Genomic DNA, 56683 nt, shown 5'->3' with positions numbered 1-56683 from the left:
GCGCACGGCTTCATCCATATGGATGGCCTTTATCCTGCCATGCGGGATTTTCGCCATGACCACCGCCAGATGGAGCGTCCCGGCGGGCATTTTTTCAGCCACGTCCGCCCCGTAGTCACAGGTTCCGAGCACCCGGGTCAACGCCGTCGGCTTGGGGAAATACGTTCCGTAAAGACGTCCGTCCCCGGGCATGTCGACGTTGAGGTCATCCGGGCTCTTTTCGCCGCGCATGACTTCGGCGGCGGCCATGACAGCATCCACGATCGGCTTGTAGCCGGTGCAGCGGCAGATGTTGTTGTGCTCCGTGAACCAGTCGCGCACGTCCTGCCGGGAGGGCTTCGGGTTTTCATGCAGCAGGGCCTTGGCCGACATGATGAAGCCGGGCGAGCAGAAGCCGCACTGCACGCCGGCGTGAGTCGTGAAGGCCTTTTGCAACGGATGAAGATGGTCCGCATTGCCGAGCCCTTCAATGGTTTCCACTTTGGAGTATTCTTTAGACGTTTTTCATTTTTTTCGTGCAGGAGCGCACGGCCTTCCCGTCCAGCAAAAGCGTGCAGGAGCCGCACTGCCCCGCGCCGCATCCGACTTTCGTCCCGGTCAGTCCGAGACGGCGCACGGCATCGGCCAAAGAATCCTTCTCGGGGTCGCACACGACTTCCCGATCAATTCCGTTGATGTTCAGGATTCTTCTTTGAATCGACATACCTCCTCCTTTTTGCATCCCCGGCCATTTGAATGTGGTTACGATCCGGCGCATGGCGTCTTTTGCGCGCCGATCAGAGATACAGGGCGGCTGACGTTAAAGAGATGGGGCAACGCGCGGGGTGTTCACGGCAGGAACGGCCAGACGCGCGGAATGATCAGCAGAGAAAGGGCAAAAGCCACGATCTGCCAGAAAAATCCGTAACGCACGTAATCCAAGAACGTGTAGTTGCCGGGCCGCAGCACCAGAGTGTTGGAGGGCGTGGCGATGGGCGTCATGAAGCAGGCGGCGGCGCTCATGGCGATGCCCATGACGAAAGGCAGGGGGCTCAAATGCGCGCCCAGGGCTATGGGTATGACCAGGGGCACCATGATGGCCGTGGTGGCCGTGTTGGACATGATGTTGGTCAGTACGGCGGTCACCAGCATAAGGGTGCAGAAGAGAACATAGGGATCGGACACATGGCTGACGACAAAGTCGGCAATCAGCGTGGCCGCGCCGGATTTGTTCATGGCGAAGCTCATGGACAGCATGCCCGCGAAGAGCCAGACAGTGGTCCAGTCGATGCCGGCCTGGGCCTGCTTCAGGGTCATGCAGCGGGTCAGGATGCAGAGCATGGCTCCCAGCATGGCGGCGGAGGTCAGCGGCACCAGGCCCGTGGCCATACAGATGATGACGAGAAAGTAGATGCCGCCCGCGATCCACATGTGCACGCCGCCGTCGGGAACCTCCACATCCTTGAGTTCGGCCACGTCCTCGCGGGCCGGCGGAATCAGAAAACGGGGGAACAGCGCGAAAAGAACCGCGCTGATCAGGGTCAGGGGCAGGCCGTACCAGGCGAATTCAAAAAAAGCGAACTGGCCGTATTCCGGCGCCATTTTGGCCAGGATGCCGTTGGCCACCATGCTCGGCGCCTGACCCACCAGCGAGATGCAGCCGCCGAAGCTGGCCGCGTAGGCTGTGGGCAGCAAGATGCGCGAAGGCGAGAGGTGCGCCTTGCGGGCGATGGAAATGATCATGGGCAGGGTGATGGCCGTGACGCCGGCATTGTTCAGAAAGGCCGACATGAAGGCGATGAGAAGAATGGCGAAGACCAGAAGGCGGGTTTCGCTGTGCCCCGCCTTGCTGATGATCATGGTCGCCACGCGCTGGGCGAAGCCCGTGGCGAAGGTGGCCTCGCCCAGCATGAACAGGCCCACAATGGTCAGGATGCTGGTGTCGCCGAAACTGACCCAGGCTTCCTTGACCGTGATGACGCCCAGGGTCGAAAGCGCGCAGGGCACCAGGATGGAGGTCACGGCCAGGGGGATCCATTCCGTGAAAAAAAGCACCGCGGCCGCCAAAAGTACGCCGAAAACAATATAGACATGGGGCATGTTGACGGCTTGCGGCGGCGAAACGGCGGCGAAAGCCGTCGCGGGCAACAGAAACACGGCAATGGTGGACAAAAACACAGCTATTCTTTTCATGAGACGTCCCTATCAATGAAGGTTGTGTCCCGAGCAGCTGAAGGAATAAGAATGTAAGATGTCTGTATTGCATTATATTATCTGCACAATGAGATGGAAGTGAGGAATATGAAGCAGAGAACGATTTTTCTGAATAAAAGATAATTGCATTTTTTGTTGATGATATTGCCGAAATAAGATCCCAGAAGAATCATGGGAATGGCGGGTATGACTTTCAGCAGTCCGTCGGGACCGAGAATGTCGATGCAGACATAGGAAATGGTTTTGCAGGTGTTGGTGACAAAGAAGAGGATGATTGTGGCGCCCACAAAGATGCGGCGGTCGCGCGCGGCCGTAATCAGGTACAGGGACCAGACCAGTCCGCCCGCATGGGCCAGCACCGTGGCGACGCCGCCCAGAAAGCCGTAGATGTACGCGCCCTTGTCCGCATGGCGCGCAGTGAGTCCGCCGAAGAGTTTTTTCAGCAGCGCGGCCACGGGAAAGCGCGGCCAGAGCAGACCGAGAGCGTAAAGCACGCCGAAGACGCCCACACCCGTGCGGAAGATCGCGCCGGGAATCAGGGGCAGCACCAGCACGCCCAGGATCAGGCCCGGCAGGGCGGCAAGAAACAGCCGCGTGAGCTCCACGCGCGGCAGCCACTGCTTCCAGTAATAGCGCAGCCCGATAATGTCTGAAACGAGCATGAGGGGCGCGCCCAGACCCAGAGCTGTTTTCGCGGGAAAAGCCAGCGCCAGGGTGGGCAGCAGGAAAAGGCCCGCCCCCACGCCCACACCGGTTTTGATGAGGCCGGAAAAGAAACCGACAACGGCAATAATGATAATATCTGAAGAGATCATAACTATACCTTGAGTATGCTGTTAAAAGTTATGACCCATAAAATGTATTGTTACAGATTTTTCTATGACATAAATATAGTGATTATATATGCATAATAAAGTTTATATAATTGATTACAGTATATTTAATGCAGTTGAGTTTGTGTATTTAATAGTGGTAAAGTTTATGCATGTCCAAATATGAGCAAGTCCTGTGCCAAGCCGGGTCTGTCCGGTAGTTGCCTGAACTTCTTGTTGTTTTTTTCTTCACAATGGTTGCGTGTTCAATGAAAGCACTTCATTGCTGAGCGTTTTTGTCGGTATTTCAGCAAAAAATGCCCGTATACGGGCGAGGGGAGAGAGCCATGTCGGAGCAACATGATGACGCCGGTTTGGGGAATCCCTTGCTGGCCGCGGCCCGGATCATCCATCGCCTGTCCGGGCTGGCCCCGGGCAACATGGACCGCAGCAAGCTTTTTTCTTTTCTTTCCAATGAGTTCCGTGTCCTTTTCCAATATGATCGTTTCAGTATTTTTCTCTATGACGCCGAAAGGGAGTTCCTGAACTCCTTCACTTCGGCGGACGGCACGGTGGTGGAGATGTTCTCCAACACGCGCATCGCCCATAATACCGTGGCCTGGCAGGCCATTCAGAGCCGCAAACCCGTGGTTATCAACGATCTGGCCTCCCTGGGCTGGGGCGGCGGAGCTTCGTCCCTGGCTTCGGCGGGGCTCAACGCCACCATCGCCCTGCCCCTGATCCTGAACCGGGAGGTCATCGGCACCCTGCACGTCTCGTTTGTGCGCCAGCCGGATAATGTGGCGGAAGTGCTGAATTTTTTGCTGGAACTGAGTCCGGTGCTGAGTCTTTTTCTGTTTGTGGTGCTTACCGAGGAGCGCCGGGCCCGAGCCAAGGCGGCGCAGCGGGCGGCTCAAAACTCGTCGGACGAGGCGGACGCCGCCGGCGCGGCTCCGCTGGAGAACCGTCTGCTGGAAACCCAGGACATGGCGAGGGTCATGTCCGTGGCGCGCAAGGTGGCCAAGCTGCATATCCCGGTGCTGATCGTGGGCGAGACCGGCACGGGCAAGAGCATGCTGGCCCGCTGGCTGCACTGTCACAGCCCCCGGCGGGAGGCCAATTTCATCAAGGTGAACTGTCCGTCCCTGGCTCCGACCCTCTTTGAGAGCGAAATGTTCGGCTATGCCAAGGGCGCGTTCACCGGGGCCTATGCCAAGCGCATCGGCAGGATCGAAATGGCCCAGAACGGCACCCTGTTTCTGGATGAAATCGGCGAGCTTTCACCGGACATGCAGAGCAAGCTCCTCCAGGTCATGGAGGAAAATTCCTTTGAACGGGTGGGCGAGGCCCGTTCCATCGGCGTGGACATCCGCGTGCTCTCCGCCACCAATATTGATCTGGAAAAGGCCCTGGCCGAAGGGCGTCTGCGCCGCGATCTTTTTTACCGTCTGGCCTCGGTCATTCTGCGTCTGCCGCCGTTGCGCCGCCGCAAAAACGACATTCCCATTCTGGTGGAGTACTTCATCGGCCAGTTTGCCCAGCAGTGGGATCTGCGTCCGCCGCGTTTGGCCAGAAATGTGTTGCGCGAACTTTGCGATCACGACTGGCCGGGCAATATTCGTGAACTGCGCAACGTGGTCAGCCGGATTCTGCTGCATTCCCTGGACGGGGCCGTGACCGAAAGTTTTGTGCGCGAGGCTCTGCACGAGTGGGAGACGCCGGCCGTGCTGCCGCTGGAAACGGACGCCCCCGCCGCTCCGATGGCTGGCCGGGTCCCGCTTCCGGCTGAAGACCGTCCGCCGTGTCGGTCCGCAAACCCGGCCCTGCCCACGCTGGAGGAAAACGAGCGCGCCCATATTCTGGAGGCTCTGCGCCTGACCGGCGGGCGGCTGTCCGGCCCGCGCGGGGCAGCCGCCCTGCTGGGCGTGCCCCGCTCCACCCTGCAGCACCGCTTGCGCAAGCTGGGCATTACCGTGTAGCCGCGCGCCTTTTGCGGCCTTTCCGCATCCCGGCTCCGGTTTATCTTCCGGCTGTGCCGGTGATGTTCGCGGGGGGCCAGGAAAATAAGCCGCAAGACGCATCTAAAAAATCTTATTTATTGATTCGACAGCCCGAGAGACAGACAAAAAGGGGCAAAGCCACCTTTTCTCCGCCGGAGCAAAGCGCAGGCGGATGGCTGGTGTCGGGAGAATGCTAAAAACTAAGATTTTTCGGCGCCGGCAAGGCTGGTTTTGACGGATAATCACGACAAATAAGGGGTCGGCAAAACTGAAATTAGATGCGTCCTCCCTGGGCACGGCCGTACCTTTTCTTGAGTTTCCGCGCAAAGGCGCTTATACTTTCCGCTTCTGTCAGCGCCCCTGTTCCCGGCGGCTTCCGCCGGAAGCGGGAGGACAATTCGGCATTCCGGAGTACGCATGCTCGATTATATCCGTTCCAACGCACAGTCTTTCGGCGTCAAAGTGGCCTTCGGCGTCATCATCCTGGTCTTTGTCTTCTGGGGCGTCGGCAGCTTCAATGACAGGGATTCGGTCAATGTGGTGGCCATCGTCAACGGCGACCCCATCCTGGTCCAGCAGTTCGAGCAGGCCTACCGCAATGCGGAGGAATCGGTGCTGCGCAATAATCCCGGCATCACCCGCGAGCAGCTCAAGGAGCAGCATCTGGGTCGTCAGGTGCTGCGCGAGCTGATTCAGCAGACCCTGCTGACCCAGGAAGCCGCGCGCGCGGGCATCAGCGTGACGCCGCTGGAGCTGCGGCAGGCCGTGGGCGGGATCAAGGCCTTTCAGGACGCCCAGGGCCGTTTCGACCCTGAAGCCTATACCCGCGTGCTGGCCGCCCAGCGGATCAGCCCCGCCCAGTATGAAAAAGACATGAGCGACCAGCTCCTGCGCGAAAAAATCTTTACCCTGATTACCGCGCCGGTCTGGGTGGACCCGGATGAAGCGCAAAACCGTTACAATTTCCTGCGGGAACGGCGCGTGGTGGACTATTTTTTCATTCCGGCCAAAAAATTCGCCGACGAGGTCAAGGTGACGGATCAGGACGTCACGGCCTATTATGACGCCCACAAGCAGGATTTCGCCATTCCGCCCAAGGTGGACGTGGCGTACGTGAGCGTGTCGCCCGAAACCCTGGTCAGGCCGGAAAGCGTCAGCGAGGCGGATGCGCAAAAGTGGTACGAGGCCAACAAGAGCCGCTTTGAAGAACAGGCGCAGGTCAAGGCCGCGCATATTCTGGTGCCTCTGGCTGAAAACGCTCCGGCCGACGCGGAGAAAAAGGCCCGCGAGGACGTGGCGAAGATTCAGGCCGAACTCAAGAGCGGCAAGGATTTCGCGGCCGTGGCCGACGCTCATAACGGCCCCAATGCGGCCGGTCCCGGCGGCGAGCTGGGCTGGATCGCGCGCGGCAAGACCGTGAAGCCCTTTGAAGACGCGGCCTTCGCACTGGAGGCCGGACAGGTTTCCGGGCCGGTGCGCAGCCCCTTCGGCCTGCATATCATCAAGGTGGAGGCGAAAAAGCCCGGCGGCCTCAAACCCTTCAAGGACGCGCTTCAGGAGGCGCGCCAGGGCCTGGCGCAGGAGCAGGGCGCGGACAGGCTGCATGACGTGCTGGACAGCCTGATTGAAGACAACATTCTGGGCAAGCCCCTGGCCGAAAGCGCGGCCCGCTTCGGCCTGAAGGCCGAACAGAGCGGGCTGCTCAGCCAGAGCGAACTGGAGCGGACGCTGGGCGTGACTTCCGGCGGGGCCGCCACCCTCATTGCCACGGCTCCGGGCGCGCCCGTGGATACGGCCCTGGAGGCCGGGGACAAATATCTGGTGGCCAGGGTGATCAAATCCGAACCCGCCTCCACCCGGCCGCTCAGCGCGGTGAAGGAGGCCATTGTGGCCAAACTGACCGCCGAAAAAGCCCTCAAGGCCGCCATGGAAAGCGCCGCGGCCCGCCGTAAGGAATTGAAGGGCGGTCCTCTGCCCGAAGCGCTGAAAGCGGGTCTGGACATTAAGACCGCTCCGGCCATGGAGCGTGGCGGCAATCTGGCGGATTTCGCGCCCGACGCGGCCCTGTCCGAGGCCGTCTTCGCCGCCCGTCCCGGGACCTGGCTGCCCGCGGCCTATGCCGTGGACGGCAAAAGCGAGGGACCGGGCGCGCTGCTCTGCCGCGTGGCCGCCGTGCAGCCGCCTGATCCGCAGGAATGGAACACCGTGCGCGATCTGATGGCCAACGGCGTTTCCCGCGAACGGGTGGACGGCCTGTATCAGCTTTTCATGCAGAACCTGGCTTCCAAGGCCAAGGTGGAAGTGCTGAATACGAACATTGTGGACCGCGTGAATATGTAGCGTGTCCCACGTTTGAGCCGGGCCGCCGGCAAAACCGGCGGTTCCCGGGCTGCGCGCCGGGCACGGCCCGGGTTGTACCGGAATGTACAGTCCTGAGGCGTGCCCGGCTTTTCAATGCATAAACGCCCCCGCCATGTGCGGGGCTTTGCCGGGAGAAGCGGAATATGTGCGGGATTATCGGTTATGCGGGCCATCGGCCCGCCGTGCCCGTGGTGGTGGAGGGTTTGCGCCGTCTGGAATACCGGGGCTATGATTCCGCCGGTGTGGCCTTTGTGCGCCAGGGCGGCCTGCGCGTGGTGCGTGCCAAGGGCAAACTGGCGGCCCTGGAGGAAAAGCTGGCTCAGGAGCCGGTCTCCACGGCCACCTGCGCCATGGGCCACACCCGCTGGGCCACGCACGGCGTGCCCGCGGAGCGCAACGCCCATCCCCATCTGAGCAACGACGGTTCCCTGGCTCTGGTGCATAACGGCATCATTGAGAATTACCAGGAAATCAAGGCCGAACTCACGGCCAGGGGCTATGTCTTCCATTCCGAGACCGACACCGAGGTGCTGGTCAACCTCATCGCCGAGCGCCGCAAGAGCGAGCCGGATCTGCTGCACGCCTTCGCGGCGGCCCTGCGCGAGGCCCACGGGGCCTACGCGGTCTGCCTCATGGACCGCGCCGAGCCGGAAACCATCTATGCCGCGCGCATGTCCGCGCCGCTGATTTTCGGTCAGGGCACGGGCGAGAACTTCGTGGCCTCGGACATCCCGGCCTTTCTGCCCTATACCCGGCAGGTGGTCTTTCTGGAGGACGGCGAAGTGGTGCGGGCCACGGCCACGCGCTATGAAATCCTGCGTCTGTCGGATCTGTCTCCGGTGGAGCACGAGGTGCAGACCATCCAGTGGGACATGCAGGCCGCGCAAAAGGGCGGCTATCGCCATTTCATGCTCAAGGAGATTTTCGAGCAGCCGCGCGTGATCACCGACGGCCTGACCGGCCGGATCACCGCCACGCGCGACGCGGCCCTGCTGCCGGAACTGGACGCCCTGCCCGTGCCGCGCCGCCTGCATATCGTGGCTTGCGGCACTTCCTATCATTCCGGGCTCTGGGGTAGGCATCTGCTGGAGCACTGGGCCGGGGTGCCGGTGCAGGTGGAGATCGCCTCGGAGTTCCGCTACCGCGACAGTCTGCTTCTGGATAAGGAGGATATGGTCCTGGTCATCAGCCAGAGCGGCGAAACCGCCGATACCCTGGCGGCCCTGCGTATCGCCCGCGAGCGCGGCGTGGCTGTGCTGGGCCTCTGCAACGTGGTGGGTTCGTCCATCGCGCGCGAGGCCTCGGCCGTGATCTACACCCAGGCCGGGCCGGAAATCAGCGTGGCCTCCACCAAGGCCATGTGCAGCCAGATGCTCACACTGGCCCTCATGGCTCTGTACTGGGGCGGCCGCCGGGACATTCTGCCCGAGGCGCGGCGGCGTGAGCTCATCGGCCTGCTGGAATCCCTGCCCGCCCTGCTTGACGCCCATTTGCCGGCCATGCACGACAAGGCCCGCGAACTTTCGCGCAAGTACGCCCAGGCCCGCAATTTCTTTTATCTCGGGCGCGGGCACTGTTACCCCCTGGCCCTGGAAGGGGCGCTCAAGCTCAAGGAGCTGTCCTACATCCACGCCGAGGGCTATGCCGCGGGCGAAATGAAGCACGGTCCCATCGCCCTCATTGATCCGGCCTTTCCCACCTTCGCCCTTGCTCTGGACGACGCGCTGTTCCCCAAGGTCAAGTCCAATATCGTGGAAGTGCAGGCCCGCCAGGGCAAGGTCATCGCCCTGACCAATCCGGGCCTGGATCTGGCGGTGGACGATCCCTGGATTATCCCGGCCCTGCCCGCGCCTCTGGCCGGTTTTGTGGCTCTGCCCGCGCTCCAGCTTTTCAGCTATGAAACCGCGGACTATCTGGGCAAGGATGTGGACCAGCCGCGCAATCTGGCGAAAAGCGTCACTGTGGAATAAAAAACGGTTTTTATGGGGGAGGGGCGCCTTTTGGAAAAGGCTCTCCTCCCCCATCTTCCTCCCCATTTTTTATTCATGATGTAACAGGCCGTCGGCATTGCCGACGGCCTGTTACATCAAAATAAGGGGGTCAGGGGGAGATTATCTCCCCGGTGGGGCGCGGGCAACGCCGCTACAGATAGGGCGAAAAGATCCAGCAGGCCGCGTTGCGCAACTTGACCGGCAGGGATTGGCGTTCCAGGTCCGCAAGGGTGATTTCGCGGCTGCGGCTGATGGCGTCGTCGATATGCCCGGCCAGCAGGCCGTGGAAAGCCGGATCAAAAACTTCCATATTCAGTTCGAAGTTCAGGCGCAGGCTGCGTGCGTCCAGATTGGCCGAGCCGATCTGGCTGTAATAGCCGTCCACGGCGAGCAGTTTGGTGTGAGCGAAGGGCGGTGGCTGATACCAGACCCGCACGCCGGCGTTGAGCAGGGTCGGCAGCAGGCGGAAGGTGGCCCAGTGCACATAGGGCAGATTGTTTTTGGCCGGAAGCACCACGCGCACGTCCACGCCGCGTTGGCCCGCCGAGCGCAGACTGCCCATGAGGTCGTGCGTGGGCAGAAAATACGGGGTCATGATCCGCACGCTACGCCGGGCCGTGTTGACAGCCCCGCAGAAGAGGTCATTGAGCATGTCCGCATCGTTGCCGGGGCCGTCCATGACGATGCGGCAGTGGCTTTCGCCTCTGATCTGGCCGGAACCCGGCGGCAGCGGCGTGTATTCGCCGGTGCAAAAGCCCCAGTTGAGCAGAAAGGCGCGCCGCAACTGGTTGACGATGGGCCCCAGACAGCGGAAGTGCACGTCCTGCACGCAACTTTTCCGGCCGCTTTGGATATTGTCGTCGGAAATGTTCATGCCGCCGGTAAAGCCGATGTCGTCACAGACCAGGACTTTGCGGTGGTTGCGCAGATTGATGCTCAGATTGGGCGGGAAAAGCTTGGGCGGCAGGAACAGCGCCACCTTGATGCCCCGGGCCGCGAGTTTTTTCCAGGGTTTGCGCCAGGAATAGAGCGTGCCGATGCCGTCCACCAGCACGCGGACGTCCACGCCGCGCGCGGCGGCGGCGGCCAGGGCTTCGGTAAAGGCCGTGCCTGTATGTCCGGCGTTAAAGATGTAGGTGGCCAGAAAAACATGGTTGCGCGCCGCCGCAATGGCTTCCAGCATGGCCGGGTAGGCCTCGTCGCCGTTGCGCAGGGGGCTGAGCGTGTTGCCGCCGCAGAGGTGCTGATCCGTCAGGTTGCGGCCCAGATGCGCCATGCGGACGATATTTTCCGGCACCTGTTCGGGCGGTTCCGCGGGGCAGGCCGGATGAGCGTATTCCGGCTCCTGGGCGGCCCGCTGCCGCATGATTTTTTCGGCCCGGCTCTGAGCCCGGCTGATGCCGAAGAGCACGTAGAGCAGCGGCCCCAGCACGGGCAGCAACAGGGACGTGGCGGTCCAGCCCAAGGCCGAGCGCGGATCGCGCTTGGTCAGCAGGGCATGACAGACCGCCACCCAGGAAAGGATGTGGGCCGCCAGCAGGCCCAGCGTTTCCAGCAAGAGCATCACGGGGCAAACACCGACGTCACGCCGTCAGCGCGGGCGGCGGGCCGGGCCGCGCAACAACCGCAATCCCGCCGCCCATGCGACGCCGTCTCAGTACAAGTCATATTTCCGGAGCATTCCGTGAATGAACAGGGCCGTTCATTCATATCGCATTGTCTAGTGACGCACGGCCAGGAGGGTGACATCCGTATTGCGCAGCACGCGTTCGGTAATGGAACCGATCAGCATGTCGCTCAGGCCGTCGCGGCCGTCGGTGAACATGACGATCAGGTCCGCGCTTTCCTCATGGGCCACGCGCACGATGGTTTCAGCCGGGGTGCCTTCTTCCACGCGGGTGTGGAAGCTGATCCCGGCCTTTTCCAGCGTTTCGATGGGCGGGCAGAGCAGGGTCAGACCTTTGGCGGCTTCCTCGCGCTTGAGCTCGGCATGGGCTTCGCCGCCCACGATCTGCGGCAGCGGTTCGGTAACGTGCAGCAGGATGATCTCGCCGGAACAAAGGCCCATAGCGTGTTTGAGCGCTTTTTGGGCGCGTTGGCCGTGGCTTTTGCCGCTCACCGGCAGAAGAATTTTTTTGTACATGCTTACTCCTTGTCTGCCCACAGTGGCGATATTCCTGACGGGGCGGTCTTATTTTCGCATGTCGGCGCGCTTTGCGCAAGCCTCTGTCCCGGCTGAAACGGGGTAAACGTCGCTTATGAGAGATGAAAAAGGCCCGTTCCCATGCGGAACGGGCCGGGAAACCGTCTGGAGCAGATTAACGTTCTTAACGTTTAAAGACGCCCACCTCGGCGCTTCACAGCGCAAATAAATGTGCTTGCGCCTTCGTGGCGGGCGGCTGCTCGCGCAGCCGCCGGAGCAAGTGCATTTTGAAATCGTTCTGATAATGCTGTTTACTTGCGCGGAGTCAGCGCAATGCGGTTGCGTTCCACCGCTACGGCCAGTTCGGGCAACAGATCCTTGAGCGCGTTCATGTCGTTGGCTTTGGCCGCCCGCTCCACGCAACGGGCCATGCGGGCCAGCACCCGGAAGCCGAAAGCGTCCGATTCCGCCGCAATGCGCCCGGCGGCCTCGCCCACCAACGGACCGCGACGGCTCAGGAAGGCCTGTTGGGCGTCCTCCATGGCCGCGTCCAGACGGTCCACCAGTTGCAGGATGGTCTTGTCCGGACCCGGTTGCGAAGGCTGCGGCACGGCTGCGGACGTCGGCGCGGATGTGGGGGCGACCGGCGCGGGTTCGTCCGGCGGGCGGATATCCGGCGACACCTCCTGCGCCGTTTTGGCCGGTGCGGGGTGGACCGGCTGGCGGGATTCTTCCGCCGGGCTCGTCAGAGGCGTCGGCGCGGGGGTAGGCGCGGGACCGGAAACTTCCGCGATAAGCGTCGCCAGGGGCGGCGTGTCCTTTTTTACGGGTTCGGCGCCGGCGATAAAGTCCATAATGGAGCCGCCCAGGCCGCTTTCACTCGCCGGAGCGTCATTGTCCGCGGACGGCGTGGGCACGGGCGCGGCAACCGGCGCGGGCTGCGCGGCCAAGGGCTTTTGCGCTTCCTCCGTCACACGGAAGGCGGCGGGGGAAGACGTCGTCGGCTGAACAGCGGGTGCGGGTTGCGGGGCGGCGGGAGCCGTCTTTTTGGGAACGGGCATGGGTTCGCCCACCCACTCGCCGGGCGCGCGCAGGCCGGGGCTGGTGTAGACGCTTTTTCGCGTGTCCTCCGCGCTGTCCGGACGGCCGGCGGTCTTGGCCGGAGCCGGGGCGGGCCTGAACGTGATGCGCGGTCCGCGCCGCACTGTGCCCTGTACCGTGTTTTGAGAGATGTTCTGCCGGGACGGGTTTTCCGGCCGGGGGGCGGTTTCCTTGTCTTGCTCCTGCGGACGGGAAGGCGCGGGGCTGCCGATGGGCATGGGTTCGCCCACCCATTCACCGGGCGCGTTCAGGCTGGGGCTGGTATAGGCGGCGCTGACGCTGACCGTTGCGGTCGGTTTGACTTCGGAAGCGGGCACGGGCTTGGGCGCGGTTTTACTCCGGATGGGAACAATGGTCGCGCCTGGCCGCGCGGCAAAGGTGACGGGCTGGAAGGCCGGTTTACGGGGCGCTTCAGTTTCCGTCTCCGTGGGATTTTGCGGCGCTTCCGGCGTAGCCGCCTGCGCGGGAGCGGATTCCGGCGCGGGCGTTTCGTCCACAACGGGTGTTGTTTCCTCAACCGTTTCGGGCGTGGTGACGGGAGCGGAAGCGTCCGTCTCAACGGCGGATTTCGGCGTGTCCGCAACCTCCGGGTTTTCTTCAGCGGGCGCAGGACTCTCGGCCGGATCCGCTTTTTCCGTGGGTTCCGACGCGGTTTCGGCCTTGTACCGCACGGCGGCCGCCCTGTCCGCGCTTTCAGCGGCCGCATGGCTTTCTTCGGGTTTTTCGGGCTGCTTTTCTTCCGTCGTCGCGGCGGACTCCGGCGCAATTTCCGCCGCCTCCGTCTGGCTTTCCGCGCCCCAGACCGGACCTTCCAGTCCGGCGGCGGCGGAAAATTCCGCCTGCATGGCGGCACCGCTTACGGGCGCGTCCTCGTCTGTATCAGGTGTGGCCACGGGCGCGGCGGCCATGATCAGGTCATTGGGCGCGTAAGGATTGACGAAGAGGTCCGCCGGGATGTCTCCCGGCTTGGGCGCGGGGTCTTTGGGCGCGCCCGGACGGCTGACCGGGGTCAGACCGGCGTCCGCCGGGGGCAGGTCCATATCCGGCAGAGGACCGTCGCTTTCCGGCAGGCCGCTGAACAGCCCGCCTTCAGGCTTGCGGGTTTTCTTGTCCTCTCCCGCGCCGACCAAGGGATCACGCAGGGATTCCGCAAAGCTCAGCAGGTCGGGCAGGGCTGTGAGATCCGGGATTTTCAAGGGTGAACCGCCGTGACTGTCCTCGCTGCCGAACAGATCCGGCAAAGGCGGTCGGCCGGCGGCGTTCGCGGCCGGTTTGGCGGCCTCAGCGGCAACGGGGCTGCCAGCGGCGTTCGCGGCCGCGGCATCCTGTCCGGTGGTCGTGGCCGAGTCAGGGGCCGCCACAGCCGCATCTGCGTTGTCGGGCGTATCTTCCGCCGCTGCCGCGGCTTCCAGAATTTCCTGCACCGTCTGGCAGAGGGCCTCGCTGTCCACAGGTTCCAGCAGCGCGTGGGTAAAGCCGGCGTCAGCCAGCTGATCCCATTGCTTGTCGTCTTCCGTAATGGCCAGGGCTTTGAACAGGGGCAAGTCCGCGTCGTCGGCCAATGTGCGGAACTGGCGCAGCATGTCGCCCGCCATGGGCGAGGCCAGTCTGCCCTGCGCCACCAGCAAAAGGGCCGCTTCGCCCTTGTGCAGTTGCAGGGCCTCGGCCAGGCTGCGCGCTTCGGAGCTGCGGCAGGGCAGGCTTTCCAGCATCCGGGCCAGGGTCTGGCGGTCCAGAGCGCTTTCCGCCGCGATCAGCACCAAGGGCTGTCTGCGTTCCGCGGGCGCGATTTCGTTCTCGTCACGCTCCAGGCATTTGAGATGCAGGGTAAAGGCGATGGTGGCTCCGTGCGGGCTGCATTCCACGCCCAGAAAGCCTTTGTGCGCGCCGGCCAGCTCCCAGGCGCGGGTCAGGGCCAGACTGGAGCGGTCCTGCGGCGGCATGCCCGAGCCGGTATCCGTGACCGTAAAAAGCAGATGCCCGGCATTGGCGCTTTCCGGCACGCGGCGCACCGAAAAATGCACGGCCCCGTGCCGGGTGGCGCGCACCGCGCTTTCCAGCAGCAGACAGAGGGTTTCTTTCAGGGCTCCGGCCTCGCCCTCGTACAGATGGCTCAGATGGGGCGGCATGTACCAGGCCAGACCGATGCCGGCGTTTTCCGCCGCCGGGGCCACAGCGTCATGGGCTTCGCGCATCAGATGCTGGAGATTGAAGGGCGCGGCGGTTTCCGTCGCGGAGCGTTTCCGGCCCGATTGCCGGGGATTGCTGATGATATCAGACAGTTCACGGGCCGCGCCCAGCATGCTTTCCGCATACTGGCGCACCGCCGGGGGCAGGGAGCAATGTCCCAGGGCCGCGCCTTCGCGCATCAGGCGGTCCAGGGGCGGACGCAGGGCGTCTTCCAGCAGGCCGGGTGCGACACGCTCCGAAAGCGAGGACGGCGCGCTCGTGTCCGCATCTTCGGAGCCGTCCGGCCCGGACGGCGGGGCAGGCGCGGCCGGAGCCGGGGGCACCAGGCGCAGATTGGGGTCGTCCAGCGGCTGGTCCAGAGTGATGGTGCCGTCGGGTTCGGCCTGCACGTTTCTGGCCGCTGTGTCCGCGTCAGGGTGTTCCGCCGCCATGTCGTGCGGCGCTCTGGTGGCGGCGATGATCAAGGCGCTGAGCGCCGTGCCCCAGAGCGGGGCCGAAGCCAGCAGATTGGCGCCAAAGCTGCTGTCCAGGCCCAGGATGCCGCCGGCCACAAAGAGCGGCGGCAGCAGGCAGCCCAGCAGAAAGCGTTTGGCCCCGCCCAAACCCATGATCCAGGCTCCCAGCGCGGTGGGCACGAAAAGCAGGGTTCCCAGAGGCCAAAGATCAAGATAGCGGGTCAGCCAGGCGAAGTCCGGCACAAGAGGCAACAGGGCCAGAGGCGCGCCGGGCAGGGAGAGCAGCAACAGCTGGATGTCCAGGGCGCGGGAGCGCTCCCGCGTGCGCATCAGGTGGCGGCCCACATGGGGCAACAGCATCAGGGCCACCCCCGGCGCCAGCACGGCCCCGGATTCGCCCAGTCCGATATGGCCGGAACCGGAGGCGGGCATGCCCATGATCCCCTGGCCCAGAGCCACGGCCACGTACAGGGCCGTCCAGACGCGCCATTGGCCTTTTTCGGACAGGCTGCGCAAAAGGCAGAGCAGCATGACCACGCCCAAGGCCAGGATGGCCGCCGTGCGCGACAGGCTGCCCCAGTTGCCGGCGGCGTTCTGCGGCGTGCGCAGCATGGGTGCGAACCACAGGCCGGGCAGGCCGTCCAGGCGGATATAGCAGGTCTGGGCCTCTTTGCCCGCTTCGGGCAGCAGAAGCACATTGCGCTGGGCTGGAGCGGATTCGCGCCACTCCAACGCGCCGCTCAGGCTGTTGGCGACCGGTTCGTAGAGCAGGGGCATGCCGGGCACGCTTTCGCCCATGTCCAGCAGCAGGGTGGCGGGCCTGGTTCCCTCGGGCAGAGGGGCCAGCGTGAAGCGCAGCCACATGACCCCGCTTTCGCGCGGCAGATCCTTGAGCGCCAGGGGACGGTAGTCCCCGGCTTTGGCCGGAGCCGCGGCCTCCTCCACGTCCAGGGTGCCGGTTTCATCCAGCAGATAGTCGAGGTAGGGCAAAAGAGGGGTGCTGGGCGCGCCCGGCGCGGCGGGCAGCATGGTCTGAGCCCGTGAACCCCCGCCCCAGCCGAGGCAGATCGCGCACAACAGAAAAACAACGGCCAGAACCTGCGGACGGGCCGTGCCGGAAAGAAGGTATGCCATAGTGTTTCCGCCTGTCATGTGAACTGGCTTTCCGCCGCGCGGAGGGCGCGGGTTCCGTCTCCCCGCGCCCCCCGCTTGTTCCGCAACGGATTTAATGCAGATGTTTGATCATTTCGGACACCGGCTGCCCGTCGGGTGAACGGGCGCCGGGATTGACCTTCAGCAGGCGTTGCCAGGCCCGCGTGGCCTCATCTTTGCGGTGCAGATCGTAATAAAGCACCACGCCCTCGTTGAACAGGGCGTTTTCATGGCCGGGGTTGGCGGCCGTCGCTTTGCGGAAGCTGTCCACGGCCTGCTCGTAGGCCCCGGCCTCACGGTACATGATGCCCAGATCCGTGAGCACGTCGGGATTGCCCGGCGCGAACATCAGAGAGCGCTCATAGGCTGAAATGGCCTGTTTGGCCTGACCCGTGTCAAAATACAGATTGCCCAGGGCCGTCCAGCGCGCGGCGTCCTTGGGATTGGTCAGCAGGGCTTTTTCCAGATCGGTGATCTTCTGAACCAGTTCCGGCGGCATGGGCGGCTGATTGTCCTGCGCGGGCCGGGCCGCCTGCGGCGCGGGAGACGCCGGGGGCGCGGCTTCCGGCTGGGGCGGAGCGGCATGCGGCGGCACGGCCGGGACGCCGCTGTTGAGCAGGCCGGGCAGCAACCCTCCCAGATACAATCCCAGAGCCAGGGTCAGCAACATGCCCATGAGGCAGGTGCTTTTGCGCACCATGCCGGTGGGCGCATCCGCGTGAGACATGCCGGAAGACGCCTGCCGTTCGGAAACGGAGGCGCTGCCGGGGGTGTCGCGCACAGGCGCGTCTTCGGGGCTTTTCTTGCTTTTACGGCGGGCCATATGCTCCTCAAAGGTGGTCAATGCAGCGGTGAAGGCTTGAAATGCGCCAACCGGCCGGGGAACGGCCATGCTCTTTGCGGTCAACCTACAACCTGAAAAAAAAAGAGGCAAGCCCGCAACTTATGGATAAGAAGCGGGCCTGGCAATGCGGCGGGCGGGGCGCGGCTCAGGGCCGCGCGGCCTTCCCGCTGGTTTCATTGACTTTTTTTCCGGTTTTGGCGGGCGTGCCCGCCTGAGGCTGTTGGTCCTGCGGTTCCGGCTGCACTGTTCCGGCGTCCTCCGCATGGGGCAGGGGGGCTTTTTCCAGCTCTTCGCGGATGCCCTTCTTGAGGTCTTCGCTGGCCTTGGGATCATGCAGGCCCGCGCTCAGATGCTCCACCCCGCGCTTGGGATCGTGGAGAAAATGGATGTAGAGCACGCCCAGGCTGTAGCGCACCGAGGCGTTGTCGTGCAGGCTCACCACCTTTTCCAGAAGCTCGGCGGCTTCCTTGTGCTTGCCCTGATTGTGCTTGATGACGCCCAGCAGATAGGGGGGCTGGGGATTGTTCAGATCCAGGGTCATGGCGCGCTGGGCGAAGGTTTCAGCGGCCTCCCAGTTTTGGGCGCTCATCAGGGCTTCGACCAGATGGACCATGGCGTCCACGTTTTTGGGATCCTTGGCCACTTCCTGCATGAGCATGCCCACGGCGTCGCCCATGCCCGCGGGCGCCTGGGGCGCGGGCCGGACCTGCACGGTGAGGTGCGGATTGCGGAAGCGCTCCGTGAGGGAAATCACCAGCATGGCGGCCAGAGCCAGGGCCAGCAGCAGGACCAGGGCGCGCGCCGGGCCGTTGAGCTTGGGCAGATCAGTCATGGTTAAGCATCTCCCATTGGGTCAGGCGGGCGGCCAGGGCGCGTTGTTGCGCGGCCAGGAAAGCCAGGTATGCGCCGAGGCCGATCCACACGGCGGCATTGGCGATGACGATCCAGGTAAGGGTATCCATATGTCCTCCGTAGAGAGCGCGTTACGCGGCCGGGTTGTCGGCATTGGCGGCCAGGGCGTCGAGGCGGGCGCGCAGATCAAGCTGGCGTTTGCGCAGCCAGACCAGCCCGGCCCAGAGCAGGCCGAAGGAAAGCACGCAGGCGATGACCGTGAGCTTCATTTCCGGTTCCAGGCCGCCGCCCTTGGCGGCGAACACCGCCGGGTGGATGGAGCGCCAGATCCGGGCCGAAATAAAGACCAGGGGCACGTCCAGAAAGGCCACCACGCCCACCACCGCGCAGACCAGGCTTTTGCGCTGCGGCGGCAGGTCAAGGCCGCGCAGCACCAGATAGCCCGCGTAGACGAACCACATGATCAGGGTGGTGCTCAGGCGCGGATCCCAGGTCCACCAGACGCCCCAGGATTTGCGGGCCCAGAGCATGCCGGTGACCAGGGCCAGGCCGCTGAGCAGCACGCCCACCTCGGCGGCGGCGGCGCAGAGCCTGTCCGCGCCGGGATTGCGGCGCAGCAGATAGGCCACGGAAGCCAGAAAGACCGTAAAGAAACTGATCAGCGCCCACCAGGCCAGGGGCAGGTGGATGTAGAAAATCTTCTGGATCAGGCCCAGGGTGGCCTCTTCCGGGGCATAGGCATAGATCAGCCACTGGCAGCAGGCAAAGGCCAGTCCGCCCAGCAGGGCCAGAAGTTGCGGCATTTATTCGTCCCCCGTGTAGATGAAGCTGAACAGCAGCAGCCCGGCCCCCAGAAAAACCGCGTCAAAGGCGCAGGCCACGCTCAGCCAGCCGCCCGGCCCGTCCGGAGAGGCGGCCCCCAGGGTCTGCGCGCCCACGCCGATGCCGGAGAGCAGCAGGGGCGTGAGCAGTGGAAAAAGCACGATGCTCAACAACGATTCGCGCGCCGCCTGGCCCTGCGCCAGCGCGCCCAGCAGCGACCCTAGGGCGCACATGCCCAGGTCCGCCAGCAGCAGGGCCGCCAGGCCCGGCAGAAGAGGCCCGCCGATGTCCTGTCCCAGAAAAATCACAGACGCGGGCAGAAAAATGATCTGGGCCAGCAGCAGGAGCAGCAGGCCCGCCAGCGCCTTGCCCAGCCAGACGCCCTGAATGGGCGCGGGGCAGAGCAGCAGGCCGAGACGGGCGTTGTTGACCTCTTCCAGAGCGTAGAGCTGGTTGAAGATCAATACCTGGCAGAAGGCCGAGCTCAGCCAGAACACCGCCGCCGCGGCCTGCGGACTCATGCGTTCGCCGATGCCCTGGGACAGGCTGAACACAAAGAGCAGTAGCAGGCCGAGCAAAAGCGCCTGGATCAGGCCACTGCCCCGGGCCAGGGTCAGGGCGAGATCCTTGCGGGCCACAGCCAGGGTCAGGCGCAGCATATGCCGCCCTCCCTGTCCGCGCCCGTATCCGTGATTGCGCCTGCGGGCACGTCAAAACCGGCAAAAGCCGCCGGCGGGCCGTCATAGGCCAGCTTGCGGTCGGCCAGGAACAGCAGGCGGTCGGCCAGGGGCGCGTCCCCGGCCAGATCGTGGCTGATGAGCGCCACGCAGGCCCCGCGTTGGCGGGCGGCCGTTATTTCGCGGCGCAGAAGAGCCAGGGATGCCGCGTCCAGGCCGGTGCCCGGCTCGTCCAGCAGCAGCAGGTCCGGCTCCAGCATGAGCACGCGCGCCAGATTGAGGCGCTGGGCCATGCCGCGCGAAAAAATGCCCGCGCGTTCGTGGGCATGGGCCGCCAGGCCCACCCGCTCCAGCATGGCCGACAGCCCGGCCCCGGACAGGCGCAGGCCGTGGGCCGTGCGCCAGAAGGCCAGATTTTCCAGGGCCGTGAGGCCGGGATAGAGAAAGGTGGCGTGGCCCAGATAGCCCAGACGCGGACCTTCCGCGCGCGGGCCGGACTCCGCCAGACGCACGCTGCCCGCGCTGGGGCGGGAAAGCCCGGCCATGATTCGCATCAGAGTGCTTTTGCCCGCGCCGTTGCCGCCCACCAGCAGCGAGACGCTGCCCGACGCGAAGGCGCAGCTCACATCCTTGAAGATCACTTTGGCGCCGTAGAGTTTGGCGACGCGGTCGAGCTCAAGCATGGGCGGGCCTCCCGGCTTCAGGCCTTGCCGTCGTCATCCGGCCCGTCTTCGGACTTCCCGACCGGGGATGCGCGGCGGCGCAGGCCCAGCAGAGGCAGCAGGCACATCAGCGTGCCGCCGATCCAGATCCAGTTGACCAGGGGCTCCACACTGACCTTGACCAGCACGCGCAAGTCCTCGTCCAGACCCAGCAGGGAGCCGTAGATTTCATTGCCCAGACCCGGAATCACGTCCACCTCGGAGAACTGCATGTTGCCGAATTTGTCGTACATGCGGCGTTCCGGCGCGATGACGCCGAGGTCTTTGCCGTCCTTGCTGATTTGTAGCCGGGCCGCGATATAGTCGTAGCCGGGCTGACGGCCGTCCTTGATGTCCAGCAGGGTGGCGGTGTAGCCGCCCACCTGTTCGCTCTGGCCCTTGGCCAGGAGCATTTCCCTGTCCTGCGTGTACGGGCCGGAAAAGGCGATGCCCAGCGCGGCCAGGGCCATGCCCAGATGCGCGCCCAGCGCGCCCAGACCGGCGGGTTGGCGGCGGGTGGCGCTGTCCGTGAGCAGCAAAACCACGCCCAGGGCGATGGCAATGGCGGCGGACGCGCCCAACAGGGCCGTGGGCTGACGGTAGCCCAGCGCCCAGATCACCGCTGCGGCCGCTACAAAGGCGCCCAGTACCGCGAAGAAACGCCCTTTGCCGCGCAGGCCGCCGTTCCAGCCGAGCCAGGGACAGGCCGCCATCATGACCAGCAGCAGCGCGCCCAGCGGCAGGCAGACCCGGTTGTAGAAATTGGCGTCCAGGCCGCGCGGGGCCGTGGTCCAGAGTTTGCTGATCACCGGCCACATGGTGGCGGTCAGGATGATGGCGGCCAGGGCCAGCAGCACCCAGGCCACCAGGGTCAGCAGGCCCTCGCGGCTGTCCAGTCCGGCCAGGGGCCTGCCCTCGCGCGGGGCCGTGCAGGCTACCCAGAAGGTGATCAGCAGCCCGGCCAGCACAAAGACGGTCAGGGGCGTGCCCACGCTGCCGTCGCCGAAGGCGTGCACCGAATCAATAACCCCGCTGCGCACCAGATAGGTGGCGAAAAAGGCCGACACCGTGGTCAGGGACATCATGACCACATTGATCCGGCCCAGCTTGCCCCGCCGCTCTTCAATGATCAGGGTGTGCAGGGCGGCGGTGCCGATGAGCCAGGGGATCAGGGAGGCGTTTTCCACCGGATCCCAGGCCCAGTAGCCGCCCCAGCCCAGTTCCATGTACGCCCACCACGCGCCCAGCACGATGCCCGCCGTGAGGAAAAGCCAGGCCAGAATGATGAAGGGGCGCGTCAGACGGAACCATGCTCCCTCGCCGCCGCTTCTGCGCGAAAGAGCCTGGGCCAGAGCCAGGCAGGCCGGCACGGTGAAGCCGCCGTATCCCAGAAAGAGCAGGGGCGGATGGAAGATCATGCCCGGATTCTGGAGCAGGGGGTTCAGCCCGTTTCCGTCGGCCGGGGCCGGAGTCTGCATCAGGAAGGGATTGCTCCAGTTGGTCAGGATCAGGGTGAAAAATGCCATGATCGCGTAAAAGAAGGTCCAGTACCAGAGCCGGGTGGCGGGACTCAGGCTGCGGCAGGCCCGGGTGCAGGCGAAGATGCTGCCGCTCAGGCCCACGGCCAGAGCCCAGAAGAGCATGGAGCCGGGCTGCCCGGCCCAGAAGGCGGTCAGGCGGTAGAAGACCGGCAGGATCATGTCCGTGTAGCTGGCCACGTATTGCAGGCTGAAGTCATGCCAGAAGAGCGCGTGCAGCAGCAGGGCCGAGGCCAGCAGCAGCGCGCCGGTGATGACCCAGTGGGCTTTTTCGATCAGACGCAGGCTGTCGCCGCGTCCCTGCCAGAGCTGGAGCAGAGCCATGCCGCCGCCGCCAAGGGCGCAAAGCAGGGCCAGAAGTTGCATGGCATAGGCGAAAACGTACATGGGGCTCCTTTACGCGTGGATGACGGCGCAAAGCCCGTGGCGGACTTCGCGGCAAGACTGCAAAAGCGCCCCGTTGGGGGCGCCTGGCCGTGCACGGCTAACTTTTGCGGTTTTCCTTCTGGTACTTGGAAGGACACTTGGTCATCAGGGTCTTGGCCGCGAAGCGGCCCTCCGGCCCCATGCCCCCTTCCACAATGACTTCCGCCCCGGCCTTGAAGGTGTCCGGCACTGCCCCGCTGTAGCTGACCATAATGGTCTGGCTGGCGTTGTCCTTGTCTTCGAGGCTGAAGGTGACGCCCGGCCCGTTCCGGTGCTTTTCAATGCCCTGAGAGGCTACGGTGCCGAACAGCCGGGCGGCGGTCAGTTTGTCCGGCGTGGCGGCCTTGGCCTCGGCCACGTTCAGAAAATAAACGCTGTTTTCCGAAAAGCCGGAATATGCCAGATAGCCCACGCCGCCCAGAAAAAGGAGCAGCGCGGCCACATAGATGGATGTATTTTTTTTGCGGGCCATGTGTGTCACCCCAGTGTTGCGCTGAGTGAAGATACAATACCCTAGCCCATTTCGATTTTTCTGACAAGATAAGAATTGTTATTAATAATTGCGGCAAGATACGACTTCCGCGCCCTCCCGCGTTCCGGCGGCGGGACGATACAGGCCCCCATGCGGCTAGGCGGCGGGCTTGTCCTGCGTCCCCTTGAGGGTCAGGGCCTTGCGGCGGTCGCGGGCCAGGGCGCGCAGATCCGCCACATTGTCGCTTTCATCCATGATTTCGCTGCCCAGAATCTCCTCCAGCACGTCCTCCAGCGAAACCACACCGGCCAGACCGCCGTATTCGTCCAGCACGGCGAACAGATGCACGCGGGCCTTGAGCAGTTCGCGCAGCAGCAGGTCCAGCGTCTGGCTTTCCTGCACGAAGTGCAGGGGCCGCATGATCTCGGACAGGCGGACGGCCTGTTTGCCCTCCTTGATGCAGCGGCCCAGGGTGCGGCGCTCCACCATGCCCACCAGATCCTCGTTGTCTTCGCCGTAGACGGGAATGCGGCTGAAGTGCCAGATGCGCGGGTCCTTGTAGGCCTCTTCCACGGTGATCTCCTCGGGCAGGGAGAAGACCACGGTGCGCGGGGTCATCACTTCATGTACGCGTTTCTGGTCCAGAGCCAGGACGTTGCGGATGAAGTGCTCCTCATAGGGCTTGATCCGCCCGGCCTGACGCGAAAGGCTGGTCACGGCGCAGATGTCGTCCTCGGAGATCTGCGGCGCGCTGGACGGCGGCGACATCAAGCGGGTGAGCAGACCCGTGAGCCAGAGCACCGGCGAGAGCAGCTTGACCATCACGGACAGGGGGCGGGCCAGGGCTCCGGCCAGCGGCGTGGCATAGGCCACCCCCAGGGTTTTGGGCACTATTTCGCCGAAAGCCAGGATCAGAATGGTGAAGCCCAGAGCGAAAAGCGCCATGTGCTCCGCGCCGAAGGCCGCCAGAAAGGCTGCGCCCGCAATGGTGGAACCGGCGGTGTTGGCCACGGTGTTCAGGGTCAGAATGGCGGCAATGGGCTTGTCCACCTCGGTACGCATTTTGTAGAGCAGTTCGCCCACGGGACGACCCATGCGGCGCAGGCGTTCAATGGAGGACCAGGGCACGGCGTACAGGGCAGCCTCGGTGAGCGAACAGGAAAACGAAACCAGAACGGCTATGCCGACGGCCAGGATAAGGGTGAGCATGACGCGGCATCCTGCTGCGGTTTGCAGGGCGGCCCAGGCGGTCGTGAAAGAACGCCGCGGGCGGGCCCGTATTTATATGGATAAACTATATCCCGACGGAACGGGCTTGGCAATTGCCGCCCGAAGGGCGGCAGGTGGTGGGGGGATACGGCGCGGTGGCGGATCGGCTGATGTCAGACCCTGTGCTGAGGGGAGACGGGGCTTTGCCGTAACAGGCAGTGGAAAATGATGCGCCGGAAATAAAATGCGCGGCTTTGCTTGACAGACTCCATCCGCAGAGCTATACCTCTTTCTCGCGATATGACATGTCGCCACATGGCGCGGGGTGGAGCAGTTCGGTAGCTCGTCGGGCTCATAACCCGAAGGTCGTAGGTTCAAATCCTGCCCCCGCAACCAAGAAATTTAAGCCTTTAGGTCAAAACGACTTAAAGGCTTTTTTCGTTTTTCTAACCTATTTCTAACCAGGAACGTTAGACGCCCTTCGCAGCAAGACGTGTATTGATACGGCTTTGTGGGGTTTGATAGGGACTGCGGCAGGAAGCTGGCAGTTGATGAAAGCGTGCGTGAGAAGAGGAACTCATGTGTGGTAGGGGCATCTGGAGAGCGTCCTAACCTCGTTCCTAACCATTTTCTAACCAAGATTTCTAACCGCAAGGGTTACCCCTCCGGCGTCAAAAAGTAGATCGGCGTCAGCGGCAACCTTTGCCATGCCTGATCGCTCAGGCGGGGAATATTATCCGTCCACAGTTGCACCAACTTGGCGCTGTCGATGAGCATGATCCTTTTGCTTTCTTGGCTGCGGGCGTAGGTCTCGGCATCCTTGGTGAACCCCCCTGTGCAGAAAAAGATGCCGCTGTCATGCTGGCCGATATTTGCCATAAAGGACTTCAGGTCGGGCTCTGTGACGGCCTTTTGCTGTTGCTTGACCTGCACCTTGATGCGCGGCCCCTGCGTCCCAAGGGGATCAGTATATGCCAGAATATCCACTCCGCCGTCCTTGCCGGGCGGAGCAATCCAGGTCACATGATAGCCGATGGCCCTGAGCAAATCCGCCACAAGTTTCTGAAAATCATAGGCGTCCATCGCGTGCAGGAAGGTGTCAATTTTTTCCTGAGCCTGTTCTTTGGCTTCCTCATAGGAAACGCTGACGCTTTTTTCGCTTTCGTCCTCCACCTCTTCCACATCCGTTACAATTGGCGCTTGCGCGTCAGACTGAACTCCCTTGTAGTGCTTGCGCCATTGCTGATATAGTTGTGCCGCTTTTTTGTGAAACTCCAGAGGGTCCTCATACAGCTTCAGAGCTTGTGCCCCCTCTTGAGTCAGCGTCCATATTCCGCCTTCCTTGATGAGCCAACCCGCCCGCACAGTATCCACTGTGGCAAAGCGCACAATTTTTTCAAAGCGTCGTCCGCTTTCATAGCTTCCGGCTTCGTATTCCGTGAGCGTGACCGCATCCGCCAAAGCCGCCAGGGCCTCTTGAGCCTTCATGCCGTCAGGATGCTTTTCAAGAATACGGAAAAGAGCCTGTATCAGCTCCCCAAGGCGCTTATTGGTAATTTGAGCCATGAGCTATTCTTTGTAAAAGATAGTGTGCTTCCCTAGGTTCAGGACTCATTAATTGTCAAAAAGTTTGTAAAAGAGTACTCATAGTGTGCCAAGAGGTGAGCTATGAGTACTCTCTTTTATCTTTCCCGTGCCCAGCTTGATCGGATCAAGCCATATTTTCCTTTGTCCCATGGCATTCCGCGTGTTGACGATTTGCGGATACTCAGTGGAATCATTTACGTCATAAAACATGGACTTCAGTGGAAAGACGCACCTCGCGAGTACGGGCCACATAAAACCTTGTATAACAGGTTCATACGCTGGAGCAGACTTGGCGTTTTCAACAAAATATTTATGGAGCTTGTTGAAAAACAAGGGGATACAGAGTGGCTAATGATTGATGCCACCCACCTTAAAGCCCATCGTACGGCAGCAAGCTTGCTTAAAAAAGGGCTCTTTCCCGCTGTATCGGGCGCACAAAAGGCGGACTGAACTCCAAACTTCACGCTGTTTGCAATGGCGAGGGCAAGCCAATCCTCCTTTTGTTGTCTCCCGGCCAGACCAGTGACTACAAGGGAGCTGCGCAATTGTTGAGCGCCTTCCCCAAGGCCAAGGAACTCCTTGCTGACCGAGGATATGATGCCGATTGGTTCCGCAATGCCTTGCTCGAAAGAGGCATCACGCCTTGCATCCCTTCCCGGAAAACCGGAAAAGTAGCTGTTGCCTACGACAAAGATCTGTATAAACAACGCCACAAAATTGAAAACATGTTTGGTAGAATCAAAGACTGGCGACGTATTGCAATGCGCTATGATCGATGTGCCCACACATTTTTCTCGGCTATATGCATCGCAGCCGTTGTTATCTTCTATCTCAATTAATGAGTCCTGAGCCTAAAACAACCCTCGGAAAACGAAGGCCGCGCGGACGGCCCGGCCATGCGGAGACTACATCTTCCATTCGCTGCAATTTTTGTGGAGAATATCTTCATACCTACTGCTGTGGAAGGCGCGAAAAATGCGCGTTGCACTTACGACAGACCGGAGGCTTCCCACATGGCGGATTTCGTCACCGTGGCCGCGTTCGACGCCGCGCCCGAGGCCCACGTCATTAAAAGCCTGCTGGAGCAGGCGGGTATTCCCGTCTTCCTCAGCAACGAGCATCTGGTCGGGCTTCAGTGGCATGCCGGAGCCATGGGCGGGGTGGAGGTGCAGGTTCCGGCGGAGCGGGCAACGGACGCGCTGGACGTGTTGCGCGCCGCGTTTCCCGTCCCCGCGGATAACGCGCGGGAAGAGGAGCAAGACACCGGGATTTGTCCGCATTGCGGCGGCAACGATCTGGAATGTACGCGATCCGGCCCGCTGGCGGCGCTCTCCCTCGCTCTCGGCATCCCCTTGCCATTTGCGCGCCGCCGCATGCGCTGCAAGTCCTGCGGGGCGGTCTGGCGCTGAGGCTTTTGCGGGCCTGACCGCCCGCCCTCCGCCGCGCCCTGTCCGCATCTTGGATTTGCCCGGTCTTTGGTGTAGCGTCCGGACATGGACAAAAAGAAAATTCTTCTTCTTTCGCTGGGACATCTCTCCTGTGATGTAAACGGCGGGGCGCTGCCCGCCCTGCTGCCGTTTGTGAGGGCCAGCTACGGCCTGAGTTATCAGGCCACCGGCGGCCTGATGTTCGCCTTTTCCTGCCTGTCGTCCATTATTCAGCCCCTGTTCGGCTGGCTGGCGGACCGTTTCTCCAAGCCCTGGTTCATTCCTCTGGGCGTGTTGCTGGCCGGTTGCGGTCTGGCGACCGTGGGCTTCATGAGCCACTACTGGGCCATTTTCGCGGCCATCACGCTCAGCGGCATCGGAGCGGCGCTCTTCCATCCCGAGGGCGCGCGCTTCGCCAACAAGGTTTCCGGCCGGAGCAAGGGCATCGGCCTGAGCATCTTTTCCATCGGCGGCAACAGCGGCTTTGTGCTGGGGCCGTTGCTGGTCACGGGCTGCGTGGGCTTTTGGGGCATGAGCGGCACGGCGGTTTTCGCCTGCATCGCCGTGTGCATGGCCTCCATCCTGCTCTGGCAGATCGCGCACATGACCGGCTTTAAAAAATCCGTTGCCGATGCGGCTGTGCCGCCCGCCCCGGTGTCCGCCGCTCCGGCTGGCGCGCCCGCCGCCGTGGCGGACAGCGCGGACGACGAGGCCGAAATCCCCGGCTCCAACAACTGGCGGGAGTTTTCCAAGCTGACCGTGTCCATTGTGGCCCGTTCCACGCTTTTTGTGGGTTTCAACACCTTTATTCCGCTGTACTGGGTCAACGCCTTCGGGCAGTCCAAGGCCGCCGGGGCCGTGGCGCTCACCGTGTTCTGCACCTGCGGGGTGATCAGCAACATCATTGGCGGCCTGCTGTCCGACCGTTACGGCTGCATCAAGATCATCCGCCTGGCCTTTGTGCTCATGGCTCCGGTGGTTTTCGCCTTCAGCCTGGCGGGCAATCTTTACGCGGCCTACGCCCTGCTGCCCTTTCTGGGTTTTGTGCTTTACGCGCCCTTCAGTTCGCTGGTGGTGCTGGGGCAGAAGCTGCTGGCCCGCAACATCGGTTTCGCCTCGGGCGTGACCCTGGGCCTGGCCACCAGCATGGGCGGCATGGCCGCCCCCTGCCTGGGCTGGATCGCCGACAATTACGGCCTGCCGCGCGCCATCCAGTGCCTGGGCCTGGTGGCTCTGCTGGGCATGCTGTTCGCCTTTCTGCTTTCCTCCTCCAAAGCGCCCGTCCCGGCGCGGGGAGCCGCCGCATGAAATACACGCAACAGTATGACCTGTCCCTGATCGGCGGCGTGTCTCTGGTGGAGGAGGACGGCCGCATTCTGGCCCTGGACCTGATCCGCAAGGACGGCGGCGTCAAATCCGGTCCGCTGGCGGCGGATGCCGCCCGTGAGGAAACGCCCCTGCTGCGCGAGGCCCGCCGCCAGCTTGAGGCTTATCTGGAAGGCCGCCTGCGGGATTTCGACCTGCCCCTGGCTCCACGGGGCACGCCGTTTCAGCTAAAGGTCTGGCGGGCTCTGACCCGCATTCCCTACGGCGAGACGCGCAGCTACAAGCAGATCGCCGAGGCTGTGGACTGCCCCAGGGGCTGCCGGGCCGTGGGCATGGCCAACAACCGCAATCCCATCTCCATTGTGATCCCCTGCCACCGGGTCATCGGAGCCGACGGCGCTCTGGTGGGCTACGGCGGCGGGCTGCCGGTCAAGGAATGTCTGCTGCGCCTGGAGGGGAGCCTCTGAGCCGCGCCCCCCGCGCTGCGGCGAGCATAATGATCCTGTCTGTGAAATATTCCGGTCGCTCCGCGAGGACGCCGGAGGCAAAAATGGGGCCTTTGCCGCGGCGTGCGGCGGGGCTCGACCCGGACAGCGCGCAACGCGCGGGAAGGAGTCGATCAAGGCATGCGAAAGAATACAGTTCCATCCACTGACAGCCCGCACATGGGCGAGAACACGCCGTCCCCCGAACCCGGCGCGGCCTGGACCCCGGACGTGCGTTCCATACTCGAAAATATCCCCGGCGGCATTCTGGTCTGTGCCGTGGCGGACGGCCTCCTGACTCCCGTCTTCTGTTCCGGCGGCGTGGCGGCGCTGTCCGGCCATACGCAAGAGGAATACCTGATCCTGCTGGGCGACGACGCGTTGCGGGCGGTGCGCGACGAGGACCGGCCCAAGGTGAAGGCGGCGATTTTCAGCGCCGTGCAGAGCGGCGGGTCGGTGGAGCTTTCCTACCGCGTCCGCCACAAGGACGGACGTCAGGTCTGGGTGCATCTGAACGGCAGGCGCGTGGACGCTCCCTCCGGGGCGGCGGCCTTTTACGCCGTCCTCACCGGCATGTCGGCGGAGACAAAGCTCCACCAGCGCATTGCCGGCGAGGCGGCGGACGGCATCTACGTCATCGGCAAAAAGGATTACAGCCTGCTTTACGTCAACGAGCGGATCAATCTCTTTGTGGATTCCGGCGTTCCGGTCGTGGGCCGGAAGTGCTATGTCGCCCTGCACGGCAGGCGGGAGCCCTGTGAATTCTGTCCCTTGGACGGAGAGGACGGCAAGAACCGGGAAATGCTGATCCCCGCTTCGGACAAGATATATGCCACAGCGATCCGGGAAACCGACTGGGACGGCATTCCGGCCTATGTCATGTATCTGACTGATATTACGGTGAAAGCGCATGCCGACAGGGAAAGGGAACGCCTGGAACGCTATTACCAGACCCTGATCCGGCATCTGCCCGGCGGCATCATGGTGCTGCGCCGCGATGCGGACGGCGCCCTGGTGCCGGAATTCATTTCGGACGGCTTTGCGGCCATGACCGGCATGACGCTTGAACAGGTGTACGCGCTGTATGGCCACGACGCGGGCGCCGGCGTGCATCCCGACGACGCGGGCTACGCGTTGTCCCGGATTCGCAGGCAGATGGACACGGGCCTGGATTCCTGTGAGACGGTCTACCGCCTGCGCAAGGGCGAACACGACTATATCTGGGTGAAAAACAGGTCCGCCCTGATTCTGGACGAGGATGGAACCCTCCGGATTTACGCCATGTTCAGCGATGTCAGCGACGAGGTGGCCGAGCGGGCCGATCTGAGCCGTCGCTACAACGACATGCTCATGCAGCACCACAGGGGTTTTGTGCGCGGCGAGATCATCACGGGCCACTGCAACATCACGGGCAACGTGATCATTGAAATCACGGACCAGACCAACAGCCGTCTGCTGGAAACCTTCGGCCACGCGCGCGAGCCTTTTTTCGAGGGCCTGGCCGGTCTGGTCGTGGATGAGGACGAGCGCCGCGCCTTTCTGGAGCGTTTTCTCGCGCCGCCGTTGCGCGCGGCCTTTGAGCGGGGCGAGCTCAGGCATGAGCTGGAGTGCTTCGTCAAACTGCCGTTTGAGGCGCAGGGACGCTATGTCCGGGTCATCGTCAAGCTGGTGGTCGCACCGGACAGCGGCGACCTCATCGGCGTGCTCTCCGTTCTGGACGTGACCGAGCAGAAGGTTTCCGAGCAGATCCTGAACCGGCTGGCCCACGCCAGCTACGATTTTCTGGCGGACGTGGACCTGACGCACGACCGTTACCGGATCCTTTCCTTCAAGCGGCAGGCCGACGCGCTTCCGCTGGCCCGGGGCGTCTACAGCGAAGAGGCCGCCCGCTTTCTCCAGTCTTTGGTGGCGCCCAAGGACAGGGAGATCTGCGCGAAAATGCTCGACCTGGAGTACATGCGGCGGCGGCTGGAAAAGGAAGAGGCCTACTCCTTCCACTATTCCCTGATGGACGGAAACGGCGAAATCTTCACCAAAAGCATGGTCGTCTTTTCCATAGACAGGCGCCTGAACCGGGTCTGCCTTTCCCGCACGGATATTACGGAATCGGTGCGGGAACAGAAGGCGCTGCTGAACATGCTGGCCTATACCTTTGAGCTGGTCGGTTTCATCAACGTGACCACCGGCGGTTGCGTCATGCACACGCGGGAAACCGTGCTCCGGAATCTCGCCCCGTATACGGCGGAGAGTTTCGATCAGATGGTGGAGAAATTCATCCGCCACAGCGATGGAGATGAAGAGGCGGAAGAGGTGCGCGGGCAGTTTTCCGTGGCGGCCATGCTGGAACGGCTGGCTGAAAAACCGGGCGGCTATGAGTTCACCTTTCCCTGCCGTTCCGCCTCGGGACTCTGCCACAAGCAGATCAGCGTCCTCTGGGGCGGGGAAAACCACCAGACCATCTGTCTGGTGCGGGCCGACGTGACCGACGTGCTGCTGGCCGACCAGCAGGCCAGGGAACATCTGAAAAACGCGCTGATCATCGCCCAGGAAGCCAGCCAGGCCAAGACCGATTTTCTCTCCTCCATGAGCCACGACATACGCACGCCCATGAACGCCATTGTCGGCATGACCGAGCTTGCCCTGGCCCGGCGCGACGATCCCGCCCAGATTGACGAAAGTCTCGGCGTCATCAAGACCGCCTCGGAACATCTGCTCCGTCTGATCAATGACATTCTGGACATGAGCCGCATTGAGAGCGGCCGGATGGTCCTGGCCAGTGAGTTGTTCAGCCAGCGGGAGGAAGTGCGGAAAGTCGTGACCCGCGCCAACGCGCTGGCTGAGAAGAAGGGCCTTGCCTTCAGCTATTCTTTCGAGGTCCGCCACGACATGTGCGTCGGAGACAGTCTGCGCCTTCACCAGGTTCTTGAAAACCTGATCAGCAACGCCGTCAAATTCACGCCCGCGGGCGGGCGCGTCTCCCTCACGGTCACGGAACTGCCGCAGAAGAACGAGCAGATCGGCTGGTACCGTTTTGTGGTCGAGGACAGCGGCTCCGGCATCGCCAAAGAGGATATCCCGCACATTTTCGAGCTGTTTTTCCGGGTGCAGAATTCCCGCGCCGGGCAGACGGAAGGCACGGGTCTGGGGCTTTCCATCGTCAAGAACATTGTGGACTACAAGGGCGGTTCCATCAGGGTGGAGAGCGAACCGGGCCGGGGCACGCGCTTTATCGTGGACCTGCCGCTGCACTTTGCAAGCTCTTCCGACATCCCGCCGCCGGATGAGGAGAAGAGCCCCGGCGTTGGTCTGGACGTTGCCGGTCTGCGCGTGTTGGTGGTGGAGGACAATGAAGTCAACCAACTGGTGGCGCAGCGGATTCTTGAAAGCGAAGGGGTCACGGTCAGCATTGCCGCCAACGGCAAAGAAGGCTGCGAGCTTTTTGAAAACAGCGCGCCGGACGCGTTTGACGCCGTGTTCATGGATGTCCAGATGCCGGTCATGGACGGCTACGACGCCGCCCGCGCCATGCGGCACAGCGGCCATCCCCGCGCGGCGGCCATCCCCATCATCGCCATGACGGCCAACGCCTTCGCCGGGGACGTGCAGCGCTGCCTGGACGCGGGTATGGACGCCCATATCGCCAAACCCATCGAGCCGAGGAAGCTGTTCGAGATTTTGTGGCGGCAGACCAGGGGCCGCGCCGGGGAGCGGTCCTAGGGCGAATTAACATTAAGATTATACAGGACCGGGACACGATGTTCTGACCCGTAAGTTTCACGCCTCCGTGAGCAATGTTTAAAGTTACGTTGCTCTAATGGATTGTGGAAGCCCGCTCCACGCGTTGCAGGAGGTAGACCGCGCGGGGGGGACGCCCCAGGGTAAAGCGGGCGGAGCGCAGCACCCGGAAACCTTCCGCCCGCGCAATGCCTTCCACTTCCGCCGCGTCCAGGCGGAAGGTGTATTCGGAGGGGCGGCGGCGCGCTTCGGGCAAATGCAGGTCGGAGCTGTGGTAACGGTTGCCGGGGACATTGTCGTAGGCCTTGTCCACCACATCGCAGGCGATCAGCCCGCCGGCGCGCAGGGTGGGCCGGTAGGTGGCGAGAAAGCCCGCCAGGCCCGCGCCGGGCACATGATAGAGCCAGTTGACCGAAATGATGGCGTCCGCCTCTTTCGGGGGGCGTAGCGGCCGCATGCCGTCGTCCCGCCAGACTTCCAGTTCGCGCCCCTGAAGTTCCGCGAGATCGCGGCACAGGCACAGGGCCTCCAGGCTCAGATCGCTGCCCTGTAAACGGCGGAAGCCGCGTTCCGCCAGCCAGAGCAGATTGGCCCCGCTGCCGCAGCCCGGCTCAAAGATCAGGGCGTTTCTGGGCAGGGCCTCGTCCAGCCAGGCGCAGGCGGCGCAGACGTGCCGCCGCCATTTCCGGCTCTGAATGGCATACAGATGCCAGGGCTCGGCTCCGGAAGCGCTCATCAGGCGCACCAGCGAGGCCGGGGGAATATCCAGGTCATGGCCGAAGGGCCAGCGGTCCCGCACGTAGTTCTTCACTTTTGTCAGCATTGCTCCTCCCTGTGGCGGACCCTTGCGGTCCTTTTCGGGAATGAAGCTAGCACGGCGCACGGCCGGAAATATGTGGGCGGCATGGAAAACGGCAACAAAGTGTTACGGATGTGAAATCCCGCAACACTTTGTTACAGAAGAGGGACTCGCCTTTGCCCGGCGGCCCTGCTATGCTGACAAAAATTCTATTCCCCCCATGCCGCGTTGTTAAATTATGACCCGAGAACAGCACATCTTTGTGGTGGACGACGATCCGGACATCCGGGAGCTTTTGTCCGACTATCTGCGCCGCCACGGTTTCGCGACGTCCTCGGCGGGGGACGCCCGCGAGTTTTTCCGCCTGCTGCCCGGCACGCCCTGCGACCTAGTGGTGCTGGACATCATGCTGCCCGGCGCGGACGGCTATGAGACGTTCAGGCGGCTGCGCGCGTTTTCCGCCGTGCCGGTCATCTTTCTCACGGCGCTGGGCGACATCACCAACCGGGTGGTCGGCCTGGAACTGGGGGCGGACGACTATCTGGCCAAACCCTTTGAGCCGCGCGAACTGCTGGCGCGCATCCGGACTGTGCTGCGGCGCGCGGGCGCGCCCGGCGGAAGCGGCACGTCCACGGCCAGGGCCTTGCGCTTCGCGGGCTGGCTGCTGGACCGCGCGGCCCGGAAGCTGGTCGCGCCGGACGGCGTCGTGGTGCATTTGAGCGGCGCGGAACTGCGCCTGCTGCGGGTTTTTCTGGAGCACCCCCAGCAGGTGCTCAGCCGCGACGAATTGCTGGAGCGCACCCAAGGGCGCGACGCCACGGCTTTTGACCGCAGCATAGACGTGCAGGTCAGCCGTCTGCGGGTCCGCCTGCGGGACAACGGGCGCGAAGCCCGGATCATCAAGACGGTCAGGGGCGACGGCTATGTGCTGGCTGCGGACGTCTTTCCGGCTTCCCTGCCGGAGTATGGCGGGGAGGCGCATTGACGGCGCGGCGTCTGCCCGGCGGGCTTTTCGGGCGGCTGGCGCTGCTCCTGGTGGCCGCCTTCCTCATCCTGCATCTGGTTACCCTGCTCACAGTGCGTTTCTTTACGGACCGCCAGGCCGCCCGCAACGAAGTGGCGGATCAGGCGGGGTCTCTGGCGCTGTGCCTGCGGCTTCTGGACCATGTGCGGGAGCAGGCGGCGCGGGCTGAACTCGTGCATCGCCTGGAGCGTCTGGACACCCTGAATATCCGCCTGACGCCCGGCCCGGAGCCGGAGACGCAGAGCCGGGACGATCTTTCGCTGTATTTGCGGTCCCGCTTGCTGGACAGTCTGGCCAATCTGTACGGGCTGCCTTTTCAGGCCGGGCATCTGCGGACCAGCGTGCGGCGCATCCCCGCTTCGCGCGGCGCGGACGGGGCCGTCAATCCTGAAGCGCGGGGCGGCATGATCTACCAGAGCCATGTGGCCGTGCGCCTGCACGACGGCGTCTGGTATTCCCTCATCCAGACCAGCGTGGCCGTCGGGCCGTCCCTGCACATTGCGCTGTTGACGCTCAGCGCGGGGTCGCTGGTCATGGTTTCGCTGGCGTTGTGGCTGGTGCACCGTCTGGTGCGTCCCCTGCGCACGCTGGCCTTCGCCGCCGAGCGCTTCGGACGCGATGTGGAATGCCGCGAGCCCCTGCCGGAGGAAGGTCCCGAGGAGGTCCGCGAAGCGGCCAGGGCCTTCAACCGCATGCGGGAGCGGGTGCGCGCGGCCATGGCCCAGCATGAGCGCATGCTGGCCTCTGTGGCGCACGATCTGCGCACGCCCCTGACCCGCCTGCGCCTGCGGGTGGAGCAGGTGCGTGCGGCGGAATTGCGGGGCAAGCTGCTGGCGGATCTGGACGCCCTGGGCGCCATCATGGCCAGCAGCGCGGAGCTCACCGGCGACGTGGCGGTGCGGGAAGCGGCCGTGCCCACGGATATGGCCGCTTTTCTGGAAAGCATGGCTGCGGATCGCCAGGACATGGGGCAGGATGTGCGTTTTTCCGGCCAGTGCGCAGGGCCTTTTCCCATCAGGGAAAAGGCCCTGCGCCGCTGCCTGGAGAATTTGCTGGATAATGCCTTGCGCCATGCGGGCGGCGCGGAAATATGCCTTGAGCGTCAGCCGGACGGGCTGCGCATTGATGTGCTGGACCGGGGACCGGGCATACCCGAGGCGGAATTGCAGCGTGTTTTGGAGCCGTTCTACCGGCTGGACCCGGCGCGCGCCCGTCATACCGGCGGCTGCGGCTTGGGCCTGTCCATTGCCGGGGCCATGGCACGGCTGAATAACGGCGACCTCGCCCTGTTCAACAGAGAGGGCGGGGGCCTGTGCGCCCGCCTGCTGCTGCGGGCCTGAGCGGGGCGGAAAAAAAGCGGCGCGGAGTTTTCGCATCCGCGCCGCTTTGATTTATTTTGTGAGGCCCACGGTCTGCGCGATGAGCACGCGCCAGCCGTCGGGCAGGGGCAGTTTGCCGTCCAGTGCGCTCACGCCTGAAGCGTGCACGTAATTGCCCAGTCCGGCGGAGGCGCAATAGAGCCCGGCATTCTGGTAGAGCGAGCCCACATGCATGCCGGACCAGCGGTCCTCGGGCGCGGCGTAGAGCAGCACCAGCGAACCGCCGCCCGCGGCGCGGCGATGGTCGCCGTCCAGTACGCGGATCAGGGCATGACCGGCCGCGTCATAGCGCCAGACGCCATTCTCCAATACTGCGTAGACCGCCACTTCCTGGCGGTTCATGGCCGAGGGGGCCGTGCGGCGGCCGTCGGGCCGGTTCATGCCCCAGGTGGCCCAAAGCAGATTGCTCAGCTCCTGGGCGGACAGGGGCGCTCCGGTATAGCCGCTTTTGGTGGAGCGCCGTTCAGCCAGGGCCTGCATCAGGGGCATGCCGCCTTTTTTATCCGGCGCGGGCAGGTCCATACGCGTGCCGTCGGCCGCAGATCCGGCCGACCGGGCCGGACCCGCCGGGGTCAGGCTGAGGGCCAGCACGGCCAGACCCGTGCTCAGGGACATCAGAATACGACGAATGCTCATAAACGCCTCACTTCTGTTTTGAGGGCGGGCTCAGGCCCGGCCCATACCGCCCGCCGCCGGTGTGCCGGACGGGGTTATTTATTGGAGCGCTCCGACGGTCAAGCTGTTGCGCCGACCGGAGGTTTCAACGCGGACCCGGCAGGCCTTTTGCCGCCGCGTCGGTAAATGAAGCGAAAAGATTTTCCCAGGCGTTGGGTTTTGCCGCGGATGGAAAGAAGGGCGTCCTTGTGTGCCATAATAATAAGCGGCGGGCGTTCCGCTGCAAAAGCGCCGCCCGTTGTCATTGTGGCTGCCGGAGAAGCGTGTTGTCAAGAAGACCCGCCCCGGCGTCGGAGGGGACGGCGTGAAAGAACGGCTCAGTTGCCGGGAAGGCGGTCGTCGGCGCCGACGTTCTCGCCCGTGCGGGCTTCGATCCAGATTTTGATTTCCCGTTGCGCGGCTTTGCGCCGCGCCTTTTTCCGGCGGAGCATGAGGGTATCCGCCTGCACCATGACTTTGGCCAGAGGCACGTCCGGACTTTCGCTGAAGGCCAGACCAAAGGCCGCCAGAATCGGCAGGCGGTCGGACCGGCGGTTACGGTCGGCGAAACAGGCCTCAATGGCTTCGAGCCGTTCCCGGCCCTTGTCCGGCGTGCAGCCCGGCAGCAGCACCACAAATTCGTCCCCGCCCATACGCGCCACGCAGTCCGTGAGCCGCAGGGGCTTGCGCAGCAGCGCGGCGGCCTCGGCCAGCACTTCGTCGCCGGCGGCGTGCCCCAGATTGTCGTTGATCATCTTCAGGCCGGTGATGTCGCCGGAAATCACGCAGACCGGGCGGATGCCGTTCCGCTCAATGCGTTCGGCCTCCAGGTTGCAGTAGGCCCGGCTGCGCAGGCCGGTAAGCACGTCGTTTTTGACCAGTTCCTCCAGCTTGTCCCGCTCGTTCTGAACCGTGGTTATATTGGTGATGAAGCCCACCAGATGCCGCGCCCGGCCGTCGGCGTCCCGCTGGGTCACGCAGCCGCGTCCGAAAAGCCAGGCCCAGCCGCCGTTGGCGCGCCGCATGCGATAGGTGCATTCAATGGAATCGCCGTAGCGCGGCGAAGCGATCACGGTCAGATGGCTGTTGATGATCTTTTCGTAATCGTCCGGATGGATTTTTTCCTTCCAGGAGTCGACTGTGGGGGGAAATTCCTCCTGCGTATAGCCGAGCATGGCCAGATAACGGGGGCTGTAATACATCAGATCGTTTTGCAGGTCCCAGTCCCACAGGCCGTCGCCCACGGCGTCCAGGGCGTAATACAGGCGTCCGTCCCGGGGGATGCGGGCCGCGAAAGGTTGCGCGCTTTCCGCGCGTTGCAGGGTGCCGGCCAGCAGTGTGGCCCGGCCGAGATCGTCGCGTTCCAGCACGGAGCCGCGCAGAAGCATGCGCGCATACCGGCCGTTGCCGAGCAGGACCTTGATGATGTCGTCCCGGGTGTCGCCCTGCGATTTCTGCTCAATCAGCAGGCGATAGCGCTGGGCCAGGGCTTTTTTGTCCGCCGGGTGAATGTTCGACAGGCGGCTGTCATAGCCGATGGAACAGCCTTCCGGCGCGGGAGCGCCCAGCAGGGCCGCGCAGGTGCTGTCCCGCCAGACGCTTTTGCTGGTAATGGAATAAATCCAGACGCCCACATCCGGCAGGCCGTTTTGCCGCGCTCCGGCGGCCGCATCGGCTTTGTCCGCCGGAGCCGGGGCAACAGTGTACCGGCCCATGACCCTGGTGGCCCGGCCGTTTTCACAGCGGGCCAGAACCAGCAGTTGTTCCTGAAGCCAGAGATTGCTGAAAGGATAATCGCATTCCAGGCTGGAACCGGTCATGCCGCTGAGCACGCCTTCGCGCAACTCGTTGAGCCGGGGCAGGGCGTGGGGCGGAATATGCCCGAGAAAATCCGCCATGCGCGTGGGCGGTTCGGGCAGCCGCAGGAGGCTGCACGCGCCCAGGCTCAGAAAAAGAGTGTCCGAGACGATGTCCCATTCCCAGAGTGGTTCGCTGGAGGTGAGCGGGATGAGGCACGTGGCCGGATGCGTGGACATGGAACCCCTTTGTTGCGGTTTTCTGTTTCCGGCGGACCGGGGCTTTGCGCGGAGGGCGCGCCACGCCGTCTTTCCCGGCAATTCCTTTCAGATGTGTATATCTGCTGTCCGATATAAGACTTTAGTCCTTTATGCAAGCCGGGATGTTCATGTTTTAATGGCGGAAATGGAATCGGAACAGGCCAAGCAGATCATGGGCCGCATTGTGGCCGCTCTCAGAGAAGAGAGACTCATGAGCCGTTACGCCCTGGCCAAACGGGCCGGGGTGGACTGTTCCTGGCTGCGTCGCTTTGAACAGGGCCGCTCCGGCGTGCGTGTGGAAACCCTCATCTGTATTGCCCAGGGGCTGCAGATGCCCGCGTCGCGCATCGTGGACCTGATCGAGATGGCCCTCTGCGGAACCCCGGCTTGCCCGGAATCCCGCACTGAACCCCATGCCGAACGGGACCGGCAGCAATGCGGCAACCCGGCGGCCTGCAAGGGCGCGGGCCTGCGCTGAACCTTCCCGTTCCGCGGCCCGGTCTCCGGAGCGGGCCGGGCGGATCCTGCGTTTGCTGTTTCCCGGTCGTTTTTTCTCCCGGCGGCCCTGCCCGTCGCGTCTCTCTTCTTCTGTTCCGGATTCATTACCGGCAGGCGCATGTTTGCGGCACATGTTCGCTTGCCAGATATCCGTATAAATATACGGATATCATGTCAAGGGCCGCGCTATGGTTTAGCTATGGAAAAAATTCCCACATTGCACTGGGCAGTGGCAGCCGTAGTCCACCGGCTGCGGCGCAGGGCCGGGCTTTCACAGGGGCAGCTGGCCGGACTGGCCGGGCTTTCCGAAGACTATATCTCCGGCATGGAGCGCGGCATCCAGTGCGGCTCGCTGACCGCCATAGTGCATATCGCGTCGGCCCTGCGCATGGAGGCGGTGGAACTGGTGCGCCTGATTGAGGCCGAGATGGGCGCCGGTCCCCATCCGCCGGGACGCGGGGCGGGCAAGCCGCCCAAGCGGGAAAAGAAATAGCCGGAGGAGAAAGATCGTCCGACGGGTCACGCTAAAACCACAGTTTCCTGTAAGGAAAAGATAGCGTATGCTGCGACCAACGTCGTGATCCGCATTTTCCTTCCTTCCAACCGCAAGGAGACGCGCCATGTCTTTTCATCCCGGCATCGCTTCCAGTTTCAACGAAACCAAAACCCGCAGCCACAGCCTGTCGCCGCAGAGCGGCATGTGCGCCTTCTGCGCCGCCGACTGCCCCGGTACCTGTGAGATCGGGTTGTCCGCCGTGCTGGGCGCGCAGAGCGTCTATCCCACCACCACGGGCAACAATCAGATCGCCTCGGAGAAGGATTATCCGCTGGACTACTCCCACTTCAACATCAACGGCCGCGTCTTCGGGGCGCGGGGCGTCCCGGCGGAAGCGGATCAGGCAGCCATTTTCAACGTCAGGCTTGAGCGCACGCTGGGACGGCGGCATCCGGTCAAAATCGCCCTGCCCGTGCTTCTGCCCGCCCTGCTGAAGATGAACTGGCAGGATTATTTCGCCGGGGCCGCCATGGCCGGGGTGTGCTGCGTCATCGGCGAGGGGTCGCCCTCCAAGGATCCCGCGCTGAAGATGCGGAACGGGAAAATTGCGGAATTTCCTTATCTGAACGAAATCATGGACGCCTTCCGCCGCTATTACCGGGGCTATGGGCAGATCGTCCCGCAGGCCAATTTCGAGGAGGACGCCCAGGGCCTGCCCGAATACGCCGTCAGCAACTGCGGGGCCGAGGCCATTGAATTCAAGTTCGGCCAGTCCGCCAAGGGCACTCAGCCTGTGACCCGGCTCAAGGACTATGCGGCCGCGCTGCAAAAGAAAGAGGCCGGGGCCCTGGTGCATCCGGACCCGGCGGACCCGGCCGTCCGGGCCGCTGCGGAGCGGGGCGAAGCGCCCAATTTTTACGTCTACGGCCGCCTGCCCATGTGGGACGAGGATTATCTGATCCCGCGCATCGCCCGGCTTCGGGACATGGGCCTGAAGAACGTCTATTTCAAGATGACCGGTTTTGACCCTGTGGATATCGAGCGTGTGCTGCGTATTGCCGCGGCCGCCGAAGTGGATGTGGTCACCTTTGACGGCGCGGGCGGCGGATCGGGCTACAGCCCCTGTAAGATGATGAACGAGTGGGGCCTGCCCACCGTGCCCCTGCAAAGCGTGGTTTGCAGCATCGCCCGCCGGCTGGGCCGGGAAGGCCTGGAACTGCCCTCCCTGGTCATTGCCGGAGGCTTCGCCACGGAGGATCAGGTCTTCAAGGCCCTGGCTCTGGGCGCGCCGTATTTCCAGGCCGTGGGCCTCTGCCGCGCGGCCATGGCCGCCGCCAACAGCGCCAAAAAGGTGAGCGAGCAGATCGAGGCGGGCAACATTCCCGCGCATCTCAGGAAGTTCGGGGACAGCAGGGAAACGCTTTTCGCCGACCTGCCCGATCTCAGGCATTTGTACGGCAAGCAAGCGGACAGTTTTTCCAGCGGGGCCGTCGGCGTGTTCTCTTACCTCAACCGCATTGCCATGGGCCTGCGCCATTTCGCGGCCCTGAACCGCAAGTTTGACGTGAATCTGCTGGGGCCGGACGATCTGATCCCGCTGACCCGCGAGGCCGGGGAACTGGTGCGGGAGAGGTAGGGGGACGGGCTTTCTTTTTGCCGGAGAGGCGCGGCGGGGCCGCCGGAAAGCGTCCCGCCGCCTCTTTGCGCCTGCGGCAAAATATGCTATCATACTGCCTCCATTCCGGCGGGGGCCTGGGCGCTCCACCTTTCCGGAACGGCAGCGCCACGGCGGAGGCACTATGGCTGACGGTCCCATTATCAGTATCGAAGGGCTGGAAAAACGCTTTTCCGGCAAGAATACCGATGTATTCGCCCTGCGCGGCATTGACCTTGCCATCGGCCGGGGGGACATTTTCGGCATCATCGGCAAGAGCGGCGCGGGCAAGTCAACCCTGGTGCGCTGCATCAACATGCTGGAGCGCCCCACGGGCGGCAGCGTCTTTTTTGAAGGCAGGGACCTCTGCCGTCTGCCCGAAGCCGCGCTGCGCGAGGCGCGGCGCGCCATGGGCATGATTTTTCAGCAGTTCAACCTGCTCATGCAGCGCACAGCCCTGCAAAATGTCTGCTTTCCCCTGGAACTGGCGGGCGCGCCCAGAGACGAGACCCGCAAGCGGGCCGAAGAACTGCTGGACATGGTGGGCCTTGCCAACCGTATGGACGCCTATCCCTCGCAGCTGTCCGGCGGCCAGAAGCAGCGCGTGGCCATTGCCCGCGCCCTGGCCACCAAGCCGCGCGTGCTGCTCTGCGACGAGGCCACCTCCGCTCTGGACCCGGCCACCACGGATTCCATTCTGGCCCTGATCAAGGACATCAATGTCCAGCTCGGCATCACGGCCGTGGTCATCACCCACGAGATGAGCGTGATTGAAAAGATCTGCAGCCATGTGGGCATCATCAGCAAGGGCAAAATCGTCGAACAGGGCCTGGTGGAAGAGGTCTTTTTCCATCCGCAAACCGAGGCGGCCCGCCGTCTGGTCCTGCCCGACGCCCTCCGCAAACTGCCGCAGCCAAACCTGTACCGTCTGATCTTCAACGGCCGCTCCTCCCTGGAGCCGGTCATCGCCAACATGGTGCTGGAATGCGGCTGCCCGGTGAACATCATGTACGCCGACACCCGCGACATCAACGGCGTGGCGTTCGGCCAGATGGTGCTGCAACTGCCCGAGCGGGAGAAATCCCGCACGCGGATCATGGCCTACGCCAGGGCGCATTCCATCATGCTGGAGGAAATGAAGCATGTTTGACCAGCAGACCGTTGAAATGCTGCTCGTGGGCGTGTGGGACACGCTCTACATGACCGTCGTGGCCACCTTCTTTTCCTATGTCTTCGGCATGATCATGGGCGTGGTGCTGGTCGTCTGCCGCAGGGACGGCATCCGGCCCAACGCGCTTGTCTACAACGTGCTGGACGTGGTGGTGAATCTCACCCGCTCCTTCCCCTTTCTGATTCTGATGATCGCGGTCATCCCCTTCACGCGCTTTCTGGTGGGCACCACCATCGGCAACAACGCCACCGTGGTGCCGCTGGTGCTGGCCGCCGCGCCCTTTGTGGCCCGCCTGGTGGAATCCTCCCTGCTGGAGGTGGACCACGGCGTGGTGGAGGCCGCCCAGAGCATGGGGGCAAGCACCTGGCAGATCATCGTCAAGGTGCTGCTGCCCGAGGCGCGGCCCTCGCTGATCAACGGCAGCGCCGTGTCCGCCATCACCATCCTCGGCTATTCGGCCATGTCCGGGGCCGTGGGCGGCGGCGGGCTGGGCAAGCTGGCCATCATGTACGGCTACAACCGCTATCAGACCGATATCATGGTCATCACGGTGGTGCTGCTGATCATCATCGTGCAGGCCTTTCAGAGTTTCGGCAACTGGGCCACGCGCCGCAGCGACAAGCGCGGTTCGTAGAGCCCGCCCCGGCACGGCTTCACAGCCTCGCATCAACCTTTTACACGAGGACAGAACCCATGAAAAAACTGCTTCTGGTTTTTGCCGCCCTGCTGGGCACGGTTTCGCTGGTCTGCAACGCCCAGGCCGCGGGCGTCATTACGGTGGGGGCTTCCCCCACGCCCCACGCCGAAATCCTTGCCGAGGCCGCCAAGCTGCTCAAACCGCAGGGCTATGAGCTCAAAATCGTGGAATATTCCGACTACGTGCAGCCCAATGTGGCTCTGGACAGCAAGGAACTGGACGCCAACTACTTCCAGCACAAGCCCTATCTGGACGACTTCAACGCCCAGAAAGGCACCAGACTTGGCTCCATGGGGCCGGTGCACTATGAGCCCTTCGGCATCTATGCGGGCAAGAGCAAGAGCCTCAAGGACCTCAAGAACGGCGCGCTGGTGGCTGTGCCCAACGACGCCACCAACGAGGGCCGCGCCCTGCTGCTCATGCAGGACGAAGGCCTTGTCAAGCTGAAGAAGGACGCCGGTCTGACCGCCACCCGGCGCGACATCGTGGAGAATCCCAAAAAGCTCAAGATCGAGGAGATCGAGGCCGCCCAGCTGGTGCGCTCCCTGCCCGATGTGGACATCGCCATCGTCAACGGCAACTACGCCATTCTCGGCGGCCTGAAAGTGGCCGACGCCCTGGCCGTGGAAGCCGCCGACTCCATGGCCGCCGCCACCTACGCCAATATCCTGGCCATCCGCGCGGGCGACGAGAAGCGTCCCGAGCTTCAGGCCCTGTACAAGGCCCTCACCAGCCCCGAAGTGGCCGCCTTTATGAAAAAGAAATACGCGGGAGCGGTGCTGCCTTCCGTGAAGTAGGTTTGCCTGCCTTTTCTCCCCTGATTTAAAATAAAAAAGGCTTACGAGCGTATCGTAAGCCTTTTTTTGTGGCTGGAAATCAGCGAAACACTCCTGAATGAGCGGTCATCCGGCTTTTATACAGGGTAAATTTACGGAATGCCGTCGGCCTGCGAATTGTCATCTTTCCGGTAATGGGATACCCATAAAGACGGATGGATCAGAAATGCTCTGTCCCCTACATTAAACGAAAGGGCGCTGCCCGAACAGGAGATATTCTCATGGCTGAAAAAAATGAAGAAAGCATCGACGCGTTGCGGGATGAACTGAACACACTGCGCAATCAGATGGAAACGCTGGTGAAATCTCTCGGCGAAAAGGGCGAGGAAGCCTCCTCGGATATGGTCGCCAAGCTGGAGAAAGAGCTGGAGCATTACCGGAAACTGGCTGCCGACAAGATGCACAAGGCGTATGAAGCCGGAAGCGCGGGCATTGAACAGGTGGGCGAGCAGGTGCGCCGTAATCCCGTGGCAAGCCTGCTTGCCGCCTTTGGCGCGGGTTGCGTGATTTCCTGGCTGTTCCGCCAGTACAGGTAAGCTCCGGCGTGAAGGGTCTGGCTGAACTCATCATCAGTTTCTTTGACCTGCTTGAGGCCGAAGGGCAGCTCCTGCAGCGCAATGTCCTGCGCACCTTGCGCATGGCGCTGCTGTTTGCGCTGGGGTTGCTCTTCGGCGCGGCGGGGTTGGCTTTTTTTGTGGCGGCGCTGTACAACGCTCTCTCATATGTCCTGGACCCGGCCTGGGTGCTGTGCATTATGGGAATAGTCTGTGCGGGCATTGCCGGAGGCTTGTTATGGATGTCGCTTCCCGGGAAAAAACAGACCCCGTAGGAGAGGCCAAACAGCGTTTGCGTCTGGTTTCGGCTCAGTTCGATCCCTTGGGCTTTGTCAAAAGAAGACCCTTGCGCGCCGCTGGTGTCGCATTTCTGGCCGGTCTGATCTGGACTTCGTTGCGTCGCCGTGACAAGGCGACGGCGAGTCTGTTGCCCCTGGCCGTGCAGATGGCGGGCCTCGCGGCACGCTGGGGTCTTGCGGCCAGACAACGGTGAACATGAGTGAAGTTACAAAAAACGAATAGCTATCAGCAAGCCGCCTTGGCGGCGTGCCGAGATCAACCATAAAAAGGCCTGCGATACCCTCGCGGGCCTTTTAACTTAAGCAGCAGCTCCTAGCTGATTGTGCAAATGGCGGGAGAAAATTACCTGTTATTTTAGTAAAAGTTGGACATGCTATGTTTTTAACATAAAATTTACTGAATTTTAAAAATCAATATGTTATAACTATTTTATTTATATGATAAAATAGTTATTAAAATTTATTCAATATGCAGATATACAAATAATTACCCTTATGTTAATCGAATGTAATATAGATAATGGAAGTCAAGATGAAATTATTTATTTTACTTTCATTTGTAACATTGCTTTCTGCCTGCGACATATTTCCTGGTGCCGCATACCGTGCGCAATACATCCCCGAACTCGTGAATAATTCCAAAGAAAGTATGAGCGTGTATCTTATATTTCAAGAGATTCGCGACGATGGATTCCTTGCCGTTTATCATAAAAAACTGACACCTGGCGGCTCCATCCCCGTTTGGTTGAACAACTACGATGGCTTTGGCTATGTATTGGGATCTTATGAATTTAGAATAAAAGAAGTTTTTGTGGCAAAAGAAAGTGAATGTTTAGACGAGATTCAGAAATACAGAGCAAAGGGCGATCAAAACAACAGCTATTTTAAAACGAAAGAAAAACTGGATATGTTTTTAGCTTCATGCCCTACGCTTTTTAAATTTTCTGAAAAAGATATATATGATATTTGGAAAGGGCTTCCCCGGCAGGGAAGATCATGCATCCTGCTTAACTCGGACAAGACGGTGAAGGCCATTACCGTCGACGCGGTTAGGGCCTGCGGGAACGACCAAAGGCGGCCTGTTGATCCGAAGGGATCTCAGACATCAAGCACAAAAGTGCGCTAGCTGTTGGCGAGTTTCCGAACCTTAATCCAGGCTCAGGATCACCGAGAACGCCTTGAAGGATACCGTGATCGTGTCTCCGGCGCGCAGGGGCGCGTTCGTGTCCGGGTTTTTGCTTTGCAGGGCGCAGATCTGGCTGCCTTCGGGCAGAGCGGCCAGGATTTCCATGACCATTCCGTCCTCGCGCACCCGCTCCACCACGGCGGTAAAGCGGTTTTCCGCGCCGGAGGCGGCGGCCGGCGCGCCCGTTTCGACCATCACCCAGGGGGCCTTGACGCTGGCGTTGACCAGTTTGCCTTCCTCCAGGGCCAGGCTGCGGTAGCTTTCATCCGTAATCAGAGCCGCCACGCGCAGGCCCCCGGCGGTGCTCAGAATGACCTCCACCAGCAGGCCGGACTGGCGCAGCGAGACGATCCGCCCCTGGAAGACGTTGCGGGCGCTGGTTTTCATGGGTCGCTCCCTTTGCAGTTGTTCGCGCAGCAGGCGTTGCGCCCCCTGCGGATCGTAGCGCACAATGCCGCTTTGGCCGGGCCCGGCGCGCCGCCCCAGAAAAATATCCACCACCGGCAGGGGCAGGCCCTGACGGCCCAGTTCCAGAGCCCGGCTGTGGCGCAGGCTGCGCGCGCTGAGCAGGCCCTTGGGCAGGCCGCAGGCCGCGCCGCACTCTTGCAGGCTGCGCCGCACATAGCTGGCGTCGCAACGCATCGGCTCCCGCCCTGCCGGGAACAGGCCGGGGTCTTCCAGCACCCGCCGCAGACGGCGGCTTACGGCCAGGGGCAGGGGCACTGTGCGGGCGCACGGCCCCTTCACCCAGATGACCCCCTCCTGTAAATCCAGATCCGGCGAGTCCAGGGCGAAGATCTCCACCAGACGCAGAGCCGCGTAGCGCAGCAGCATGAAAATCAGCCACATGCGCAGGCGGGGGCGCTTCTCACGCGGTCCGCGCGCTGCCGCGGCCCGCTCCCAGAGCCAGGATTCCGCGCTCAGCAGTTCCTGCGGGCTGATCCGGCCGGTATCCTGCAGCAGTGCCGCGGAATCCCGGCGCAGCAGGCGCTGGCGCAGCCAGGCCATGTCGGCGGCGGAGAGCGAGCGCAGGAGCGTCGCCAGTTCTTCACGCTTTAGTGTTTTATCCATGCTTTTTCCGCATTTTTTCCTCCTTATACAGGCAGATCGTCGGCTTTGTACAGTGTTCACGTTTTTGCCGTAAAACGTGAGCGTCTTGCCTGCCCGCGCCGCTGGGGTAGAGTGACACCAACATGGAGGAAACAGACATGAAAACGCCGTTCCTTTCCCGCATCCTTCTGACCCTGGCCTGCGTCGGCCTGTTGGCCGCGCCCGCCAAAGCCGCTGAAATGACCATTTCCGGGGCGGCCAGCCTGACCAACGCCTTTACGGAGCTCAAGGGATTGTTTGAGAAACAGCATCCTGGCCTGACGGCGCACGTCAATTTCGCGGCCTCCAATCCGCTGCTGAAGCAGATTCAGGAAGGCGCGCCCGTGGACGTCTTCGCCTCCGCCGATCAGGCCACCATGGACAAGGCCGTGGCCTCCAAGGTGGTGGACCCGGCCACGCGCAGGGATTTCGCCCTCAACGACCTTGTGCTCATCGTGCCTGCGGGCGGCAAGAAGCCCGCTGATCTGGCCGATCTCAAGAATTTCAAGCGCATCGCCGTGGGCAATCCCGACTCCGTGCCCGCCGGTCGTTACGCCCGTGAGGCCCTGACCACCGCCAAGCTCTGGGACGTCCTCCAGCCCCAGGTGATCCAGGGCGCCAGCGTGCGCCAGGTGCTGGACTACGTGGCGCGCGGCGAAGTGGACGCGGGTTTTGTTTACGGCACGGACGCCAAACAGCAGGCCGCCAAGGTGGACGTGGTTATGGTTGTGCCGGGCCACACGCCCGTGCTCTATCCCATCGCCGTGGCTACAACGGGCAAGAATCCCAAGATGGGCCAGGCCTTCCTGGACTTCGTGCTGTCGCCGGAAGGGCAGGCTGTGCTTTCCAGATACGGCTTCTCCAAACCATAAGGGCAAACCGGTTCTTTTGCCTTCCGGCTGCGTCAAAGCGCGTTTTTTGCTCCGGTCGGGTAGGATAAGACTGCACTCCCGTCGCAAAAAATACGTTTTCCTTGCCGGAAGGCAAAACTCCTCGGTTTGCCGGGATGGTGGGCAAGACCTCTGGAGCGTTGCATGATGGAAAACGCTTCGGTTTGCTTTTTCAACTAAGAATACCGCGGTGTCATGTTGCTCAGCACGCAGGGTGGCGGTCACATGGATTTTGATCAAATTTCCATTCTGAGTCCGCTGGAGCTTTCCCTACGGGTGGCGGGCCTGGCGACCCTGATTTCCTTTGTGGCGGCCACGCTCATGGCCTGGCTGCTGGCGCGGAAGAGGGGCCCCCTGCCCGCGCTGCTGGATGCGGTCTGCACCTTGCCGCTGGTACTGCCCCCCACGGTGCTGGGCTATTATCTGATCCTGCTGGTGGGGCGGCGCGGTCTGCTCGGCCAGTGGCTGGCCGATGTGGGCATCAATTTGATTTTTTCCTGGCAGGGGGCGGTGGTGGCGGCCACGGTGGTGGTCTTTCCCCTGATTTACAAATCCGCGCGCGCGGCCCTGGAGCAGGTGGACCCTCATCTGGAGAACGCGGCCCGCACCTTGGGCTCTTCGGAATGGCGGGTTTTTGTGAGCGTGTCTCTGCCCCTGGCCTGGAAGGGCATTTTCGCCGGGCTGATGCTGGCCTTTGCGCGCGGCATGGGCGAGTTCGGGGCCACGCTGATGATCGCGGGCAACATTCCCGGCAAGACCCAGACCCTGGCCCTGGCCATTTACGACGCCTTTCAGGCCGGCAACGACGCTCAGGCCGTCTGGCTGGTGGTGATCACCTCCGCTGTCTGCGTCAGCCTGCTGATGGCGGCGGAATTGCTCCTGAAACTGAAATGGAAAAGGCGGTCCCGATGATTTCCCTGCGCCTGCGGAAAACCTTTCGGAATACGGACACGCCCTTCAGCCTGGATGTGGCCTATGAGATCGGCGGCAGCCAGAAGCATGTGGTGCTTTTCGGTCCTTCCGGTTCGGGCAAAAGCCTGACGCTGCAATGCCTGGTCGGGCTTACCCGTCCGGATTCCGGATACATCCGTCTGGACGAACGCGTCTTGTACGACGGCGCGGCCAGGGTCTGCGTGCCCGCCCGCCGCCGCCGCATCGGCTTCATGTTTCAGGATTACGCGCTCTTCCCGCATCTGAGCGTGCTTCAGAATGTGGCCTATGCCCGCACCGGCTGCTGGCCCTGGCGGATTTGTGCGGCGGAGCGGGCCAAGGCCCAGGCCATGCTGGAGCGCTTCGGCATCGGGCATCTGGCCCGGCATCTGCCCGTCCAGCTCTCGGGCGGCCAGCGTCAGCGCGCGGCTCTGGCCCGCGCCCTCAACGCCGATCCGCAACTGCTGCTGCTGGACGAGCCTTTTTCCGCCCTGGACCCGTTGCTGCGCGAGCGCCTGCGGGAGGAACTGCTGGAACTGCTGGCCGATCTGACCATCCCCGCCGTGATCATCACCCATGACCCCGACGATGTGGACGCCTTTGCCGGCGGTCTGATTCTCTACAACCACGGCCGCGCCCGTCAGGTGCCGGATTACCAGCGCTTGCGGCGTGATTTCGCCACGGCCGGGCAATGTTTGCGGCATTTGCAGGAAGAAGAGGGCGGGTTGCTCCCGCGCTGCCGGTCCGTGCCCGCGGCGGTCTTTTCCGGCGCGCTCACGCCGCGCCCGGTTTCCGCGCGGATCGGGGACGCGGCACGGTCACATTGAAATTTGGTCCGGGCCATCGGGGTCCGGGCCGAAGGAAGCGCGCCGCCGTCGCGACTCCGGCGGCGCGCTTTATTTTTGCGATGCCGGAAACTGTCCGGACTGTCCGACTTTCTGAACACTTTTGACGGACACTGTTTGAATTTTCGGACAGTTTTTTGACCAAAACGCAGCCCCGCCGTGCGGCCCCGCAGAAAGAATGATGAAATCAAGGCGGATACAGACGGAATCCGTCCGGCACGCAATTTGCTACTTATGTCACAAATTTCGGGTGTTCTCAGGTCCCGCTGACCGTTCTTTCTCCTCTCCCGCTTTCTCCGACGTGCCACGGAGGCGGACAAGAGGGACAGACGGTTGCGGATTGCAAGCATTCAAACAGCGCGAAAGCAAAGGAGCAACTATGCCTAAAATGACTCCCAGTGAGGCCATGGCCGAAGTCCTGGTGGAAGAAGGCGTTAAACACGTCAGCGGTATTCTCGGTTCCGCCTACATGGACCTGCTGGACCTTTTCCCGGCCGCGGGCATCGACTTCATCTCCGTGCGTCATGAGCAGACCGCCGGTCACATGGAAGACGCCTTCTGCCGCATGACCGGCAAAGCCGGCGTGGTCATCGGCCAGAACGGCCCCGGCATCACCAACTATGTGACCGCCGTGGCCACCGCCAACATGGCCCACACCCCCATGATCATCATTTCGCCCAGCGCCGGTTCCGCCTCCGTGGGCTGGGACGGCTTCCAGGAATGCGACACGTGGAACCTGTTCAAACCCATCACCAAAGCCTCCCTGCGCGTGCCTCATCCCAACCGCGCCGGTGACATCCTGCGCACCGCCTTCCGCGCCGCCTACGCCATGCGCGGCCCCGTGCTGGTGGACGTGCCCCGCGACTACTTCTACGGCGAACTGAATGAAGAAATTCTGAAACCCTCCCAGTACCGTGTCGCCCCCGGCGGCATCGGCAACCCGGAAATGTTCAAGCACGCCGTTGAAGTGCTCAAGGCCGCCAAGAATCCCGTGATCGTGGCCGGTCGCGGCGTGGTCGACGCCGACTGCGTGGAGACCGTGAAAGCCCTGGCCGAGCACATCGGCGCGCCGGTGGCCTGCAGCTACCTGCATAACGACGCCTTCCCGGCCGACCATCCGCTGTGGTGCGGCCCCATCGGCTACATGGGTTCCCATGCGGCCATGCGCCTCATGGAAAAGGCCGACGTCATCCTGGCCATCGGCAGCCGCCTGTCCTACTTCGGCACCCTGCCCCAGGACGGCATCAACTACTTCCCCAAGACGGCCAAGATCGTCCAGATCGACATCAACCCCATGCACATCGCCAAGACCCACCCCATCACCGTGGGCCTGTGCGCCGATGCCAAGGACGCTTCCGAAGAGCTGTACAAGCAGCTGCGTGACGCCATGCCCAAGAAGGACATCACCGCCGTCGCCAACAAGGTCAAGGAAGAACTGGCCATCTGGCAGAAGGAAATCGACGAGATCGCCAACGAGCCGGTGATGGAAGGCCGCATGCATCCCCGCAAGGCCCTGGAAGTGGTCGGCAAGTTCGTGTACGACAACGACGCCATCGCCACCACCGACATCGGCAACACCTCCTCCACGGCCAACAGCTACCTGCGTTTCCGCAATCCGAAACGCGACATCGCCACGTTGACCTTCGGCAACACCGGTTTTGCCTATCAGGCCGCTCTGGGCGCGCAGCTCGCCTGCCCGGACAAGCCGGTCGTCTCCATCGCCGGCGACGGCGCCTGGGGCATGAGCCTGTTTGAAGTGCCCACCGCCTGCCAGTTCAACCTGCCGGTCATCGCCACCGTGTACAACAACGGTGCCTGGTGCGCGGAAAAGAAGAACCAGGTGGACTTCTACAACAACCGTTTCGTGGGCGCGGACATCTGGTCCAAGTCCTACGCCAAGATCGCCGAATCCATGGGCGCCGACGGCTACACCGTCAATACCCAGGCCGACCTGGCCAACGCCCTGGAAACCGCCCATAAGAACCGCCGTCCGGCCGTCATCGAAATCATGACCGACGGCACCCGCCTTGCGCCGCCCTTCCGTCGCGACGCTCTGGCGCTGCCTACCCGCTTCCTGCCCAAGTACGAAAAGCTGGACAAGAAGTACTTCCCCAAATAAGTGACTGTTGACTGAATGCCTCCCCGCCGGTTTTTCCGGCGGGGAGGGTCACCGTGGCGCGGGGGATTTCCCCGCGCTTTTTTTCGCACTCGAAAGGGAGCAGTCTATGAAGCCTTTTTTGCGCCGCACGGCATATACAGGGCCGGTGCAGGCCGTTATTCTGGATTGGGCCGGTACGGCGGTGGACCACGGTTGTCGGGGACCGGTGGCTGTTTTTTCGCGCGCCTTTGAGCGCCACGGCATCACGCCCGAGGTGGCCGAGGTGCGCGCGCCCATGGGCCGGGAAAAGCGCGAACACGTGCAGACCATGCTGGCCATGCCGCGTCTGGCCGGGCTCTGGCGGGAAGGGCACGGCGGCGAACCCGACGAGGCCGCCACGGACACGATTTTTGCCGCCGTGCAGGAACTGATGCCTGAAACCCTGGCCGACTACGCCACGCCCGTGCCGGGCTGCGTGGAAGCCATCGCGGCCCTGAGGGCCAAGGGCGTCAAGATCGGCTCCTGCACCGGCTACAGCCGGGACATGATGGTGCGGCTTATGCCGCGTGCCGAGGCGGCGGGCTACAAGCCCGACGCCGTGGTTACGGCTGACGAGGTTCTCCAGGGCCGCCCCTGGCCGTGGATGTGCTACCTCAACTGCATGCGCCTGGGTGTGCATCCGCCGGAAGCGGTGGTCAAGGCCGGCGACACCTTGGCCGACGTGGAGGAAGGCATCAACGCCGGGCACTGGAGCGTGGGCGTGACCCGCACCAGCAACGCCCTGGGCCTGACCGCCGAGGAAGCGGCGGCTCTGCCCGCCGACGAGCTGTGCCGTCGCGAGGAAGAACTGGGCCGCGCCTTCCGCGAGGCGGGCGCGCACTACGTGATTTCCAGCATCGTGGATCTGCCCGCTCTGGTTGATGTGATCAACGCGCGTCTGGCGCGCGGCGAACGCCCGTAATTTACATTTTTAATCGTCTTCTGAAGATTGCGCTGAGCCCGGCCGGAATTTTCCGGCCGGGCTTTTTGCGTCCGGAAGCCGCCAATTTTTCAGCGCGTTTTTTTCCAAGATGACTGTGGCGGAATGTTTTCACAAGGCCCGTGTATGCTTCCGTAGACAAGGATGACTTTACTTTTGATACCAAAGTCTCTGATAAATTGGTATCAACTGTATTAAGCGTGGAGACGAATTGTGATTTTTTACGCAACCTATGGATTTATAAAATTTTTTCACCTTCCCGTGCGAGATGTTTGAAAAAAATGTGAAAATTGAGCAGTCATTCAACAAATGGCGGTTGTCAGTATTGTTGCCATATGTAATGCTTTTCCATCTTTCTATAGTCTTTCCGGCCCGCAGTGTGCCGGAAGCCGTGTGGAACCCCGTTTACGGCACGCGCGCGGGGACGCCTTCAACTCTGAAACTTTGGAGGTTGACGGATGAAACGGTTTTTGTTCCCTGCAGTCTTGCTGCTGGTTCTGTCGGCTGTGCTGGTGGGGCAGGACGCTCTCGCCGGCACGGGTATGGGCATAAAACTGCCTGAAGATCCCACCAAGGCCTATATCACCTTGGGCATCCTGGTGGTGGCGGCCATCATGTTCTTCACCGAAATCGTTCCTCTGCCCATCACCGCCCTGCTGGTGCCGGTGGCTCTTTCCCTGACCAAGGTCATCACCTCCAAGGTGGCGTTCAGTTACTTCGGCGATCCCACGGTCATTCTGTTCATGGCCATGTTCATCGTGGGCGAAGCCACGTTCATCACCGGTTTCGCGGACAAGGTCGGCGCGCTGGCCGTGCGGCTTTCCAAGGGCAATACGGTTCTGCTGCTGGTCTACACCATGGCCGTCGTGGGCCTGCTCTCCACCGTGCTTTCCAACACCGGCACCACTGTGGTGGCCGTGCCCATGATCCTCGGCATGTGCATCAAGGCCAAGCTTGCGCCGGGCAAGGTGCTCATGCCCGTGGCTTTCGCCTCCTCCCTGGGCGGCACCGTGACCCTGGTGGGTACGCCGCCCAACGGCATCATCAACTCCATGCTGGCCCAGACCGGCCAGGCGCCGTTCAGCTTCTTCGAGTTCGGCCTGATCGGCGTGCCGCTGCTGGTGGCGGGCCTGGTGTACTACGGCCTGATCGGCCACCGCTTTCTGCCCGAAGGCCGCCAGATGGACGACGATATCGTCACCGAGGGTCAGACCCGCCGCGAAAACAAGATGTACCACTCCATCCTTATTTTCGCCTTTGTGGTCTTCATGATGGCCAGTGAGCTCATGCCCCTGACCACCGCCGCCATCCTGGGCGCCTGCCTGATGGTCATCACCGGCTGTATGACCATGCGCGAGGCCTTCCGCAGCGTGGACTGGACCACAATCTTTCTTTTCGCAGGCATGCTTTCCATGTCCGCGGCCATGGCCAAGTCCGGCGCGGCGGCCATTGTGGCCAACGCCGTAGTGAGCATGGTTTCCGACCCCTGGATGCTCATGCTGGTCTGCTGCGCTCTTACGGCCCTGATCACCAACTTCATGTCCAATACGGCCACGGCGGCGCTCATGGCTCCGCTGGCCCTGCCCATCGCCCTGGCCAGCGGCATTTCGCCCCTGCCCATCACCATGGGCATCGCCATGTCGGCCTCGGCCTGCTTCCTGACGCCCATCGCCACCCCGCCCAACACCATCGTGCTCGGGCCGGGCAAGTACAGCTTCCTGGATTACGTCAAGGCCGGCTGGCCCCTGCAGTTGATCACGCTGCTGATGTGCTGGCTGCTCATTCCCATGATCTGGCCCTTCCATCCGTAGGCTGCCGGGAGAAGCGAACATGAAGGAAATTCACGTCACTGCCGTCAGCGAGGCCGTGGCCGCGCTGGCCGTGCAAGCCTGCTGCCGCCTGCCCGGCGACATGCTTGAAGGCCTGCGCGCGGCCCGCGCGCAGGAGCCTTCGGCGGTGGGCCGCAACATCCTGGACCAGTTGCTGGAAAACGCGGACATCGCCGCGCGCGAGGAAATGCCCATCTGCCAGGACACAGGTCTGGCTGTGGTTTTCGCCGACCTGGGACAGGACGTGCATATCGTGGGCGGCGGCTTTGAGGACGCCGTCAACGAAGGCGTGCGCCGGGGCTATGTGGACGGCTATCTGCGCAAATCCTGCGTGGCCGAACCCCTGTTCGAGCGCAAGAACACCAGGGACAACACGCCTGCGGTCATCCATACCCGCATCGTGCCCGGCGACAGCCTGCGCCTACGCCTGGCCCCCAAGGGCGCGGGTTCGGAAAACAAGAGCGTGCTGAAAATGCTGGTGCCCGCCGACGGCATTGAAGGCGTGCGTAAGGTGGTTCTGGACGCGGTGCTGGCCGCCGGGCCCAATTCCTGCCCGCCCATGGTGGTCGGCGTGGGCCTGGGCGGCACCATGGAAGTGGCGGCCCTCTGCGCCAAAAAAGCCGCCGCGCGCGACCTGGAAAGCGTCAATCCTGATCCGCGCTATGCCGCCTTTGAGCGGGAGCTGCTGGAAATGATCAACAGGACCGGCATCGGCCCGCAAGGGCTGGGCGGCCTGACCACAGCCCTCAAGGTGCATGTGGAGTGGGCCCCCACCCACATCGCCTCCCTGCCGGTGGCCGTGAATATCAACTGCCATGCGGCCCGCCACGCGGAAGTCGTGCTGTAAAAGGAGGACGGACATGTCCGACGATCAGGTCAAACGTATCCGCGCTCCCTTTGACGACATTACGGCGCGCTCCCTGCGGGCCGGCGACCGGGTGCTGATTTCCGGCACTATTCTGGCCGCGCGCGACGCGGCCCACAAGCGCCTGGTGGAGACCCTGGACCGGGGCGAGCCCCTGCCCGTGGATCTGCGCGGCGCGGTGGTCTACTACGTGGGCCCCTCGCCCGCCAAACCGGGTCAGGTCATCGGTGCGGCCGGGCCCACTACCTCAGGCCGCATGGACGCCTACACCCCCCGCTTGCTGGATCAGGGCCTCCGGGGCATGATCGGCAAGGGGTATCGCAAGCCGGAAGTGGTGGAAGCCATGAAAAAGCACGGCGTGCCCTATCTGGCGGCTGTGGGCGGCGCGGGCGCGCTTATCACCCGCAGCATTAAAAAGTACACGGTGCTGGCCTATGAGGATCTCGGTCCCGAGGCCGTGGCCGCCATGGAAGTGGAGGATTTTCCGGCCATTGTGGTCATCGACTGCCTGGGCGACAATTATTACGAAACGGGCCAGGCCCCGTACCGGCGTTTGTGACGGCGCATCCGCGCGGGCCGTGCCCCGGCGCTTTCCTTGTCTGGAATACGGAATACTTTTGTAAAGGAGTTGATATGGCACCAAGCAGATCCCCTGCCGACGCCCGGACCCGCCTGGATTTCTGGCAAGCCGCGTCCGGCGCGCTGCTGGCCCTTTTCGTCTGTGTCCATCTGATTCTGGAGGGCAGCGTGGTGCTCAGTCCCGCGCTGACCAACGGCATCGCCTGGCTGCTGGAGGCCACCTTCCTGACCCAGGTCGTAGCCCCGGTCATCATCCTGCTGGTGGTCTTCCACTTCTGGATCGCGGCCCGCAAAATGCCCTTCCGCGCCAATGAGCTGGCTATTTTCGTGCGCCACAGCCGCAGCCTGCGCGAGGCCGATACCTGGCTCTGGCTGGTGCAGGTCTTTACGGCCGTGGTCATTCTGGTGGGCGTGTTCTTCCACGTCTATACGGTGATGACCAACCTGCCCATCAATGTGGCGGGCAGCGTCAAGCGCCTGCACGACGGCTGGCTGGCCTTTTATGTGGTCTTTCTGCCCTGCGTCATCCTGCACACGGGCATCGGCGTCTACCGCCTGGCCGTGAAGTACGGGGTGTGCGTCAAGGCCGCGCGCGACCGCTGGCGCAAGTGGATATGGATTGTCATGGGCTGTTACCTCGTGCTCGGCGCGCTGGCTCTGGCCCGCGTCTGGTTCCTGGGATAGGGGGTGCGTATGCGTGTTTTTCAAAGTGATGTTCTCTGCATGGGCGCCGGTCTGGCCGGGGAGCGCGTGGCCGTGGAAGCCGCGCAGGCGGG

50 protein-coding genes and 1 tRNA gene (1 of these 51 cut by a window edge) are annotated in these 56683 nt (G+C 62.9%); 30 read left to right on the top strand and 21 right to left on the bottom strand.

The annotated features are described in order from the left end of the window. The 4 genes from FYJ44_RS10800 to FYJ44_RS10790 form a co-directional block, all read right to left on the bottom strand. On the bottom strand, positions 1-480 hold the start of the coding sequence (locus tag FYJ44_RS10800; protein ID WP_320860758.1) for a molybdopterin-dependent oxidoreductase. Its footprint begins 2157 nt before the window's first position; only the first 480 of its 2637 coding nucleotides appear in the window; its start codon is at positions 478-480; its stop codon lies off the left edge, out of view. A 13-nt stretch (positions 481-493) separates the two neighbouring features. Next, positions 494-703 (bottom strand): 2Fe-2S iron-sulfur cluster-binding protein, encoded by a 210-nt coding sequence (locus FYJ44_RS14755; protein ID WP_229772668.1) that lies wholly within the window; start codon positions 701-703, stop codon positions 494-496. A gap of 125 nt (positions 704-828) precedes the next feature. After that, complete coding sequence (locus FYJ44_RS10795; protein WP_154511982.1) at positions 829-2172, bottom strand: SLC13 family permease; 1344 nt, start codon at positions 2170-2172, stop codon at positions 829-831. Positions 2173-2249: 77 nt separating this feature from the next. Further along, positions 2250-3008 carry a sulfite exporter TauE/SafE family protein gene (locus FYJ44_RS10790; protein ID WP_154511980.1) on the bottom strand — a complete coding sequence of 253 codons (759 nt, stop codon included), beginning with the start codon at positions 3006-3008 and terminating at the stop codon, positions 2250-2252. 344 nt (positions 3009-3352) lie between these two features. On the opposite strand from FYJ44_RS10790, the gene FYJ44_RS10785 reads away from it, so the two are divergent. From FYJ44_RS10785 to glmS, 3 genes are all read left to right on the top strand, one after another. After that, a complete protein-coding gene (locus tag FYJ44_RS10785) occupies positions 3353-4984 on the top strand; it encodes a sigma-54-dependent Fis family transcriptional regulator (protein WP_154511978.1) in 1632 nt (543 codons plus the stop codon). 438 nt (positions 4985-5422) lie between these two features. Continuing rightward, a complete protein-coding gene (locus tag FYJ44_RS10780) occupies positions 5423-7345 on the top strand; it encodes a SurA N-terminal domain-containing protein (RefSeq protein ID WP_154511976.1) in 1923 nt (640 codons plus the stop codon). 164 nt (positions 7346-7509) lie between these two features. Continuing rightward, positions 7510-9336, top strand: a complete 1827-nt coding sequence (gene glmS, locus FYJ44_RS10775; RefSeq protein WP_154511974.1) for a glutamine--fructose-6-phosphate transaminase (isomerizing) — start codon at positions 7510-7512, stop codon at positions 9334-9336. Between the two features lie 172 nt (positions 9337-9508). On the opposite strand, the gene FYJ44_RS10770 is transcribed toward glmS, so the two are convergent. From FYJ44_RS10770 to FYJ44_RS10715, 12 genes are all read right to left on the bottom strand, one after another. Further along, positions 9509-10921 (bottom strand): phospholipase D-like domain-containing protein, encoded by a 1413-nt coding sequence (locus FYJ44_RS10770; protein WP_154511972.1) that lies wholly within the window; start codon positions 10919-10921, stop codon positions 9509-9511. 156 nt (positions 10922-11077) lie between these two features. Further along, the gene (locus FYJ44_RS10765; RefSeq protein WP_154511970.1) at positions 11078-11500 is read right to left on the bottom strand and encodes a universal stress protein; all 423 of its coding nucleotides are present in this window, start codon (positions 11498-11500) and stop codon (positions 11078-11080) included. Positions 11501-11811: 311 nt separating this feature from the next. After that, on the bottom strand, positions 11812-16380 hold the full coding sequence (locus tag FYJ44_RS10760) for an ATP-binding response regulator (RefSeq protein ID WP_154511968.1): 4569 nt from the start codon (positions 16378-16380) through the stop codon (positions 11812-11814). Between the two features lie 91 nt (positions 16381-16471). Beyond that, positions 16472-17221: a tetratricopeptide repeat protein gene (locus tag FYJ44_RS10755; protein WP_154511966.1), complete on the bottom strand. Its 750-nt coding sequence runs from the start codon at positions 17219-17221 to the stop codon at positions 16472-16474. A 166-nt stretch (positions 17222-17387) separates the two neighbouring features. Continuing rightward, complete coding sequence (locus tag FYJ44_RS10750; protein ID WP_229772667.1) at positions 17388-18074, bottom strand: tetratricopeptide repeat protein; 687 nt, start codon at positions 18072-18074, stop codon at positions 17388-17390. Further along, complete coding sequence (locus FYJ44_RS10745) at positions 18067-18204, bottom strand: CcmD family protein (protein ID WP_154511964.1); 138 nt, start codon at positions 18202-18204, stop codon at positions 18067-18069. The genes FYJ44_RS10750 and FYJ44_RS10745 overlap by 8 nt, the downstream gene beginning before the upstream one ends. Positions 18205-18225: 21 nt before the next feature. Beyond that, entirely contained in the window at positions 18226-18897 is a 672-nt protein-coding gene (locus FYJ44_RS10740; RefSeq protein WP_154511962.1) for a cytochrome c biogenesis protein, read from the bottom strand. Next, positions 18898-19575 (bottom strand): heme exporter protein CcmB, encoded by a 678-nt coding sequence (locus tag FYJ44_RS10735; protein ID WP_154511960.1) that lies wholly within the window; start codon positions 19573-19575, stop codon positions 18898-18900. Beyond that, positions 19563-20276: a heme ABC exporter ATP-binding protein CcmA gene (gene ccmA / locus FYJ44_RS10730; protein WP_154511958.1), complete on the bottom strand. Its 714-nt coding sequence runs from the start codon at positions 20274-20276 to the stop codon at positions 19563-19565. The genes FYJ44_RS10735 and ccmA overlap by 13 nt, the downstream gene beginning before the upstream one ends. A 17-nt stretch (positions 20277-20293) precedes the next feature. Next, positions 20294-22219 (bottom strand): heme lyase CcmF/NrfE family subunit, encoded by a 1926-nt coding sequence (locus FYJ44_RS10725; protein WP_154511956.1) that lies wholly within the window; start codon positions 22217-22219, stop codon positions 20294-20296. A gap of 97 nt (positions 22220-22316) precedes the next feature. Continuing rightward, on the bottom strand, positions 22317-22730 hold the full coding sequence (locus tag FYJ44_RS10720; protein ID WP_154511954.1) for a cytochrome c maturation protein CcmE: 414 nt from the start codon (positions 22728-22730) through the stop codon (positions 22317-22319). Between the two features lie 156 nt (positions 22731-22886). Then, positions 22887-23939, bottom strand: coding sequence for a CNNM domain-containing protein (locus FYJ44_RS10715; protein WP_154511952.1), 1053 nt, complete (start codon positions 23937-23939; stop codon positions 22887-22889). A gap of 319 nt (positions 23940-24258) precedes the next feature. Between FYJ44_RS10715 and FYJ44_RS10710 the strand changes: the two genes are divergently transcribed. Further along, positions 24259-24335: transfer RNA gene (locus FYJ44_RS10710), tRNA-Met, on the top strand. A gap of 261 nt (positions 24336-24596) precedes the next feature. On the opposite strand, the gene FYJ44_RS10705 is transcribed toward FYJ44_RS10710, so the two are convergent. Then, a complete protein-coding gene (locus tag FYJ44_RS10705; protein WP_154511950.1) occupies positions 24597-25505 on the bottom strand; it encodes a restriction endonuclease in 909 nt (302 codons plus the stop codon). Positions 25506-25607: 102 nt separating this feature from the next. On the opposite strand from FYJ44_RS10705, the gene FYJ44_RS10700 reads away from it, so the two are divergent. The 5 genes from FYJ44_RS10700 to FYJ44_RS10680 all read left to right on the top strand — a co-directional run bounded on the left by FYJ44_RS10700 (position 25608) and on the right by FYJ44_RS10680 (position 32481). Next, a protein-coding gene (locus FYJ44_RS10700) for an IS5 family transposase (protein ID WP_154511948.1) occupies positions 25608-26365 on the top strand; the annotation gives its coding sequence in 2 pieces (ribosomal slippage) (positions 25608-25941 and positions 25941-26365; 759 coding nt in all). A 174-nt stretch (positions 26366-26539) separates the two neighbouring features. Then, positions 26540-26935, top strand: a complete 396-nt coding sequence (locus tag FYJ44_RS10695) for a putative signal transducing protein (RefSeq protein ID WP_195841013.1) — start codon at positions 26540-26542, stop codon at positions 26933-26935. Between the two features lie 84 nt (positions 26936-27019). Next, entirely contained in the window at positions 27020-28261 is a 1242-nt protein-coding gene (locus FYJ44_RS10690) for an MFS transporter (RefSeq protein WP_154511944.1), read from the top strand. After that, positions 28258-28746 carry a methylated-DNA--[protein]-cysteine S-methyltransferase gene (locus FYJ44_RS10685; protein ID WP_154511942.1) on the top strand — a complete coding sequence of 163 codons (489 nt, stop codon included), beginning with the start codon at positions 28258-28260 and terminating at the stop codon, positions 28744-28746. Before FYJ44_RS10690 ends, FYJ44_RS10685 begins: the two co-directional genes overlap by 4 nt. Positions 28747-28905: 159 nt before the next feature. Next, entirely contained in the window at positions 28906-32481 is a 3576-nt protein-coding gene (locus FYJ44_RS10680; RefSeq protein WP_154511940.1) for an ATP-binding protein, read from the top strand. Positions 32482-32575: 94 nt separating this feature from the next. On the opposite strand, the gene FYJ44_RS10675 is transcribed toward FYJ44_RS10680, so the two are convergent. Further along, complete coding sequence (locus FYJ44_RS10675) at positions 32576-33322, bottom strand: class I SAM-dependent methyltransferase (RefSeq protein WP_154511938.1); 747 nt, start codon at positions 33320-33322, stop codon at positions 32576-32578. A gap of 214 nt (positions 33323-33536) precedes the next feature. Here FYJ44_RS10675 and FYJ44_RS10670 point away from each other — a divergent pair, with 214 nt between their 5' ends. Both FYJ44_RS10670 and FYJ44_RS10665 read left to right on the top strand, forming a co-directional pair. Continuing rightward, positions 33537-34283, top strand: coding sequence for a response regulator (locus FYJ44_RS10670; RefSeq protein ID WP_154511936.1), 747 nt, complete (start codon positions 33537-33539; stop codon positions 34281-34283). Then, positions 34280-35662 (top strand): sensor histidine kinase, encoded by a 1383-nt coding sequence (locus FYJ44_RS10665; RefSeq protein ID WP_154511935.1) that lies wholly within the window; start codon positions 34280-34282, stop codon positions 35660-35662. Before FYJ44_RS10670 ends, FYJ44_RS10665 begins: the two co-directional genes overlap by 4 nt. A gap of 51 nt (positions 35663-35713) precedes the next feature. Here the strand turns inward: FYJ44_RS10665 and FYJ44_RS10660 are convergent, their stop codons facing one another. Both FYJ44_RS10660 and FYJ44_RS10655 read right to left on the bottom strand, forming a co-directional pair. After that, positions 35714-36337, bottom strand: coding sequence for a nitroreductase family protein (locus FYJ44_RS10660; protein ID WP_154511934.1), 624 nt, complete (start codon positions 36335-36337; stop codon positions 35714-35716). Positions 36338-36693: 356 nt separating this feature from the next. Next, entirely contained in the window at positions 36694-38391 is a 1698-nt protein-coding gene (locus tag FYJ44_RS10655; protein WP_154511932.1) for a sensor domain-containing diguanylate cyclase, read from the bottom strand. 157 nt (positions 38392-38548) lie between these two features. Here FYJ44_RS10655 and FYJ44_RS10650 point away from each other — a divergent pair, with 157 nt between their 5' ends. From FYJ44_RS10650 to FYJ44_RS10605, 10 genes are all read left to right on the top strand, one after another. Next, positions 38549-38890, top strand: a complete 342-nt coding sequence (locus tag FYJ44_RS10650; RefSeq protein ID WP_229772666.1) for a helix-turn-helix domain-containing protein — start codon at positions 38549-38551, stop codon at positions 38888-38890. A 219-nt stretch (positions 38891-39109) separates the two neighbouring features. Further along, positions 39110-39403 carry a helix-turn-helix domain-containing protein gene (locus tag FYJ44_RS10645; protein WP_154511928.1) on the top strand — a complete coding sequence of 98 codons (294 nt, stop codon included), beginning with the start codon at positions 39110-39112 and terminating at the stop codon, positions 39401-39403. Positions 39404-39530: 127 nt separating this feature from the next. After that, positions 39531-41042 carry a glutamate synthase-related protein gene (locus FYJ44_RS10640; RefSeq protein ID WP_154511926.1) on the top strand — a complete coding sequence of 504 codons (1512 nt, stop codon included), beginning with the start codon at positions 39531-39533 and terminating at the stop codon, positions 41040-41042. A gap of 163 nt (positions 41043-41205) precedes the next feature. Further along, positions 41206-42210: a methionine ABC transporter ATP-binding protein gene (locus tag FYJ44_RS10635; RefSeq protein WP_154511924.1), complete on the top strand. Its 1005-nt coding sequence runs from the start codon at positions 41206-41208 to the stop codon at positions 42208-42210. After that, the gene (locus FYJ44_RS10630; RefSeq protein WP_154511922.1) at positions 42203-42865 is read left to right on the top strand and encodes a methionine ABC transporter permease; all 663 of its coding nucleotides are present in this window, start codon (positions 42203-42205) and stop codon (positions 42863-42865) included. The genes FYJ44_RS10635 and FYJ44_RS10630 overlap by 8 nt, the downstream gene beginning before the upstream one ends. Before the next feature lie 59 nt (positions 42866-42924). Beyond that, entirely contained in the window at positions 42925-43725 is an 801-nt protein-coding gene (locus tag FYJ44_RS10625) for a MetQ/NlpA family ABC transporter substrate-binding protein (RefSeq protein WP_154511920.1), read from the top strand. A 260-nt stretch (positions 43726-43985) separates the two neighbouring features. Beyond that, on the top strand, positions 43986-44300 hold the full coding sequence (locus tag FYJ44_RS10620) for an ElaB/YgaM/YqjD family protein (RefSeq protein ID WP_154511918.1): 315 nt from the start codon (positions 43986-43988) through the stop codon (positions 44298-44300). An 8-nt stretch (positions 44301-44308) separates the two neighbouring features. Then, positions 44309-44593, top strand: coding sequence for a phage holin family protein (locus FYJ44_RS10615; protein WP_288230850.1), 285 nt, complete (start codon positions 44309-44311; stop codon positions 44591-44593). After that, complete coding sequence (locus FYJ44_RS10610; protein WP_154511916.1) at positions 44557-44811, top strand: hypothetical protein; 255 nt, start codon at positions 44557-44559, stop codon at positions 44809-44811. The genes FYJ44_RS10615 and FYJ44_RS10610 overlap by 37 nt, the downstream gene beginning before the upstream one ends. Before the next feature lie 338 nt (positions 44812-45149). After that, positions 45150-45743, top strand: coding sequence for a hypothetical protein (locus FYJ44_RS10605; RefSeq protein WP_154511914.1), 594 nt, complete (start codon positions 45150-45152; stop codon positions 45741-45743). A 21-nt stretch (positions 45744-45764) separates the two neighbouring features. Here the strand turns inward: FYJ44_RS10605 and FYJ44_RS10600 are convergent, their stop codons facing one another. Continuing rightward, positions 45765-46874 (bottom strand): TOBE domain-containing protein, encoded by a 1110-nt coding sequence (locus tag FYJ44_RS10600; RefSeq protein ID WP_154511912.1) that lies wholly within the window; start codon positions 46872-46874, stop codon positions 45765-45767. A gap of 137 nt (positions 46875-47011) precedes the next feature. Between FYJ44_RS10600 and modA the strand changes: the two genes are divergently transcribed. From modA to FYJ44_RS10555, 9 genes are all read left to right on the top strand, one after another. Beyond that, positions 47012-47764 (top strand): molybdate ABC transporter substrate-binding protein, encoded by a 753-nt coding sequence (gene modA / locus FYJ44_RS10595; RefSeq protein ID WP_154511910.1) that lies wholly within the window; start codon positions 47012-47014, stop codon positions 47762-47764. 243 nt (positions 47765-48007) lie between these two features. Then, the gene (modB, locus tag FYJ44_RS10590; RefSeq protein ID WP_154511908.1) at positions 48008-48694 is read left to right on the top strand and encodes a molybdate ABC transporter permease subunit; all 687 of its coding nucleotides are present in this window, start codon (positions 48008-48010) and stop codon (positions 48692-48694) included. Then, positions 48691-49539 (top strand): ATP-binding cassette domain-containing protein, encoded by an 849-nt coding sequence (locus tag FYJ44_RS10585; RefSeq protein WP_154511906.1) that lies wholly within the window; start codon positions 48691-48693, stop codon positions 49537-49539. The genes modB and FYJ44_RS10585 overlap by 4 nt, the downstream gene beginning before the upstream one ends. A 397-nt stretch (positions 49540-49936) precedes the next feature. Next, complete coding sequence (gene xsc, locus FYJ44_RS10580) at positions 49937-51676, top strand: sulfoacetaldehyde acetyltransferase (RefSeq protein ID WP_154511904.1); 1740 nt, start codon at positions 49937-49939, stop codon at positions 51674-51676. Between the two features lie 106 nt (positions 51677-51782). Continuing rightward, positions 51783-52616, top strand: a complete 834-nt coding sequence (phnX, locus tag FYJ44_RS10575) for a phosphonoacetaldehyde hydrolase (RefSeq protein WP_154511902.1) — start codon at positions 51783-51785, stop codon at positions 52614-52616. 476 nt (positions 52617-53092) lie between these two features. Continuing rightward, on the top strand, positions 53093-54445 hold the full coding sequence (locus tag FYJ44_RS10570; RefSeq protein ID WP_154511900.1) for an SLC13 family permease: 1353 nt from the start codon (positions 53093-53095) through the stop codon (positions 54443-54445). A gap of 19 nt (positions 54446-54464) precedes the next feature. After that, entirely contained in the window at positions 54465-55310 is an 846-nt protein-coding gene (locus FYJ44_RS10565) for a fumarate hydratase (RefSeq protein WP_154511898.1), read from the top strand. A gap of 13 nt (positions 55311-55323) precedes the next feature. Beyond that, complete coding sequence (locus tag FYJ44_RS10560; RefSeq protein ID WP_154511896.1) at positions 55324-55887, top strand: Fe-S-containing hydro-lyase; 564 nt, start codon at positions 55324-55326, stop codon at positions 55885-55887. Between the two features lie 74 nt (positions 55888-55961). Next, positions 55962-56591: a succinate dehydrogenase/fumarate reductase transmembrane subunit gene (locus tag FYJ44_RS10555; RefSeq protein ID WP_154511894.1), complete on the top strand. Its 630-nt coding sequence runs from the start codon at positions 55962-55964 to the stop codon at positions 56589-56591. The last annotated feature ends 92 nt before the right edge of the window (positions 56592-56683 follow it).

The organism is Desulfovibrio porci (genome assembly GCF_009696265.1).
In the GTDB taxonomy this organism is placed as follows: Bacteria; Desulfobacterota; Desulfovibrionia; order Desulfovibrionales; family Desulfovibrionaceae; genus Desulfovibrio; species Desulfovibrio porci.
The sequence above is the reverse complement of the archived record's forward strand: the minus strand, read 5'-3'. Positions and strand labels throughout refer to the sequence as shown.

Excerpts from the sequence above, each read along its gene's own strand:
- FYJ44_RS10625 (WP_154511920.1), top strand. The coding sequence starts at position 42,925 with ATGAAAAAACTGCTTCTGGTTTTTGCCGCCCTGCTGGGCACGGTTTCG.
- FYJ44_RS10735 (WP_154511960.1), bottom strand. The coding sequence starts at position 19,575 with ATGCTGCGCCTGACCCTGGCTGTGGCCCGCAAGGATCTCGCCCTGACC.
- FYJ44_RS10680 (WP_154511940.1), top strand. The coding sequence starts at position 28,906 with ATGCGAAAGAATACAGTTCCATCCACTGACAGCCCGCACATGGGCGAG.
- FYJ44_RS10685 (WP_154511942.1), top strand. The coding sequence starts at position 28,258 with ATGAAATACACGCAACAGTATGACCTGTCCCTGATCGGCGGCGTGTCT.
- FYJ44_RS10635 (WP_154511924.1), top strand. The coding sequence starts at position 41,206 with ATGGCTGACGGTCCCATTATCAGTATCGAAGGGCTGGAAAAACGCTTT.
- FYJ44_RS10770 (WP_154511972.1), bottom strand. The coding sequence starts at position 10,921 with ATGCTCTTGCTGGAAACGCTGGGCCTGCTGGCGGCCCACATCCTTTCC.
- FYJ44_RS10790 (WP_154511980.1), bottom strand. The coding sequence starts at position 3,008 with ATGATCTCTTCAGATATTATCATTATTGCCGTTGTCGGTTTCTTTTCC.
- FYJ44_RS10640 (WP_154511926.1), top strand. The coding sequence starts at position 39,531 with ATGTCTTTTCATCCCGGCATCGCTTCCAGTTTCAACGAAACCAAAACC.
- FYJ44_RS10675 (WP_154511938.1), bottom strand. The coding sequence starts at position 33,322 with ATGCTGACAAAAGTGAAGAACTACGTGCGGGACCGCTGGCCCTTCGGC.
- FYJ44_RS10785 (WP_154511978.1), top strand. The coding sequence starts at position 3,353 with ATGTCGGAGCAACATGATGACGCCGGTTTGGGGAATCCCTTGCTGGCC.
- FYJ44_RS10560 (WP_154511896.1), top strand. The coding sequence starts at position 55,324 with ATGTCCGACGATCAGGTCAAACGTATCCGCGCTCCCTTTGACGACATT.
- FYJ44_RS10780 (WP_154511976.1), top strand. The coding sequence starts at position 5,423 with ATGCTCGATTATATCCGTTCCAACGCACAGTCTTTCGGCGTCAAAGTG.
- FYJ44_RS10755 (WP_154511966.1), bottom strand. The coding sequence starts at position 17,221 with ATGGCCCGCCGTAAAAGCAAGAAAAGCCCCGAAGACGCGCCTGTGCGC.
- phnX (WP_154511902.1), top strand. The coding sequence starts at position 51,783 with ATGAAGCCTTTTTTGCGCCGCACGGCATATACAGGGCCGGTGCAGGCC.
- FYJ44_RS10600 (WP_154511912.1), bottom strand. The coding sequence starts at position 46,874 with ATGGATAAAACACTAAAGCGTGAAGAACTGGCGACGCTCCTGCGCTCG.
- FYJ44_RS10605 (WP_154511914.1), top strand. The coding sequence starts at position 45,150 with ATGAAATTATTTATTTTACTTTCATTTGTAACATTGCTTTCTGCCTGC.
- FYJ44_RS10630 (WP_154511922.1), top strand. The coding sequence starts at position 42,203 with ATGTTTGACCAGCAGACCGTTGAAATGCTGCTCGTGGGCGTGTGGGAC.
- FYJ44_RS10750 (WP_229772667.1), bottom strand. The coding sequence starts at position 18,074 with ATGACTGATCTGCCCAAGCTCAACGGCCCGGCGCGCGCCCTGGTCCTG.
- FYJ44_RS10765 (WP_154511970.1), bottom strand. The coding sequence starts at position 11,500 with ATGTACAAAAAAATTCTTCTGCCGGTGAGCGGCAAAAGCCACGGCCAA.
- FYJ44_RS10670 (WP_154511936.1), top strand. The coding sequence starts at position 33,537 with ATGACCCGAGAACAGCACATCTTTGTGGTGGACGACGATCCGGACATC.
- FYJ44_RS10740 (WP_154511962.1), bottom strand. The coding sequence starts at position 18,897 with ATGCCGCAACTTCTGGCCCTGCTGGGCGGACTGGCCTTTGCCTGCTGC.
- ccmA (WP_154511958.1), bottom strand. The coding sequence starts at position 20,276 with ATGCTTGAGCTCGACCGCGTCGCCAAACTCTACGGCGCCAAAGTGATC.
- glmS (WP_154511974.1), top strand. The coding sequence starts at position 7,510 with ATGTGCGGGATTATCGGTTATGCGGGCCATCGGCCCGCCGTGCCCGTG.
- FYJ44_RS10760 (WP_154511968.1), bottom strand. The coding sequence starts at position 16,380 with ATGGCATACCTTCTTTCCGGCACGGCCCGTCCGCAGGTTCTGGCCGTT.
- xsc (WP_154511904.1), top strand. The coding sequence starts at position 49,937 with ATGCCTAAAATGACTCCCAGTGAGGCCATGGCCGAAGTCCTGGTGGAA.
- FYJ44_RS10690 (WP_154511944.1), top strand. The coding sequence starts at position 27,020 with ATGGACAAAAAGAAAATTCTTCTTCTTTCGCTGGGACATCTCTCCTGT.
- FYJ44_RS10745 (WP_154511964.1), bottom strand. The coding sequence starts at position 18,204 with ATGGATACCCTTACCTGGATCGTCATCGCCAATGCCGCCGTGTGGATC.
- modA (WP_154511910.1), top strand. The coding sequence starts at position 47,012 with ATGAAAACGCCGTTCCTTTCCCGCATCCTTCTGACCCTGGCCTGCGTC.
- FYJ44_RS10715 (WP_154511952.1), bottom strand. The coding sequence starts at position 23,939 with ATGCTCACCCTTATCCTGGCCGTCGGCATAGCCGTTCTGGTTTCGTTT.
- FYJ44_RS10570 (WP_154511900.1), top strand. The coding sequence starts at position 53,093 with ATGAAACGGTTTTTGTTCCCTGCAGTCTTGCTGCTGGTTCTGTCGGCT.
- FYJ44_RS10720 (WP_154511954.1), bottom strand. The coding sequence starts at position 22,730 with ATGGCCCGCAAAAAAAATACATCCATCTATGTGGCCGCGCTGCTCCTT.
- FYJ44_RS10585 (WP_154511906.1), top strand. The coding sequence starts at position 48,691 with ATGATTTCCCTGCGCCTGCGGAAAACCTTTCGGAATACGGACACGCCC.
- FYJ44_RS10645 (WP_154511928.1), top strand. The coding sequence starts at position 39,110 with ATGGAAAAAATTCCCACATTGCACTGGGCAGTGGCAGCCGTAGTCCAC.
- FYJ44_RS10725 (WP_154511956.1), bottom strand. The coding sequence starts at position 22,219 with ATGTACGTTTTCGCCTATGCCATGCAACTTCTGGCCCTGCTTTGCGCC.
- FYJ44_RS14755 (WP_229772668.1), bottom strand. The coding sequence starts at position 703 with ATGTCGATTCAAAGAAGAATCCTGAACATCAACGGAATTGATCGGGAA.
- FYJ44_RS10565 (WP_154511898.1), top strand. The coding sequence starts at position 54,465 with ATGAAGGAAATTCACGTCACTGCCGTCAGCGAGGCCGTGGCCGCGCTG.
- FYJ44_RS10650 (WP_229772666.1), top strand. The coding sequence starts at position 38,549 with ATGGCGGAAATGGAATCGGAACAGGCCAAGCAGATCATGGGCCGCATT.
- FYJ44_RS10660 (WP_154511934.1), bottom strand. The coding sequence starts at position 36,337 with ATGAGCATTCGTCGTATTCTGATGTCCCTGAGCACGGGTCTGGCCGTG.
- FYJ44_RS10695 (WP_195841013.1), top strand. The coding sequence starts at position 26,540 with ATGGCGGATTTCGTCACCGTGGCCGCGTTCGACGCCGCGCCCGAGGCC.
- modB (WP_154511908.1), top strand. The coding sequence starts at position 48,008 with ATGGATTTTGATCAAATTTCCATTCTGAGTCCGCTGGAGCTTTCCCTA.
- FYJ44_RS10620 (WP_154511918.1), top strand. The coding sequence starts at position 43,986 with ATGGCTGAAAAAAATGAAGAAAGCATCGACGCGTTGCGGGATGAACTG.
- FYJ44_RS10655 (WP_154511932.1), bottom strand. The coding sequence starts at position 38,391 with ATGTCCACGCATCCGGCCACGTGCCTCATCCCGCTCACCTCCAGCGAA.
- FYJ44_RS10795 (WP_154511982.1), bottom strand. The coding sequence starts at position 2,172 with ATGAAAAGAATAGCTGTGTTTTTGTCCACCATTGCCGTGTTTCTGTTG.
- FYJ44_RS10705 (WP_154511950.1), bottom strand. The coding sequence starts at position 25,505 with ATGGCTCAAATTACCAATAAGCGCCTTGGGGAGCTGATACAGGCTCTT.
- FYJ44_RS10555 (WP_154511894.1), top strand. The coding sequence starts at position 55,962 with ATGGCACCAAGCAGATCCCCTGCCGACGCCCGGACCCGCCTGGATTTC.
- FYJ44_RS10610 (WP_154511916.1), top strand. The coding sequence starts at position 44,557 with ATGGATGTCGCTTCCCGGGAAAAAACAGACCCCGTAGGAGAGGCCAAA.